Origin of the sequence: Pseudomonas sp. PvP001, assembly GCF_040546375.1 — a bacterium.
Lineage (GTDB): Bacteria > Pseudomonadota > Gammaproteobacteria > Pseudomonadales > Pseudomonadaceae > Aquipseudomonas > Aquipseudomonas coleopterorum.
Map to the genome: position 1 here is coordinate 228,985 of NZ_JBEPNQ010000001.1, position 56,614 is coordinate 285,598.

Sequence of the window (56,614 nt, forward strand, 5' to 3'; positions counted from 1 at the left end):
GCCATTCAGGAGTTCATCGTCGTCAAGGACGGCGCCGGACGATGGCTGTTCTGCAACAAGACGGCCCTTGCCGCCTACGAAATGAGCAGCTTCGACTACGTCGGTATCACCGATGCCGAACTGCTCACCTTGCAGCCGAAGTTTGCCGAGGGTTTCGCGCGCAACGTCGAGACGGACGAGTTGGCGTGGCGCAACCGCCGCGCAACGATCGTCGAAAAATCCTTCATGGGTCAGGATAACCGCATCAATACCTGGGAGGTCATCAAGACGCCCTCCTTCAATGCCGACGGTACGCGCTACCGGCTGCTGATCGTCAGCCGCAACATCACCGAACGCAAGCTTGCCGAGAAGGCCCTGCAAGCCAGCGAAGAACGCTTCAAGAACCTCGCCCACCTGGATGCCTTGACCGGTATATCCAACCGCAGGGGGATTCTCGACCTGATCGCCCATGCGTTGGCTCAACCCACGACGCCTGCCAGCGCCCCACTGCCTTCGGCACTCATCTACATGGACCTGGATCGCTTCAAGCTGATCAACGACCAGCGGGGTCACGAACTCGGCGACGAGTTGCTGATCGCTTTCGCCCGACGCACCCGCCTCTGCCTGCGCGAAGGCGATCTGTTCGGGCGCATCGGTGGCGACGAGTTCGTCGCGTTTCTACCGCACACCGATCAGGCACAGGCGCTTCAGGTTGCCAGCCGCCTGTGCGAATCCCTGAGCCACCGGTGGAATGTGAAGGGCCAGGAAATCCACACCACCTCATCGATAGGCATCGCGTTCTTCCCCGAAGCGGGCGAGGACGTGCACACGCTGCTGCGCCATGCGGATGAGGCGCTGTACCAGGCCAAGCGCGCGGGCAGATCGCAGATCAAGGTGTATTCGGCGCAGTGATCGACCCACTTGGGCGCCAGGTTCAACTGGACACTCGCTCCGCCCTGTCCAGAAGCCACGTCAGCAACAACCCGGGGATCAGGAACCCCAGTGAGACCAGGGCTCCGTGGAGGATGTGCGTCAGCGGTTCCTGCAAGGTAGCCACGAATTTCATCGGCGAAGCCACTGGGGAAAGCTGCAGGAACAGGACGACCAGCACCGCACAGGGCCAGACCAGGCTGACTCCGCGGCGCGCGCTGATCCGCCAGGCATAGACAGCCAGCACCGCCGAGAAAACGCCTTCGAGGACCCAGGCGAGCGTTCCCAGTTTGCCCCACAGCCCATACCCGTAGTGCTCGATCGAGTGTGGGTAAAGTGCCAGGTCGCTATTGTGCATCGGCCAGTCGGCGATGAAGTGTGAGAAGGCCGCCAAGGCCGCCACCGCCGCGACTGCACGGTGCTTGATGAACAGCAGCCCCCAGATCATGGACCAGAACAGCGCAGCGAGCAGGGAGTGGTCCCAATCGATAAAGGTCAGATCGAAAAACAGGTAGGGCCCACTGGCCAGGTTGGGGGTTACGGTATTGAAACCCAGCAGAATGAAGATCCCGTCCAACAGATCCAGGAAGCCAACGCCCATCATGATGGGCAACGCGGGAACCTTGGGGTAACGGGCCTTGATTGCCAGGCCAATTGCGAAGTGACCAACGTACATGCTGTGTTCCTGCTTCCAGTAGGCCTGTCGTCTACAGGCTAGAGGCTTTTGATACTATCCAAGGCTCTAAAACAAGATTGTCGGGTATTGGCAATGTCGGGACCATTTACCGCAGTGCCCTCCTCGCCCTGGTCGCTACCAACCGAAGTCGATGCTCGTCTGCTCCAAGGCGCGCGCGTGAAAAGGCTGGTGAAGTCCGAGGCAGTGTTTCCCCAGGGTTCGGAACCCCTCGGCATGTTCCGGGTGATCAGGGGTACGTTGCGAGTCAACAGCCAGAGCGCCAGCGGACGTCCGCTTTTTCTTACTTCACTGGGTGTGGGTGATTGGTTCGGGGAAGTCCCGCTTCTGGATGATTTGCCGAGAACCTATGATGTTCGCGCCAGCTCTTCAATGGAGGTGGCCGTGCTTCCTGCAAGCGCGTTCTGGCAGATCATCGAGGAGGCGACCGGATGTGCTGTTGGCTATCACACGTCTGGTCTGCAGCAGATACCGAATGGCGCTGGATTGGGCCGCAAGTGCAATCCTCACGCCCCTGCCCGTCAGGCTGGCCACGCGTCTCGCGGCCATGATTCATCGCTCGGGTAGCCAACAGGCGCCAATCCTCAAGGTCAGTCAGGAAAGTCTCGCCCAGCAGCTGGGCGTTTCTCGCCAGAGCGTCAATCGGCAGTTGAAACTCTGGGAAAGCGAAGGGCTGTTGACACTCCAGTACCGTGCGATCGTCATTGTCGACCTGCAAAAGCTCGAAAACGCCACCCGAGAACACTTGGCTGCCCTCTCGAAAATGGGGGGACGATCGCGGACAGCCGTAGTGTCATGATGTTATCAATGGTCCTCTGCCACCGCGCGCCGCGAGCGCACGCAGTGGCAACGACCTACCGCGAAATCATCCCGGCCGCCTGCTCGGTCGCCTCGGTCGTCCGCGTAGCCAGCTTGCGCACTTCGTCCGCGACCACGGCGAACCCGCGCCCGGCTTCGCCCGCGCGCGCTGCTTCGATGGCTGCGTTCAGCGCCAGCAGGTTGGTCTGATTGGCGATGCTCTGGATGGTGGACACGATCTGCGACAGCTGCGCGATGTTGTCCTCCAGGGTGCGCTGGTGCTCCACCTCCGCTTCGCGCAACGCCTGTTGCTCGTGCAGCAGATTGACGTCCACCAGCGCGCCGACCACGCGCAGGGGTGCGCCCTGCGCATCCCGACGGGTCTGGCCGCGAGCGCGGAACCAGCGATACTCGCCGGTTTTCATTTTCAGCCGGTACTCGATGTCGAACGGCGTCTTGCCCGAGCGATCATTCAGGTGGCTGCCGAAAGCAGCCAGGCTGCGTTCCTTGTCATCGGGGTGCAGTCTGGATGCCCAGCTGTCGAGTACATCGGGGAACTCTTCGACGGTTTCGAAGCCCAGCAGCCTGCGAAATTGCGTCGACCACCAGAAGGGATTCTTCGGGTTGACCGGATCCCCAGCGATCACCTCCATGTCCCAGAGGCCATCGGACAGCATCTCCCGAGCCAGTTCGAACCGCGTGATGATGACTTCGTGCTCGTGGTCCCGTTGCAGCTCATCGTGAATGTCGCGCAACGAGCCGGCGACCCGCACAGGCCGGCCCTGGGCATCGCGCAGGGTCTCGCCCTGGGCGTAGAACCAGCGGTAGCTGCCGTCTTTCATCGCCAGGCGATTCTTGACCTTGTATGGCGTGTGGCCTGATTTGTCGTTGAGGTGACGTGCGAAGGCATCCAGCGTCGCTTGCTTGTCCTGCGGATGCAGGCGATCTGCCCAACTGGCCAGCACGTTCGGGAAATCACGCTCGTCGTTGAAACCCAGCAGCTTGCGCAGTTGCTGCGACCACCAGAAGCGATTGTTGGGATTGACCGGGTCGCCGGCCACGACCTCCATGTCCCACAAGCCTTCGCTGGAGGCGCGGTTGACCAGGTCGAATCTGACCTCGTGGGCACGGGCCGCCTGTTCGGTTTCGCGCAACAGTTCGCGGGCGGTTTCGAGTTCCGCTTCGAGGGCGGCAATCCGTGTGTCGGCGTGGCTGCGGGATTGATTGACGGCCTCCAGCGCGCGATTGACCGCCGGGGCGGCGGCACACCCTCGCAGCTGAGGTTCGGTACCCTGAGTGAGGGCGGACAGCAATTGTTGCAAGGCGCGCCGATCGCGGCGCAAAGGAAACAGGACAGGCATGAACAGAGCTCTATACAGGTGGCGGGCCTGATCCATGGCACCTCGCCATCTGTATCGTCACAGAACTGGAAAACTGTATAGGTTTTTTGGATTCTTTGCCGTGAGTGCAGACAGCAGTAAAAGCAGTCGCCCTTTGGCATGAGCATGCAAGCGGCAGTCAATGCTGTGGATTGGCAAAAAAGTATCAGCACGGTGCAAGAACCGGGCTACCAGCGCCCCGGCCTTTCAGAGTATGTTGCCGAAACTTTGCGGATGCCCGCGGCGATGTTGCCCGGCTCCACGTTCGATCCATTCGAGCGATGCCCTACATAACAAGAGGAAGCTGGATGAACAGGCAACTGCCCGCAGTCGTGGTGTTTGGTGAAGCACTCACCGACCTGGTCCAACACGCACCCGGGCGCTGGCAGGGCTATCCGGGTGGCGCGCCGTGGAACGTGGCGCGGGCCATGAGTCGCCTTGGGGTCTCGACGGCGTTCGCCGGTTCGATCAGTACCGATTCGCTGGGGGATGAGCTGTTCAGGCAGTCCGAAGCCGCAGGCCTGGATATGCGTTTCCTGCAGCGTATCGACGTCGATCCGTTGGTGGCGATCGTGCCCTCCAGCCACCCTCCGCGTTATTTTTTTGCCGGCGAAGCCGATCTGCATTTCGACGTTCAGCTTCTGCCGGCGGGCTGGCTGGAAGCTGCGCAGCTCTGCCATTTCAGCTGCATCAGCCTGGCGCGCCAGCCACTGGGTGACAGACTGGTGGAAGTGGCTCGGCAGGTGAAGCGACACGGCAAGCTGATCAGTTATGACCCCAACTGGCGCAACCTGATGGATAGCCGTTACCGCGAGGTGACCTTTCCGGCCATGGTGGAGCTGGCGGACATCATCAAGCTGTCGGATGAAGACTTGCGTCAGATCTATCCCGGTTTGAGCGAAGAACAGGCCCTGCAGCAGCTGCGCGAGATGAACGCGAACGCTCAGGTACTATTCACCCGTGGCGCCGAGGGCATGGTGTTGTTCACCCTGGGCAGGAAGGTCGAGCAGGCAGCCATCGCCGTCGAGGTGGCCGACACCGTGGGTGCCGGCGACGCGAGCATGGCAGGCTGGCTGGCTTCGGGCCTGTTGGGCATCGGAGCGGCGCAGGCGCGCCTGGCCTTCTCTGCGGCATGTGCTTCGGTGTCGTGCGCCAATGCGGGCGCTTATGCACCCAATCGTGAAGAGGTCGAACAGCTCTTGGCGCGTTCAGGTGAACCGCGCTGAGCCCTTCGCGGCCACGGACCGCTCCTACGGTAATATGCAACCCTCCCGTAGGAGCGGTCCGTGGCCGCGAAGCCGCCGACGCCGTCTATTCAGCAGCCCAGCGCGTCGGCCGCTTCAGTCAATGAGCTGACGACGATGTCCCACGCCTGGGTCGGAGCGAGATCCTTGGTCTGCTGGGCTCCGTACTCGGTGGGCCGGCAGACGAATACCGTGCGCATGCCGTTTTCCCGGGCCGCGGCGAGGTCGTCATTGTGCGCGGCGACCATCGCGGTTTCCTCGGGCAAACGCCCCACGGCGGCGATGGTCCGTTGATAGGTCACTGCCTGAGGCTTGTAGGAGCGGCTCAGTTCTGCGCCGCCAATCACGTCCCACGGCAGACCGGCATATCGGGCCAGGTTGAGCATGCCGGCAATGTGCCCGTTGGACAGCGCGCCGATGGCAAACCTGCGCTTGAGTCGAGTGAGCCCGGCCACGGAGTCGGGCCATGGGTCGAGGCGTTCCCATGCCTTGGTCAGCTCGTCGCGCTGCCGGCCCGGGATAGCGGCCAGATCCGCGCCATGTCGCGTCAGCACCGTGTCCAGGTTCTCGCGGTTGAGCACATCCAATGTTACGTATTGCCGCCGCCCCGACCTCACCTCCTCCATCGAGGGCTGATACAGCCCGCGCCAATCGCTGGCGAACTGCAACGGATCGACTGAAATGGCATGACGCGCCAGAAAGGGTTCCACCTCCCGTGCCACGCTGGTACGCCAGTCGACGACGGTACCGAATACGTCGAAACCCAGGAAAGCGACCTGATCGAACACAGGGTTCATGTTTTGCCCTCGACGATGGCGCAGGGGATATCCCCGCACTCGCTGTACAGGGATAGACCGGCGTGCCCCTCGGCCGTTTGATCGGAATTCACCGCAGGCACGATGAACGCCAACCACTGAGCTCAACCAATGGGCAGTTCGCCGGTCACGATTGCTGTGGCCAGAAAGATCCCGAACATCGGCAGCGACCACTTGAAGAACTCCTTCTGGTATTCACCGAAGGTCATCTCGGTGCGGTTCATCAGCAGGAACAGCCAGGCCACGGTGGGGCTGGCGTAGCGCAGCGCCTGGCCCATGAACGAAGCGACGCCGATTTCGGTGGGGGTGATGCCGAAGCTGTACGCGATCGGCGCGACCACCGGCAGGATGCCGAAATAATAGGCGTCCACCGGCAGTGCGTAGCAGGCCAGCGCGCCGAGGAAAGCGAAGATCAGCGCCGTGTGGCTGCCCATCGATTCGGGGATCAGGCTGGCCATGTGCTCGGCCACCGCGCCGGCCATGCCGCTGCCGTTGAAGATGCCGAGGAAACAGCCCGCGGCCAGAATGATCGATGCCACCGCCACCGCATCGCCGCCGTTGGCGGTGATGCGCTCGCGCTGCTCCACCGCGGTGTAGTTGACGGTCAGTGCCAGCGCCGTGCCCAGCATGAACACCACCGCGCCACTGGCCCAGCCGGCGATGAGGATCACCAGCATGGCCACCGTCAGTGCCAGGTTGAACAGAAACAGCTTGGGCCGCTTCAGTTCCTTGTCGTGGTCTTCGATGACCGTGACCATCTCGGCGATCTGCTCGGCGGTGACAATGACCTTTTCACCGGCAACGAAGCCCAGACGCTTGCGCTCCTTGATGCCCATCAGGTACGCCATGCCGAACACGTAGATGAACGACACCCCCAGAATCGGCAGGATCGCTACGAACAGCGTGTTGACCTCCAGGTTGAGCACCGCCGCCGCCCGTGCCAGCGGACCGCCCCAGGGCAGGCAGTTGCCCAGCCCGCACGGCAGGATGATCAGCATGGCCAGGTTGGACAGCTTCATGCCCATCTGCTTGTACAGCGGCAGGAACGCGGTGGTGATGATCAGGATGGTGGTGGTGCCGTCACCGTCCAGGGTCACCACCGAGGAGGTGAATGCCGTCACCAGGATGATCTTCAGCGGGTCGCCGTTGGCCTTGCGGATCAGGTAGGTGCACAGCGGGTCGAACAGCCCCACGTTCATCATCAGGCTGAAATACAGCACGGCGAACAGAATCATCACCGTCGGGTTCACGGTGCCCAGAGAGACCTTGCCGTCTGCGCCCTGGGAATAGAACAGGCCCTCCCTGATCCACTTGATGATCATCTCCAGCGGCACACCGCTGAGCAGGCACACCAGCACCCCGACCGCCAGTGACACCACGATCAAGCCAGTGAAGGGCGAAAGTTTCTGCCTGATCACCAGCAGCAGGAACGACGTGATCAACGTATAGCCCAGAATGGTCAGCATCCGAACGTCTCCACCTATTATTTTTATCGTGAGAAGCAGCGTCTGTTGCGCAGGCCCGGCCTTGGACGCCGAGCCTGTCGGGCCTCAGCGGCCCTGCAGCAATTGAGTGACCCAGTCCGGCGCCAGCTCGGGCAGCGGCTCGCCGCCGTCGCGGCAGCGCACGTAGTGGTCAATCACTTCGCGGCGCTGCTCTTCGTAAACACTCTTTTTTTCCGATGCTTCGAGCACCTCCAACAGGCGTGCCCGCGGCACCACGGTGACGCCGTCGTAGTCGCCGAACACCAGATCGCCCGCTGCCACCTCGACACCGGCGCAGGTCACGGTGGTGTTGATCTTGCCGGGCCCCTGCTTGCCCGGACTGCGCTGCATGAAGCCTTTGGCGTAGACGGGGATGTCCAGTTCGGCGAGCGGCACCTTGTCGCGCACGCAGCCATCGATGACCAGCCCGGTGAGCCCGACGGCCTGCGCAGCGCCCGCCATCAGGTCGCCGATGTAGGCCCGCCCAGGGTAGCCCTTGCCGGCGACCACCAGCACATAGCCCGGTTGTCCCTGATACACGGCCACGTGAATCGGAAAGTTGTCGCCGTCTTCGGTGTCGACGGTGTACGCGGTGCCGAGCATGATCTTGCGCTCGTCGAGCGGCATCAGGTCGGCGTCCATGGCGCCGTTGCGGGCGATGCCCAGCTTGGCCATGCCATCGCACAACTGGGCGGGACTGAGCTTGCGGAATCGGTCGAGCAGGTCTTGGGGGATCAGTTCAGGCAGGGGCAGATAGTGTTCGGTATTCATGGGGTTGTCCTCAGCGATGGTTGACCAGGTGGCGAATGGCGGCGCGGTAGTCCAGTTCGCTGCCGTTCTCGCCCAGTTGCGTGTGCCAGTCGGTGGCGGCGAGCTTTTCCAGCTGGCGATGGCTGGCCCGGGACATGGTGGCGTCGACCCCGGCGTCTTCGAGGGTGGCGACGACGTCGTCCATCTCGGCGCTGCGGCGCTTGGCGTGGATCAGGGTGCGGGCGGTAAAGGTGTTGGCCAGTTGCTCGACGGTCTTGCCATCGAGGGATTCGCCCAGCGACTCGACCAGGGTGTCGAGCACGCCGAACTTCTCCCCCGCCTGAAAGGCTTCGATCAGCAGTTGCGGCAGGCCTTTCATCACCACGCTTTTGAGCATCTTGATCGCCGACGCGGCGCCCGCCTCGGCGTCGAGCACGGTCAGGCGCATGCCGTGGGGCGTGAACGCTTCGGCAAAAACCGATGCGCCCTTACCTGCCAGCAACATGGGCACGCGATGATTGTTGCCGGGTACCGTACCCATGACCGCAGCGTCGCAGAACGCCACGCCTTCGGCCTTGGGCAATGCATCGATGGCTTGCTTGACGGTGGGTGCGGCCGAGTTCATGTCAACGTAGGTTTGCCCGGCAACGAGCAGCGGCAGGATGCGCTCGGCCACTGCCAGGGCGCTGCTGGCGCTGGTCAGACAGAGGATGAAGCGGGCGCCTTGACAGGCGTTTTCCAGAGAGTCGAAGAGCGTGACTCGTGTGTGCTCGGCGCGCTGGCGGATCGCCGCGCCGCGCTGGGGATCGTCTGCGTGGGCATCGTAGGCGCCGAGTTGCAGATCGGCTTGGGTGTGCAGACCGGTGGCCAGGTGGTAAGCGGCCTCGCCAAACCCGATGAAGACCAGTTTCATCCGTGTGTTCCTTCTTTGTATTGTTATTGAAGGAGTGGGAGCAAGGCATGTGCCAAAGTTGGCCGACCGAGTGTTTATTCAACAGGATCAGGGAGTTAAGGTCGGTGGGAATACAGGACTGAAGTCCGCTCGCGTGCAGGGTAATTTCACTTGATTGCAAAAGCTTTCATCAGCCCCTAACGTGCAATGCGTGCCATCGATCCATGACAACTCCAACAAGAAGGACGCCTCCCATGCAGGGCAAACTGGCTGTCATCTCCCCCTCCACCACCCTTACCGCCGTGATGAACCAGGTATTGGAACGACGCGGCCTGACCGTGGCCGTGGTGGAGGCCGCGCAGCACCAGGCGGTACTGATGGCGCAGCAGGCGCTCGACGCGGGCGCCAGTGTGCTGATCAGCCGCGGCAAGACCGCCAGCGTGCTGCGCGAGCGCTTCCAGGTGCCGATCGTGGAGGTGCGTCATACCTTTTTCGATTGCATCAATGCCTATCACCAGGCGCTGAAGGTGTCGGAGCGAATCGCCTTCCTCGCCACTTCGGACGGTTACGCCGCCATCCTGGAAAAGGCCCGGCCCTTCATGCCAGCGGTGACCATCTGCTCGATCGACCCGTTCGGCAGCGCCCAGAGCACCGACCTGCAACTCGACCGTCTGCAGGCCGAAGGCATCGAAGTGGCCATCGGTGGTCTGTCGCTGGAGCCGGCCGTGAGGGCACGCGGCCTGCGCTACGTGATGTCCGAGGCCGATGCCGACGCCGCCGTCGATGCCATCGATGAAGCCCTGCACCTGCTGCGCATCGAGCAGGAGCGTCTGCACAAGCGGCTGGAACTGCAGGGCCGCTACGAAATGATCCGCTCCATCCTCGATTGCGTGTCCGAAGGCATTTTCAGCATCGACAGCGACGGGGTCATTACCAACATGAACAATGTCGCCACCCAGTACCTGGGAGCCGTAGGCTGTGGCGACAAGGTGGCCGGTCTGCTGCCCCAGGATTACTTCGCCCGAGTGCTGGACAAGGGCGAGGCGGTGCGTGGCGCCCTGATCAACCTGGGGCGCCTGTCACTGACCCTGAGCATCGCGCCGATCACCTTGGGCCAACAGGTGATCGGCGCCGTCGCAACCCTGCAGAAGCAGACCGAAATCAAAGCCATCGAGCAGAAAATGCGTCGGCAACTGGCGCGCCAGCACGTGGCCGAGAACACCTTCGCTTCGATCATCGGCAGCAGTCCGGCGCTGGCCAAGGCCAAGCGGCTGGCGCAGACCTTCGCTGCGGTGGACAGCACGGTGATGATCGAAGGCGAAACCGGGACTGGCAAAGAGTTGTTCGCCCAGAGCATCCACAACGCCTCGAAACGCCGCCACGGACCGTTCGTGGCGATCAACTGCGCAGCCTTCGCGCCTGGCGTGCTGGAGAGCGAGCTGTTCGGCTACGTGAAAGGCGCTTTCACCGGCGCCCTGGCCGAGGGCAAGGCCGGTGTGTTCGAGCTGGCCCACACCGGCACGATCTTTCTCGACGAGATCAGCGAAACATCGGCGGAGATCCAGCTCAAACTGCTGCGCACCCTGCAGGAGCGCAAGGTCGTGCGAATCGGCGACGACAAGATCACACCGGTGGACATTCGCATCATCACCGCCAGCAACAAACGCCTGCCGCAGTTGGTCGCCCAGGGGTTGTTCCGCGAGGACTTCTTCTACCGCATCTGCGTGCTCAAATTGCAACTGCCTGCCCTGCGCGAGCGCCGTCAGGACATTCCGGAGCTGGTCACGCACCTGCTGGCCAGCTCAGGCATCCCCGCTGCGCCCCCTGGCCCGCAGCTGCTGGCGCGGCTGAGCGCCCACGAATGGCCGGGCAATATTCGTCAGCTGGGCAATATCGTCGAACGTCTGGCGGTCATGAGCCAGGGCCGCGACATGAGCGGCGCCTGGCTGGAGGAAGCACTGGAAGACTTGCCCCCGCCCGCCCCGGCCACCCCTGGACTTGCCCGCAGCGAGCAGCAGGTGCTGCTCGACACATTGCAGAGCGTGCGAGGCAATCGCGAACAGGCGGCGCGGCTGTTGCAGATCAGCACAACGACCCTGTGGCGGCGCATGAAGAAGTATCAGGCGGCCGACCCGGAGGCCTTCGCTGCGACCCGTCTTTACGGGCCGCAGGAATCATCGGTGAAGGGCTAGCCTGGGGCTTCAGGAATAGACCTGGACGCGCTGGCGGACCGGCTGAGCTTGGCGTACAGGCTGCTGCTGACGCGTCAGTTGCGCCTGGACCACGGCCACCGCATCCAGCACGCGGTGCGTCCAGCGTTCGTCATCGGGACGAACCACGACCACGCGAAAGCCGTGCTCGTGGCCCTCGCTTTCCACGCCTTCGGAGTCGTCGACGTGCAGGTCGATATCGAAGGCCGGCGGAAACTTGGAAGGCGACAGGCTCATGCCATGGCTGGCCAAGGCCCGACTGTGGACCTCGCTGTTGACCACGCCATCCACCCGAATACCGTGCAGCAGCAGCCAGCGCTTGATGTAGGCCGGCGTGCGGCCCGACGAGGTGTACACCCAGATGCTGCAACCCTGACGGCGCAGTTCACGGGTCAAGGAGCGGGTGCCGATACGCAGTGGCTCACCCAGCCAGCGGTGGACAAAGCCCGGCAGCCAGCTGCGCTCGGCCTCGCTGTGATGGGGCAGGCATGCCAGGGTGTCGTCGATGTCGAATGAAATACGCACGCGCGGACGGTTGAACGGATTCATCGGAATAAGACCTGTGATCGCTTGCCACATCGGTTTGAGCCACGTTTGTCGAGTGTCGGATTCATCGTCCCCTGCCCTCATGCAGCGCCAGCTGCTTGTGAGTGAGGAAGAACTTTTTCGGGTCCGGCGCCTGTTCTTCGAGAAAGGCGGCGTACTTCTTCTTGATCTTGGGCAATTCGTAAAGCGCCTTGACGCCATGCTTGGCGGAATTGCGGATCACCGACGAGGGGTTGAAATAGCCCGGCGCATTATCCACCGAGAGCACGAAAGGTGGTAGCCCTGCGCGGATCAGCAGGTAGCTGACGATCAGCGAGCCGGTACGGTTGTTGCCTTCGATGAACAGCTGCGGCTTGCTCAGAATGCGCACGTATACACCTGCCGCACGCTTCCAGACCGACTCGCTGCGGTAGGTGCAGTACCAGTTGTAGAGGTCCTTGATGCCGCCTTCGGTGTTGTTGAAGAAATGCTCTTCCGTGGCGACCAGGTGCTGGGCGAACTCGACGCGGCGCGCCGGATCACGCCCGCAGAGCACGGTGGCGTTGATCTCCAGCATGAGGTTGACCTGTTGCAGATCGAACAGGTCCACCCCCTGCGCCACGTAGTCGTCGACCAGGGCGTAGCCGGCCAGGACGTTCTCCACCACCTCGTCGGTCAACGGATCACGCTGCTCGGTGAAGTGCTTGCTGAGCTCGGCGAAGCGGCCCTGCACTTCACGCAGGGCTCGTTCGATCGCGGCCAAATCAAGACGACGGGTTACCGACATGAATGATCCTGAATCCTTGAGGAGTGAGGCAAAACGAGGGGCTTCCTGCCATCGGTCAGCTGAACTTGCCGCTGATGTAATCACCGGTCATCTGTTCGCGCGGGTTCTCGAAGATCTGCGCGGTCGGGCCCATTTCCACCAGGTATCCGGTGCGCGTGCCCTGGGAGATGTCCACCGAGAAAAACGCGGTCGTGTCGGCGACGCGGATGGCCTGCTGCATGTTGTGGGTGACCAGGGCGATGGTGTAGTCCTTCTTGAGCTCCACCATCAGTTCCTCGACCCGGCGCGTGGCGATCGGATCGAGTGCCGAACACGGCTCGTCGAGCAGCAGCACTTCGGGCTCGGTGGCAATGGCGCGGGCGATGCACAGACGCTGTTGCTGGCCACCGGACAGCGACAGCCCGCTGACTTTGAGCTTGTCCTTGACCTCGTCCCACAGCGCGGCACCCTGCAACGCGTGCTTGACCCGATCGCCCAGGTCGCCCTTGTAGCGGTTCAGCCGCAGGCCGAAGGCGACGTTGTCGAAGATGCTCATGGAAAACGGGTTGGGCTGCTGGAACACCATGCCGATGTAACGGCGCACCACCACCGGGTCTACGCCCTTGCCGTATACGTCCTGACCCAGGAAGTGCACGTGGCCTTCGAAGCGAAAGCCTTTCACCAGGTCGTTCATGCGGTTCAAACTGCGCAGCACGGTGCTCTTGCCACAGCCCGAGGGGCCGATGAAGCCGGTGATCTTGTTCTTCTCGATGGGCACGTGGCTGTCACGCACGGCCATGAAGTTGCCGTAGAAAATCTTGTCGAGCTTGCAGTCCATGACCACAGGTGCCTGGGTCGCGAACGGGACGGCTTTTTGCACGGATAGTACACTCACAATATAGGTGCTCCCATTCTCAGAACTTGGGCTTGCCGAAAACACGACTGACAATGTTCACAAACAGCACGATCATCACCAACACGAGGGAGGCCGCCCAGGCGAGCTCCAGCTGGTTGTCGAAGGGCATGCCGGAAAAGTTGTAGATCAGTACGGCCAGCGACGCGGTGGGGTTCATGACCGCCAGGCTGCCGTCGTGGTAGATCCAGTAGTTGCTGAACAGCGCGGTGAACAACAGCGGCGCGGTTTCCCCGGCGGCACGTGCCACGGCGAGCATGACCCCGGTGAGGATCGCCGGCATGCCGGTGGGCAGGATGATCTTCCAGATCACCTGGGAGCGTGTGCAGCCCATGCCATAGGCGGCGTCCTTCATCACCTTGGGCACCATCTTCATCGACTCTTCGGCGGTCAGCACCACGATCGGCAGCATCAGCACCGCCAGGGCCACACCGCCCGCAGGGGCCGAATAGGTACCGGTGGTCATCACCACCAGCGCATAGGCGAATACCCCGGCCAGGATCGACGGCAGCCCGGTGAGCATCTTCGCCGCAAAGCGCGCGGCGTTGGCCAGCTTGCTGTCGGGACCCAGTTCGGCCAGGAACACCGCCGCCATGATACCGACCGGCACGGCGATCGCCGCAGCGATGCCGACCATCACGAAGGTACCGGCCATGGCGTTGCCGAAGCCGCCGCCGGTTTCGAAACCGGTGGGTGGCAGTTCGGTGAACACCTCGAGGCTCAAACGCGCCCCACCGCGGGTAATCAGCATGTACAGCACCGACAGCAGCGGCACACTGGCAATCAGCGCGCCCGCCCAGACCAGGGTCGTCAGCACCAGGCTGCGCAGGGCGCGGCCTTCGAACTTGCGTTGCAGACTGGGCAAGGCGGCGGTGGGCGTGCTCAGGCTGTTCATCATTTAGTCCCCCGTTGTGCGTAGACCATGAGCATGGAGCCGATGACGTTGACGATCAGGGTGATCAGCATCAGCACCAGGGCCGCGTACATCAGCACTTCGATCTCGCCCGGTCCGGCTTCCGGGAAGTTCAGCGCCAGCAGGGCCGCCAGCGTGTTGGCCGGTGCGAACAGCGACAGCGAGATGTTGTTGGCGTTACCCACCAGCATCGCCAGGGCCATGGTTTCACCCAGGGCCCGGCCCAGGCCCAGCACCAGCGAGCCGAAGATGCCGGTCGCGGCAGACGGCACCATGACCTTGAGGATCGCTTCCCAGTGGGTGGTGCCCATGCCATAGGCCGCTTGCTTGGTTTTCATCGGCACGGCGGTCAGGGCGTCCTGAGACACGGCAGCGATGGTCGGTAGAATCATGATGGCCAGCACCAGCGCGGCGGGCAGCAGGCCCGGTCCGCTCAGCGATGTGCCGAAAAAGGGGATCCAGCTCAGTTCGGTGTGCAGCCAGGTGGTCAGCGGACGAATGGCCGGGATCACCACGTAGATGCCCCACAGGCCGTAGACCACGCTGGGGATGGCCGCGAGCAGTTCGACGATGGTGCGAAACACGGAAGCCAGCTTGGCCGGAAGGAAATCCTGGGTCAGGAAGATCGCCATGCTGATGCCGAAGAAACCAGCGATGACCAGTGCGATGAAGGCGCTGTAGAGCGTGCCCCAGATGGCTGGCAGAATGCCATACTTGCCCTGGTTGACGTCCCACACGCTGCCGAACAGCACGTCGAAGCCATGTTTTTCCATGCCGGGCAGTGCCTTGCGCCCTACTTCGAAAATCAGGGCAAATACCACGGCCAGAATCAGTACCACACCGACGCGCGCAAGCGCACGAAACGTGCGGTCGACCAGAAAGTCCTTCGTCGAAGGCGGCTGGCAGGCTGAGTCCGGGTTATCCGGTACAACGAAAGGGCTGTTCATCGATAAGTTCCGGGGTGTGGAAGAAGACCTCGCCGGCCAGGGCCGTCAAGCCATTGCCGAGCGAGGTCCCGCGTCTGTCACTGAATGTTGGCGCTGGCCTTGCGAACCTGCTCGACAACCGACGGCGGCAGCGGGATGTAGCCCATCGAGTCGGCGATCTTCTGGCCTTCGGTCAGGCTGTACTCGATCATGTCGCGCATGGCCTTGGCCTTGGCCGGGTTGCCGTTGTCCTTGCGGAAGATCATCCAGGTGTAGGTGGTGATCGGGTAGGACTTCTCGCCCTCGGGGTCCGGCAGCCAGGCCACGAGGTTTTCCGGCATCTTCACCGCGGCCAGGGCCTCGGCGCCGCTCTCGGCGTTCGGAACCACGTACTTGCCGGCCTTGTTCTGCAGCACGGCGAAGTCGACCTTGGCCAGTTTGGCGAAGCCGTATTCGATGTAGCCGATCGCGCCCGGGGTCTGGCGCACGGTGGCGGTCACGCCATCGTTCTTGGGCGACTTGATGAACTTGTCGCTGGCAGGCCAGTTGACGGTGTTGCCCTCGCCCAGGTCAGCCTTGAACGCCGGGTTGATGGTCGCCAGGTGCTTGGTGAACACCGCGGTGGTGCCGCTGGAGTCGGCACGCACGACCACGGTGATCGGCATGTCGGTGAGTTTCAGGTCCGGGTTGGCGGCCACGATCTGCGGATCGTTCCACTTGGTGATCTTGCCCAGAAAGATGTTGGAGTAGACGTCGCGCGGCAGTTTCAGACCCTTGGGGCTTCCCGGCAGGTTATAGGCCAGAACGATCTCGCCTGCAGTCATCGGCAGCAGCTGGGCGCCTTCGGCGACCTTGGCGATGTCTTCATCTTTCATGGCCGAGTCGCTGGCGGCGAAATCGACGGTCTTGTTCAAAAAGTCCTGTACGCCCGCACCGCTCCCCTTGGACTGGTAGTCGACGGTCACGCCATCGGATTTCTTGCTGAAGTCCTTGAACCAGGTGAGGTAGATCGGGGCCGGAAAGCTGGCGCCAGAGCCGGTCAGGCGGATGCCGTCAGCGGCGAAAACCATGGAGCTGGCGCTGAGCGAAACGGCAACGGCGAGCGCGGCAGACTTCATCAAACTTTTCATCTAAGAAACTCACTGAGATAAAGGGCAACGGAACTGTGCACAGCTTTTGTGACGGTTTGATGAATCCGACGACCGGTGCAGTCGAATTCGCGCAAAACGGGGGCCTCAATCTCATTCACATGTTGTAACCTCCCCCGGCCCGTGCGTGCCCATCCTCGGTGGTCAGGCAAGGGCAATCGGTGTTTTCACGTTTCCGAGCTCCGCGCGTGCGGACCTCCGCTCAAAGAGAATCGAAAGATGCGGCAATCCATGATCAATCGTTGGTGTATGGGCTTGCTGGCCTTGTGCCTATGGGCCAGTGTGCCCGCCCTTGCCGAACCTGCGCCTGCCCCTGCGGCCAGCACCGACAGCGCGCCGGTCGAAGTCCTGGCCACGCCGGCGCAGCTCAGCGACCAGCTCGACCAGATCCGGCAGAAGGTGTCCACCGCCGCCAATGACGACCTGCTCGCCAGTCTGCGCCAGGCCGCCCTGCAGGTGCAGCGTCAGGCCGAAGCCCTGCTCGCCCGCCAGAGCGTGGACATGGGCCATCTGGACGACCAGCTCAACGTGCTCGGCGCCGCCCAGCCCGACGAGCCGCAGACCCTGACCGCGCAGCGTCGGACCCTGGTCAACCAGAAAAAAGCGCTGACCACCGACCAGACCGACACCACCGCCCTGAGCACCTCGGCCAGCGACCTGGCTGCGCAGATCCTCAACCTGCGCCGCAACCTGCTCGACACCCAGATCAGCACGCGCTCGGCCAGTCCATTGAGTTCGGCCTTCTGGTCCAGCCTGATTCGGCCCACCGAAGAGGACGTGCGAAAGCTCGGCGGCTTGTGGCAAGACGTCAGGCAAGTCTTCGACACCGCCATGGCGCCCGGCTCGCGCGGGACCTTCGTGATGATCGTGCTGTCCGCCCTGCTGGTGTGGGTGGTGGCCCGACGCCTGATCGAACGGTTGCTCGTGCGGGCCATGATCCGCTGGTTTCCCGAGGGTCGGTTGCGCCGCAGCACCCTGGCCCTGGCCACGGGATTGACCACAGTGCTGACCATCAGCGCCGCGACCTCGCTGCTGCAGTGGGGCATCGTCAGCCACTCCCAGCCCAGCGCCAATGTGCTCAACCTGATCGATCAGGTGCAGACGCTGATCCTGTTCTGCGCGTTCCTGGTGGGCATGGGCCGTGCCCTGCTGATGCTGCCCAATCCGTCGTGGCGTCTGCCCAACATTCCCGACCCGGTGGCCACCGCCATCGGTGGTCTTCCGGCCGTGCTGGCACTGTCCCTGATGGTGACCGGCACATTCGAGCGCATCAACAGCGTGATCGCCAGCAGCCTCGCGCTGTCGGTCGCGGTGAACGGCCTGACCGCGCTGCTGGTCGCGCTGATCTTCGTCTACGGCCTGGTGCGCGTGCGCCGGACCCGTCGCCGCTTGGCGCTGGAGCGCACCGCAGGCTTCGTCGGTCTGATCCCGTTCATTCTCGCGGTCTGGGTCGGCATCATCCTGCTGGGGTTGCTCAGCGGCTATCTGACCCTGGCCTACGTGCTGACCGTGAAGCTGTTGTGGATCGGCCTGGTGACCTCCACGGCGTACCTGCTGACCGTGTTCTTCGTCGACATCTGCGAAACCCTGCTGTCGCCCAAGCAGGCGGGCGGTCAGGCCCTGGGCGCCATGCTCGGGCTGTCGCCACGCCATCAGGCCCAGGCCAGCACCCTGCTCGCCGGTATCGGCCGGACCTTGCTGCTGTGTATCGCACTGATCCTGGCCTTCATGCCGTCCGGCTCGAACCCCAGCGAACTGCTGGCCAGCTTCGCCCGCCTGGACGTGGGCAGCAAATCCCTTGGCGATCTGAATATCGTTCCCGGCGACATCCTCCTGGCCGCGGTGCTGCTGGTCGGTGGATTGCTGAGCATCCGCATCCTGAAGAACTGGCTGGGTGATCGCCTGCTGCCGGAAACCAACATGGACGCTGGCATGCGCGCCTCGCTGGTGACGCTGGTGGGCTACATCGGCTTCGTATTGCTGGGGATCGGCGTGCTGTCGACGCTGCGCATCAGCCTGACCAACCTGACCTGGGTGGTCAGTGCGCTGTCGGTGGGTATCGGCTTCGGCCTGCAGGCGATCGTGCAGAACTTCATCTCCGGCCTGATCCTGCTGACCGAGCGGCCCGTCAAGGTCGGCGACTGGGTCAGCCTGGCCGGTGTGGAAGGCGACATTCGCCGCATCAATGTCCGCGCCACGGAGATCCAGATGGGCGACCGTTCCACGGTGATCGTGCCCAACTCGCAGTTCATCACCCAGAACGTGCGCAACGTGACCATGGGCAACGCCTTGGGTGTGGTGGGCATCACCCTCACCCTGCCGCTGGACACCGATGTCCTGAAGATCCGCGAACTGCTGATGACCGCCTACACCGAGCATGAAGCGGTACTCGCCGACCCGGCACCTTCGGTGACCTTCAAGGACCTCACCAGCGCTGGCCTGCTGATCAGCGTCAGCGGTTTCGTCAACAGCCCGCGCTCAGTCGGCGGCACGCGCAGCGACCTGCTGTTCACCATTCTGGATCGTCTGCGCACCATGGGCGTGGCGCTGTCGGCGCCGCAGAGCATGTTGCTGATCAACGACAAGGTCGACGCAGCGCCTGTGGAGGAGCCAAAGCCCGTGGCTTGAGGCCCGGCGCCGTTGGTCTGTCCCCGCCCAAGGCGAGGAAACCGTACCCGCGGCGCGAAGGTCGGTTCTGTAGCGGTCGTGTGCGCAAGCGACCGCTTGGTTCCGTCGCCTTCAAGGAGAAGCTGCATGACTTCCGTCCCGCCCGACCGTCCCACCGGACTCAACCCCCCCGAACTCAACCGTCGCTCACTGTGCAAGCTGCTTGCTGCAGCGGCGGGCACCGCGGCCCTCGCGCCTCAGGCCATGGCCGAGGGGTTCACGCCCCCTACAGTGGTGGACGTGGGCAAGGTCGAGAACGGCAGCGTGACCTTCCCGCCTTGGCGCGGTGCCGCCGACACGCCCTCCTCGCAACCGGATAGCCCATTGCCACCTGAGCAGCGCGTCGGCTTCGCCATCGTCGGCCTGGGTCGACTGTCCCTCGAGGAAATTCTTCCCGCCTTCGGTGAATCGCTGTACGCCAAGCCGGTGGCGCTGGTGTCCGGTACCCCGGACAAGCTCAAGGCGGTCGCGACCCAGTACGGCATCAAGCCCGAGGCCTGCTACAGCTACGAGGATTTCGAGCGAATCGCCGACAATCCGGACATCAAGGTGGTGTACATCGTCTTGCCCAATGCCATGCACCGCCAGTTCTGCGAGCGAGCAGCGGCCGCAGGCAAGCATGTGCTGACCGAAAAGCCGATGTCGGTGTCTTCCAGGGACGGTCAGGCGATGGTCGAAGCCTGCCGTCAGGCCAAGGTCAAGCTGATGGTCGCCTACCGAATTCAGTACGAACCCTACAACCTGCGCGCGCGCAAGCTGGTGCAGGACAAGCAGCACGGTCGCCTGGTCGCCTACACCGCGACCAACACCCAGACGGTGGCCGCGGACGGCGAGCGACAGTGGCGGCACAAGATGGACATGGCCGGCGGCGGTTCGCTGCCGGACATCGGTCTGTATTGCCTGAACACCGCCCGCTTCATCACCGGCGAAGAGCCGGTCGAAGTGTTCGCGCAACTGTACTCACCGGCCGGCGACCCACGTTACGCGCAGGTCGAGGAAACCGTTCAATTCACCCTGCGCTTTCCCTCCGGTACCTTCGCCAACTGTCTCACCAGCTACGGTGCGCGCGACGACAAGTACCAGCGCCTGAATCTGGAAAGCGCCTGCGTCGACATGCCCAATGCATTTCTCTATCAGGGCCAGCAGTTGTCCATCATCGAGCGCGACGGTGACGTGACCCGCAACGGTCGCCTGACCCTGCAACCCAAGAACCAGTTCGCCCAGGAGCTGGACCATATGGCCCACTGCGTGCTGCACGACCAGCAACCCTGGACGCCGGGGGAGGAAGGCGTGCAGGACCACAAGCTGATGGAAGCGATCTACGAAAGCGCACGCACCGGCCAGCCGGTGAAGCTGGAACCGGTGCAGGGCCTGGATCACTTCCGTGGGACGCCGCCCAAGCAGAGCTGAAGGATCGGCCTAGGGCGTGCAGGCGCACGCCCTTGTGCCAGTCCAGTCAAGTGGTCAGCTGCGTTCGGGTGAGAACAGCGCGTTGATGTCGGCGGTGATCTGGTTGTTGGCTCCCAGGTAGTCGATCAGCTCGGCAGCGCGACTGCCACGCAGGCCAGCCGTGGTGATTTCGCCGTCATACACATAGGTATACACACCGGACACCGCAAAGGCCTTGAGCTGGGCGATATGCCGTGCCTGTGCTGCCTGCGACTGCTGGAATTCATCGCTCTGGAAAAACTTCCGACGCGCCAGCGGACTGACGAATGCGATCTCCAGCACGGCCAGTTGCTCACGTACCGGTGTCGCGGTGTGGGCGACATCCGGCGCCGGCGGATGCATGCCATCGTTGTTGAACGGCGCGCACAGGTGCAGACGCACCTTGAGCACCGCGTCGCTGGCCGCCAGCAATGGGCCCAGCTCGTCGCGCAGGTACTGGTGCAGGCTATCCAGTGTGCCACGCGGGCTCAGGTGCAGATGAATGCGATCAGCCTGGTCCAGGCCATTCATCACTTCATCGCCGGTGCGGTTGACCAGATTGATCGAACCTTCGGGCAGATCATAGGCCAGGGTTTCCTCGAACATGTTCTGCTCGTCGCTGAACAACAGCGAGCTGGCGTCCTGAAACTGCTTTTGATCCGCTGCAGACAGAAAACCGATCTCCACGCCGCCGTCGAGTTCGTAGTCGCTGATTTCCTGGATGCCTTCGGCCAGGGGCCACAAGTGGGCATCCTGCTCGCGGGAAAGATGGTGCTGAATGTACAAACCCAGCCCTGGAAGGCGCGCGCACAGGGGGCCGTGCACATCGCGCCAGTAATGAGCGAAGACGTCGTGCGGTACCCGTGGTCGACGTTTGACAGTGGTATAGCTGTTGATTTCGATCATGCATCACCCGTGGAATTGGAAACAGTGTCTGTTCAGAGACCGTGGCTGGGCACGGGTTCAACTTGACTGCTCACGCTCCCGCAGGGGGAAGTGCTGCTAGGGGCTGGAAACTCGGTTGACGCTGGTAATGCCACCGTTCCAGATCATTTCGTAATGGGCGCCTCTGGATGATCGAGGCGACATGCCGGGGGGTCATCAATGCCCAGCAGTGGTTGCCCGGCGAGCGGACCGAATGGTACTGGAGGCCCGCTGCGCCCAGTTGCCGAAGCTGCGCACCCAGGACATTGGCAGCGCTATAGTCGTCGGGCGCATAGATAGCGTCGTGAAGCGACAACTCGGTGGCATCCCGACAGCCGCTGTCAATGAATGCGCAGACTAGGCTGCGGAATACGAACCGCTCGTAGTTCAAGCCCGCAACCTTCGCCCAATAGCGGTTCTGGTGATGGTGCACCTCGGCAATCGCTGTCTCGACCGTGTCGGCCAGGTACAGCACGCCGTAGCTGCCGTCACTGAAGCGCGAGCCGTCTGGGTTGACGTGGGTGAAGGGCGCGGTGGCATAGGAGCAGCCAACGATACCGAACGGGATCTGCTCCAACGGGATCAACTGTAGGATGCCGACCTCATTCTGCAGCCTGGGGTTGGTCAGCGCCTGAAGCCGGTAGAGCACTTCGAATTCTTCGGCATCGGCAACATCGTCGAACAGCGCAATGGGCGGAAACCTCGAGTTGATCAGACGATGGGCCTGCACGGCGGTGCCAGGCGAGGTGGGCAAGCGCGCCGCCGTCACCATTGCGCGCCCCGCAACGCATCGACGCGGCGGAAGGTTTCGTAGAGTGAGATGAAATCACCTTGGGCCATGATGTCGAGCGGTTTGCGGCCATTGAAGAAAGCATTGGCGTTTTCCATGCTCGGAAAGCCGTAGACGTTTTCCGGATTGTCGAAAATCGTGCGCAAGGCGGCATGGATGTTGAGCACGAAGCTGATGCGGTGCATCTGATCCATGTCCAGATTCACGGACCATTGGGCATCGCCCTGTCGGCCACGGGTGTACGTGCTGCGCGAGATACGCAGGATCTTGCAGGCCTGCTCGCCCGACGCCTGCCATCTGTCCAGGATGCGCAAGGCCGCGTGCAGACCTGCTACACACCGGTTACGGGTAAACCCGACATTTTGCGGGGAGGCAGTCATGGTCAAATTCCCTATGGGTCTTCAGACGCAAACTTAGCATCTAAAGGTCTATAGAATCAAATCATGGACACATCATCTAGCCTTTGGGCAATCGCTCGTGGTCGTTCAGCGCCTGGTACACCTCCTCGACCCATGGCTGCCAGTCTATGGACGGCAGCGCGATTGACCCGAGGCGTTGTTGCAGACGCTGCAACGCATCGGCCAGATCCATGGCGCCGGTCATGCGTGCAGCGCCTTGCATGCGATGCGCCAGAGCAAACGCCGGAGGCAACTGCTGGTTCTCCAGGGCTTGGATCAGCTCGCGCAAGTCGTCCCGACACGTAACAACCAGTAGTTGATCGAGGGCCTGCTGGGTTGTCGCATCGAGTGTCCATGCAGGTGGAGCGGCCCATTGCGGGTCCAGAGTGAGAAACTGACTGCACACCCGCGCCAGTGCTGCCAGTTGCAGGGGTTTGAGCAACACATCGTTCATGCCGTTGGCGTAGCAGCGTTCGACGTGCTCGGGGTCGCTGGCGCCGGAGATGGCGACGATGGGCAGGTGCGCGCTGGTTCCAGGCAGTTGCCGGATGCGCCGGGCCAGGGTGTAGCCATCGATGTCCGGCAGTTGGCAGTCCAGCAATATCAGGCCCAGGTCGTCCTGCTCGGTGATGGCGGCCAGGGCCTGTGCGCCAGTCACGGCCACGGTGCTCGGGTAGCCCAGCGTCTCCAGTTGCTGGGCGATGACGTGTTGGTTGAGTACGTGGTCTTCCACCACTAGCACCGTCTGGCGCAACGCCAGCGGCGCGTCTTGCACAACCGGCGCCACTGTTGTCGACACGACCGATGCAGGCGCTTCCAGCACCACGGGCAGGCGGCAGGTGATCTCGGTACCCCGGCCCACGATGCTGTGCAGGGCAATGCTGCCACCCATCAGTTGCACCAGCTCTCTGCAGATGGCCAGGCCCAGCCCGCTGCCACCGTAGCGCTCGGCCGTGCTGTCGTGGGCCTGGGTGAACGCATCGAAAACCTCGTTCTGGCGTTCCGGTGCGATACCGACCCCGCTGTCGCTGACCTCGATGGTGAGCTGTGCCGCCGAGCCGTTGTCGATCATCCTGCAGTCCAGGGCCAGACCGACCCTACCCTGGTGAGTGAACTTGACCGCGTTGGACAGCAGATTGGACAGGATCTGGCGCAGCCGCAGCCGGTCGATCCTGACCGACGCGTGATCCAGCCCGCGCGCGCGGTAGTCCAGGGTCAGGCCTTTGCGGTGGGCTTGCAGGCGATACAGTTCGGCGACGCTGCGGCCCAATGCAACGAGATCGGTGGGCTGCGGGTCCAGTCGCACGGCGCCCGCATCCAGGCGGGTGATCTCCAGCACATCGTCGAGCAGCTCGAGCAGGTTCACCGCCGAATCGTTGGCCAGGCCGACCCACTGCTGCTCGCGGGCACCCAGCCGACTGCGCGACAGCAATTCGATGGCCGACAGCACCGCGTTCATCGGCGTGCGGATCTCGTGGCTGATCATGGCCAGAAAGCGCGCCATGCGTCGTTCGCTGCGCTGCGCGCGCCGTTGTGCCGAGCGGGCACGGCGAGCCAGGGTGGAGAGCAGCAGCAACAGCAGGACACCGGCGACGAATTCGGGCCAGTAATACTGGGCCAAGGTCTGCCAGGTCGGTGCGCCGAAATCAGTCTGCACCAACCAGCGGTCGTAGATGTCATCGGTGGCCTTGGAGGTCAGGCTCTGCAACGCCTTGTCGACGATGCTCAGCAACAACGGCTCGCTGGGCGACACGCCCATGGCCAGCACCACCGGCATGTCGGTCACCACGCCGGCCAGGTGCAGGCGGCCGGCATACTTGCGGCGCAGCACCGGTTGCAGAACGGCGTCCAGGCCGATCGCCACGTCAGCACGCTGATCGGCCACGGCGGCCAAGGCCTGCTCGGCGTCGCCGATCAACAGCAGGCGGACGTCGGGATGGTGCTGGCGAAGGTGATTTTCATAGCCGCCCCCGCCCTTCACCGCCACCGTCTGCCCGGCCAGCCGGCTGGCAGTGAACAGCATCGGCGTGCTGGCGCGGGTGATGGCCACCGTTGCGCCAAAGAAATACGGTTGGCTCAACAGGATCTGACTGCGTGGCTGCGCACCCAGGAGCCGCTCGGACACCGCCGAGGCCAGCATCAGTCGACCAGAAGCCAAGGCCTGCTGCGTCGCCTGCCAGTCGGAAGTGGGTACGCGAACCAGGCGCAGGCCGGTGCTGCGCTGAATGTGATCGATGTAGTCGCGGGTCAGGCCGCGGTGCTGGCCGTTTTCTACATACTCGATGGGCCAATAGGGATCGACCGCGTACTCCACCACCGGGTTGTCGCGGATCCAGGCACGCTCGGGCTCGGTCAGCGACAACGCTCGGACATCGAGCGCTGCACTGCAGCCCAGCGCGATCAGGGGAATGACCCAAGCCTTCATGATGCAATTGCCCGTAGGGTGCGTACGGGCAGACTAGCAGCGCCGAAGCGTGACAGGTTTTTAACGTTTCGGCAGGTTCTGCAAGGATTTTTTCAGCGGTCTGCATGCCGCTCGAAGCGTCGGCAGCGAAGGCTACTGGCGCTGTACCACGGCCATCTCCGAGGCCGGCGCCAGGCGCGCGGCAATATCGACGGACAGTGCCTGGGCCGCACTCCAGCGCAGGTGGATGGCATCGACGAAGGCCGTCTCGCTGATCCGGTGATCGGTGTCGGCGTTCCAGAACTGCGCGCCGCTGTGCGCCAGGGTCTGGCGCAATCGGCTGTCGAACTCGGCCAGCAAGCGGCCCCGGCTTTCGTGTTCGGCTTTCCACTGCGGATGCAGCGGCGTCGCCACCACGGTCAACGGGCGCCCTTCACGCTTCAGGCGCTGGGCCAGGCTGTCCAGCGCCGCGAAGCAGGTCGGGTCAAGCGGTTCGGGCTGGCCGTAGAGCAACTCACGGGAATTCTGTGTGTCGAGCGGGCCGTCGCCGTAGCGGTTGAACACCAGTGGATCGAACTCGACCTGCCCGGCACGCTGGGCCTTGACCGTACGCGCGTTGCGCAGCAACGAGCCGGGGCTGAAGTAACGCATGTAGGGCAGCCACGCCGAGCCTTGTCCATACACATAGGCATCGGCGTCGCGGCGATCGAAAACAGCGGTCGCGACGGTGCTGCATCCGGCGAAATCCAGCGGATCGACGATCATCAGTACCTGCTCGACCGTGGTTTCGCGGTCCAGCAGCCAGTTGGCGACGTACACCGACTGGTTGGCGTGCAGCCCGCAGAACGCGCCGTTGAGTGGCCGCACGCCCGGCGCTCGTTCAGCCACGGTCTGCCCGTCGAAGTGGCGCCAAGCCACCGAGGAGCCGATCACCAGCACGTTGGGCGTCGGCACCGGGTGCTCACGCATGAACCCCAGTTTCTCGTCGGCGCACAGGCTGTTGGAGAATGCCGGCGGCGGCAGGTTGCCGGTGACGCGCAGGCCCAGGATCAGGCTGGCGAACAGCGCCAGACTGCCGAACAGCCCGACACCCATCCAGATCAAATAGGCAGGACCCATGGCCGCCCGATCGGCGGGCGCCGCTTGTGGCTGTGCGGTGGGTTGCATGGGTCAACTCCCGGAACGTTTGCTTTCGATCAACTGGACGAATTGTCCGACGTTGCGCAATGACTCCAGCTCCGCGGTGCGGAACTTGATGCCGAAGCGTTGCTCGGCGGCGACGATCAGCATCACGTGCATCTGGCTGTCCCAACCCTCGACCTGGTCGGCCGTGGTGTCGTCGTTCAGCTCCAGGCTTTCATCGTCGAACAGGTCACGGAACAGCTCGGTCAGTTCCTGCAATACGGTCGTGGTTTCAGTCATGGCGGATCTCGATGTGGTGGTTGAAATGAGGAGGAGTCGCAAGCAAGTAACGCCAGAACGTGGCGGTCGAGGCAGGATCGGGGTTCGGCTGGTGAACGAAACCCAGTTGGGGGTAATGCTCGGCGACCAATGGCGTTGCGCTCACTCGGGCGATACTCGCCGATCAAGGCGCGATAGCCCGCGTTCGTGGCGTATTGGGAGAGCGCTTGCAGGGCCGCCTGTTCAGCCTGGCGCCCCAGCACGCGACAGCTCATCAGCCACGTGTCGATGAACAATTCGTCGCTGGCCCAGGCCGCATCGGCACGTGCCAGCACGACGCTGATCAGGCCGTTGTCACCGAACTTGTCGGTCAGGCGCAGGCTCAAGGCCAGTGCGCCTGGGCTGTCTGCCAACTGCTGCACTTCTGCCTCGCTGTAGCGTCGGGTCGTCAGGTTGAACTGATTGGTCTTGTTGATCAGTTGCGTGGCCCGCGCCCGCTCGGCAGCGCCTATGGGCCGCACCTGCATGACCATCTGCAGGCCCTTGAGGTAGCCGACCATGTCGGTGGCCTCGGCCATGGCGGCCTGACGCTCGCTGTTGGCCCGGTAGGTCTGCACCCGGGCACTGTCGTCGGCGGTGAAGGCGATGGCCTCGAAGTAACCCGCCGCCGCGACCCGCGCCGGGTAGTCGGCGACGTCATCGGGCAGCTCCGGAACGGCGACCTGGGGCAACTCGCGGCGCACGATGTCACATTCGGCCGGGTTGTCGTCGACGAAGACCAGGCTGTCCAGGCCAATGTTCAACTGCTCGGCAATGCGCCGCAGGTTGCTCGCCTTGTCTTCCCAATTGGCTACGAACACCGCGATATCGCTGCGCTTGAGGGCCATTTCCGGATGACCGAAGGCGGCTTCGGCGACCTGCTGGTCGTTCTTGCTGCACACCGCCAGGATCACGCCGCGACGTGCCAGTTGCACCGCGTAGTGCTGGAAGGCCAGAAAGGCTTCGCCGGTGGCGCTACCCTGCCCCAGGTACAGACCGTCCACGCCATCGTCGCCGACCACGCCGCCCCACAGGGTGTTGTCCAGGTCCAGCACCAGGCACTTGCGCGACCGACCAACCACGGCGGCGGCAATGCGCGCCAACTGGTCGCCATACAGCGGTGCCCAGACCGGACTGACCAGCTGCTTGGCCTGATGCCAGCGCACCGGGTTGGCCAGGCCGTCACCGTACTGGCCGCAGGCAGCGCTCCAGGCCAGGTCCATGAGCAACACGCGGTCCTCGGCTGCGGCGCGGCGAATCTCGCTGTTGAGGCGCTCGAGCAAGGCCCGCGGCGAGCCCGGCACCTGCGCGTCGAAGTGTCCGAACAGCGCCGGGCCGGCAGGCACCCAGGTCTGCTGGATGACCTGGGCGGCGTAGCGATCGCGGGCCTTGCGCCAGAGCCCGCGCAACTCGGCGACGCGCGCCTGCACGGCGCTTTCGGCCTCTTGCGCACTGGCATGCAGAGGGCAAGCGGGAGGCGAGTCCAGGGCATCCAGGGCCAGCAGGATGATTTGCGGAGCGAAAGCCTTCAACGCCGGATCGTCGCCGAGCAACGCCTGGCGATACTGACCATAAGGCGCCAGGTACAGCGACACACCGACCTGACGTTGCAGCGCGGCGACGCGGATCCCCGGCAGCAAGTGGTCAACGGTGTGCGAGGCCAGCACGGCGACGCGCAACGGGGTGAAACCGGGCACTGCCGACTGCCCGTCACGAGCGAGCAGATCGATGCCCTCCCTGGCCAGGCGATCCAGGCGCAGGGTCAGGGTGAAATCGCGACGATAGCCGGCCAGCCGGGCGGCTTCGCGCAGGCGTGCCACAGGATCGCTCAATGATTTTGCAGAAGCGATCGCCGCGCCCAGGTCGGGGTGTTGTGCAAGCCAGGCTAACTGTTCCATCGTCGGCACCTTGATCTGTCAGAACTGAAAGTAGAGAAACTCGCTGGGGGCCACCGAAAACGCGGTGGCCAGCGCGAAAAAGGCCAGCACGCCGATCCCGGCACCGATCGCGGCGCTGGGCTGCCAGGCGCTGGCCGGCACTCGGCGCTGCAGCCAGTGCAGATCCGGCTTGGCATTGAGCGCCGTGCGGAAATGCCCCATCCACTGCTGGAGGTTGGGCAGCGACCAGACGAATGCCAGCAGGGCCGCGATCATGATCAAGCTGCGCAGATGCTGGGCTGCCAACTGGGCGGGCAGCTCGCTCATGCCCAGCATGCCGCCCAGCACCGCCAAGGCGCCGGTCAGGCTGGGCGCGCGGAAGAACACCATCGCCACCACCACACAGACGAACGTCAACAGCACCGCCGGTACCCGATGGACCCAGCGATCGCTGTCCACCGCCCAGCCCCGGCGCGCTTTCCAGGCGCGCCAGCCATGAGCCACCACCAGGTAGAAGCCGTGCACCAGGCCGAAGGCCACGAACTGCCAGCCCGCACCGTGCCACACCCCGGAAATGAACATGGTCAGCACGGTCGGATAGGCCACCACCCCGCAGAACGTCCCCAGGCTCATCTTGCCGCGCTTGGGCATGGGCAGACCGGCAGCCATGCGCCGACGAGTGATGCGCAGCACGATGGGGTTGTAGATGTAGCTGGTGAGAAAGCGGGTCAGCGTCATGTGCCAGCGCGACCAGTAGTCGATGACATTGCGCGCCTTGAACGGGCTATTGAAGTTGGCCGGCAGGCTGATGCCGAACAGCAGCCCCAGCCCGATGGCCATGTCGGTATAGCCGGAGAAATCGAAGTAGATCTGCAGGGTGTAGCTCAACGCGCCGATCCAGGCGTCGTGCAGGGCCGGCACGGTACCGTCGGCGGCCATGGCGAAGACCGGGGCAGCCTTCTCGCCCATGGGGTCGGCCATGATCACTTTCTTGAACAGGCCCACGAAGAAGATACTGGCGCCGATGGACAGATTGACCAGGCGCGGCCGGAAGTTGTCGCCGTCGCGGAATTGCTCGAGCATTTCCCTGTGGTGGGTGATGGGCCCAGCGATGAGGTGCGGGAAAAAGGTAATGAACAGGCAGTAGTTGACGAAGTCGTGCTCGACCACCTCGCCGTCATGGGTGTCCACCAGGTAGGCAATCTGCTGAAAGGTGAAAAACGAGATCGCCAGCGGCAGGGTGATGTTCTGCAAGGTCCAGCCCAGGCCGAACGCTTCGTTGAGGCTGCCGAACAGAAAACCGGTGTATTTGAAGTACAGCAACAGCGACAGGTTGGCGGCCACCCCCAGGATCAGCAATGCCTTGGAACGGGTGCGCAACAGTTGACCGGCCAGCACGTAGTTGAACCCGATACTACCCAGCAACAGAGGCACGTTGGCGGGGTTCCACCAGCCGTAGAAGACCAGCGAGGCGAGGGTCAGCCATACCGCCGCCAGGCGCCTGCGCCCGGTTCCCGCCAGCACGAAAAACCCCAGCAAGACCACGGGCAGAAAACCGGCAATGAATACCATCGAATTGAACAACATCGGTATGACCCCGCGGCCTGGCGCGACGAATGAAAATCTTTTGAAACCCGGCGCTCCTACTTACGCACACGGCCAGACGCCCCACACAGATGCGGTAGCAACGGCGACATGACGGAGTACGGCTCTGGATGCGATAAAAGATCGGGGCACGAAGAAAGTTCACTGCCACCGACGAACGGAAAGAAGCATCTCCCAAACTTACGCAGCGTGCAAGTCTTGCGCGCCGTGCATGATTATTAACTCAGACGGCCTACACAAAGCTTATTAAATACAGTCAATTAGTTTTTTGACGCGGCGGATTTGGCGCACGGATTATTGACATATGACCACGACAAAACATTGACTTTCTTATAAATCAATGACTTAGGAAAATCCGCGGTCAAATGTAAAATTTTTGTCAAAAATCGTGAAAAGGCGCATTGACTTACAAGGCGACGCCACCTTAAATTCACTTCAACGCCCGTAAAACCTCGCTCCAGAGACTTTTCGAAGGCAAGAAGAGCGTCTAGCCGTTCTGGCGAAAGCGCCGTTTAGGCACATGAATGAGTTGACCCACTGCTTAGGCAAGGACCGGCGGTAGCTTTAACTTCCGATGACAAGAAGTTAAGTCCGGTATCGCGTGGGATGCGGTGTATCGAGAACAGTGTCAAAAGTGTCGTTGAATGCAAGTACGGAACATGCAGTGTTATTGCCTCGCTTGGAATTCGTTTCAATGCGCTCCGCTGCAGCACGCGGAAAACAGCGTTACCCATAGGCGGTGCAAACCCCCTCCTCTTTTCAAGCGAAGGCTTCCACATGGTCGATACACATCAACGACAATCGACGATCCTCATCGATGGCTACTCGTACCTCGAAGTGTTCTCCGGTGAGCAACCCTGCCCGAGAGAGGGCACGACCATCGTGACCGTGACCTATGGCGATCGCCTGGGCTACCTCGAACAGTTGGTCGCCGACGCTCTGAGCTTCACCGAGATCGACGAAGTGCTGATCGTCAGCAATGCCGCGACCGCCCCCGTGGACGAGCTGGCCGAGCGCTGGCCGGGCCGCGTGCGAGTGATCCAGCTGGCCGAAAACAGCGGCTCGGCCAATGGCTACGCGGTGGGTATAGAAGCTGCACTGGCCAACGGCGCCGAGTACATCTGGATGATGGACGACGACAACACCCCGACGCCCGCTGCCGTGGAGTTGCTGCACGCCGAGCTCAAGCGCCTGGAAGGCGTACACGGCAGCGCCCAGGTCGCGGTGCTGGGCTTTCGTCCCGGCCAGCAGGAAGACATCGCCCAGGGCGTGCCGCTGCGTTTCGCCACCCAGCGGCCGTCGAGCTACTTCGGTTTCCACGTCGCGCAGATCCCCTACAAGCTGTGGCGTCGTCGCCCCTGGGGCAAGCGCGGCAGCAAACCGGCCGCCATGCTCAGCCTGCCTTTCGCGCCCTACGGCGGCATGCTCGGCCATCGCAGCCTGTACGAAAGCATCGGCGTGCCGCGTCGCGAGCTGGTCCTGTATGTGGACGACACCGAGTACACCCGGCGCATCACCGCCAACGGCGGGCACCTGTATCTGCTCACCGACGCGGTCATCGATGAGCTGGAGGACTCCTGGAACAACAAGGCCAACACTCGCAACATCTATGAATCGTTCCTGCTCGGCAACTCGGATTTCCGCGCCTACTACTCGGCGCGCAACCAGGCCTGGTTCGACAAACACGTGTGGCTGGCATCGCCATGGATGTACCGCCTGAACCGCAAGATCTTCAATTCGCTACTGACTTATTTCGCTCATCGTCGCAACGCCGAGGATCGCCTGGCGCTGCTGCAGCGAGCCATTCATGACGGCGAGAACTCGAAGCTGGGCATGAGTTCTACGTTTCCACTGAGATGATGATGGCTGTACCTGATTTCGCTGTGCCCTGATGGACCTGCACACCCCAGGCGCCGTCCCCGACCAGGGATCGCGGACGGCCTGTTGTGCCTAGCTGTTTCCTGCTGTTCAACTATTCGAGAGTACGCCCCATGGACAAAACGACTGTTACCAGAATTGGTGTGAGCGGAACCGGCATGATTGCACGCGCCCTGGTCCTGCTTCTGGCCAAGCATTACAAGGACGTACAGGTGACGCGGGTCCTGACCCGTCGCCCGGTACGGGAGTTGGCGAATTTTCCGTTGGACGGCGTCCTCACCAATTCGCTCGATGATCTGATCGACCACAGCGACCTGGTGATCGAATGCAGCGGCGACGTGTGCCACGGCACGGTGGTGATCGAGCGCGCGTTCAGTGCCGGCCTGCGGGTCATCACGGTGAACGCCGAACTGCAGGTCACGACGGGTTCCTACCTTGCCGGCCAGGGTTTCATCACCGAAGCTGAAGGCGATCAGCCCGGTTCGTTGGCTGCGCTGCGTGAAGAGGCCATCATGATGGGCTTCGAACCGCTGGTGTACGGCAACATGAAGGGTTACCTGAACCACAACCCGACCCACGCCGACATGGCCTACTGGTCTTCGCGCCAGGGCATCAGCATCGAGCAGACCACCTCGTTCACCGACGGCACCAAGGTGCAGATCGAACAGGCGCTGGTCGCCAACGGTTTCGGCGCGACCATCACCCGCCAGGGCATGGAAGGCCTGCCATCGACCAACCTCGATGAAAGCGCCGCCGTGCTCGGCGCCCTGGCCGACGGCCTGGGTCAGTCGATCGTCGACTACGTCATCCCCAGCGGCTACGCCGCCGGCGGTGTGTTCCTGGTCGGTCGTCACGACCGTGTCCAGAGCCAGGCCCTGCAGTACCTGAAACTGGGCGCCGGTCCCTACTACGCACTGCTGCGCCCTTTCCACCTGTGCTCGCTGGAAGTGGGCAAGACCCTGCGTCGGGTACTCAACGGCGGCGGCATCCTGCTGAACAACTCGACCAACCCCACCGTGGGCGTCGCCGCCATCGCCAAGCATGCCATGCCGGCAGGTGAGCTGATCAGCCGTGGCATCGGCGGTTTCCAGCTGCGCGGCGAGAGCGTGATCATCGACCGTCACGAAGATCATGTTCCGATCGGCCTGATGAGCCATGCCATCATGAAACGCGCAGTGGAGCCGGGTCAGATGATCACCTTCGACGACGTCGAGCTCAAGCCCAGCCGTGCGCTGGACATCGTTATGCAGCAACGCAAGGGGCCGCGCATTCTGGTCGACGACCTGTCTCTGGTGACCGGTCGTTCCGCCGCGCAGCCGCTGTTCGCTGGCGCGGAAGCCGTTCTGGGCTGACGCCCTGCCCGCTTCATCACAAAAACCCGCTTCGGCGGGTTTTTGCGTTTCCGGGCTGCGCAACGCACTTGCCCGGATCGCGCATGAACTCTCTTGAATGTCTGAGCGCGACGCATGATTCATGCAAGACGTGCGCTGCCAGGCCTCGTTTTGGACATGATTTCGCCATCGCCGCGCCGTAGCATAAGTTCCGAGCGGCCTGCCAAGGCCGACTAGACTCAACCCTAGCGCTGCACCCACAACAACAAGATCAAGGGTAGTGACGACGTGAACGACTATCTTCCCCTCAGGCTGCATGTGCCTGAACCCAGCGGCCGTCCCGGCTGCAAGACGGATTTCTCCTACCTGCAACTCAGTGCTGCGGGCGCGGTACGCAAGCCTGCCGTCGACGTCGACCCCCAGGCCACCGCCGACCTGGCAGCCAGCCTGGTGCGGGTGCTCGACGAACAGGGTCACGCACAGGGCCCATGGGCCGAGGACATTCCCGCGCAGGTGCTGCACGACGGCCTGCGCGCCATGCTGACCACGCGCATTTACGACACGCGGATGGTCACCGCCCAGCGCCAGAAGAAAATGTCCTTCTATATACAGAGCCTGGGCGAGGAAGCTATCGGCAGCGCCCATGCGCTGGCACTGCGCAACGACGACATGTGTTTTCCCACCTACCGCCAGCAAAGCATCCTGATGGCGCGCAAGCTGCCGCTGGTCGACATGATCTGTCAGCTGTTCTCCAACGAGAAAGACCCGCTCAAGGGCCGCCAGCTGCCGGTCATGTACTCCTACAAGGACGAAGGCTTCTTCAGCATCTCCGGCAACCTGGCGACCCAGTTCGTGCAGGCCGTGGGCTGGGCCATGGCCTCGGCCATCCAGGGCGACACGCGCATCGCCTCGGCGTGGATCGGGGACGGCTCCACCGCCGAGGCCGACTTCCATACCGCACTGACCTTCGCCCACGTGTACCGCGCGCCGGTAATTCTCAACGTGGTCAACAATCAATGGGCGATCTCTTCCTTCCAGGGGATCGCCGGTGGTGAAGCGACCACCTTCGCCGGCCGCGGCGTGGGCTGCGGGATTGCCTCGTTGCGGGTCGACGGCAACGATTTCCTCGCCGTGTTCGCCGCCTCGCGCTGGGCCGCCGAGCGCGCCCGCCGCAACCATGGCCCGACCCTGATCGAATGGGTCACCTACCGTGCCGGCCCGCACTCGACGTCCGACGACCCTTCCAAATACCGTCCTGCCGACGATGGCCAGCATTTCCCGCTGGGCGATCCGATCGCACGGCTCAAGCAGCACCTGATCGTCAGCGGTGTGTGGAGCGAGGAGCAGCACGCCGCGCTGCAGGGCGAGATCGAAGCCCAGGTGGGCGCCGCGCTGAAGGCGGCCGAGCAGTTCGGCACCCTGGTCAGCGGTCGGGTCGCCAGCGCCGCGACGATTTTCGAAGACGTCTACAAGGACATGCCCGAGCACCTGCGTCGGCAACGTCAGCAGATGGGAGTCTGACACCATGAACATGCCTACAGAAACACGCATCGAGCAGCACAACAGTACGGCCATCATGAGCATGGTGCAGGCCATCCGATCGGCCATGGACGTCATGCTCGAACGAGATCCCAAGGTGGTCGCGTTCGGTCAGGACATCGGCTATTTCGGTGGGGTCTTCCGCTGCACCGAAGGGCTGCAGGCCAAATACGGCCGCTCACGGGTGTTCGACACACCGATTTCGGAAAGCGGCATCGTCGGCATCGCCGTCGGCATGGGCGCCTACGGTCTGCGCCCGGTGGCGGAGATCCAGTTCGCCGACTACGTCTACCCGGCCTACGACCAACTGGCGTCGGAGGCTGCACGCCTGCGCTTTCGCTCGGCCGGACAGTTCAGCGCGCCGATGACCGTGCGCATGCCCTGCGGCGGCGGTATCTACGGCGGACAGACCCACAGCCAGAGCCCGGAGGCGATCTTCACTCAGGTCTGCGGCCTGCGCACGGTGATGCCGTCCAACCCCTACGACGCCAAGGGCCTGTTGATCGCGGCCATCGAGAACGACGACCCGGTGATCTTCCTGGAGCCCAAGCGCCTGTACAACGGCCCCTTCGACGGTCATCACGACCGGCCGGTGACGCCGTGGTCCAAGCACGCCGCCAGTGCCGTGCCCGAGGGCTACTACACCGTGCCGCTGGACAGCGCTGCCATCGTCCGGCCGGGCAGCGATGTCACGGTGCTGACCTACGGCACCACCGTCTACGTGGCGGCCACTGCCGCCGAAGAAACCGGCATCGACGCCGAGGTGATCGACCTGCGCAGCCTGTGGCCGCTGGACCTGGACACCATCGTCGCCTCGGTGAAGAAAACCGGACGCTGCGTGGTGGTCCACGAAGCGACCCGCACCTGCGGCTTCGGTGCCGAACTGGTGGCCCTGGTGCAGGAACACTGCTTCCATCACCTGGAGGCGCCCATCGAGCGCGTCACCGGTTGGGATACACCCTATCCGCATGCCCAGGAATGGGCCTATTTCCCTGGCCCGACGCGTGTCGGCGCTGCCTTGCAACGTGTGATGGAGGTCTGAATGGGCACGCATGTGATTCGTATGCCGGACATCGGCGAAGGCATCGCGCAGGTCGAGCTGGTGGAGTGGTTCGTCAAGGTCGGCGATGCCGTCAGTGAAGACCAGGTCTTGGCCGACGTCATGACTGACAAGGCGACGGTGGAAATTCCCAGCTCGGTAGCAGGCACCGTGGTCGCGCTGGGTGGCGTGCCGGGCGAGGTGATGGCGGTCGGGGCGGAACTGATCCGCATCGAGGTGCAAGGCAGCGGCAATCATCACCAGGCCGATACGCCCGTGGCCGCGGCCGATCCCGAAGAAGCCGTCACAATGGCAGACGCCCCTGCGACACCGTCAACCGCAGCGCCGGCCCGAGCCGAAGTGAAGGCCACCGCCGCGCCAGGCAAACCCATCTGCGAGGCCAGTGCCCGACCGCTCGCCTCGCCCGCCGTGCGTCAGCGGGCACGCGACGAAGGCATCGACCTCGCCCTGCTGCGCGGCACCGGTCCGGCCGGGCGCATTCGTCACGCCGACCTGGACGCCTTCCTCAGTGGCAGCCGCACGCCACAGGCCGCAGCGACCGGCGCGCCTCGCACCGATGAAGAGCGTATCGCCGTCATCGGCCTGCGCCGCAAGATCGCCCAGCGTATGCAGGAAGCCACGCGGCAGGTGGCGCACTTCAGTTATGTCGAAGAGATCGACGTCACCGCCCTGCTGTCTTTGCGCGCTGACCTCAATGCACAGTTCGGCGACACCCGCGGCAAGCTTACGCTGCTGCCCCTGTTGATCCGCGCCCTGGTGGTGGCGTTGCGCGATTTTCCTCAGATCAACGCGCACTACGACGATCAGCAGCAGGTCGTCACCCGTTACGGCGCGGTGCACATGGGCATCGCCACCCAGAGCGACAATGGCTTGATGGTGCCGGTGTTGCGGCACGCCGAGGCGGCCGACCTGTGGTTCACCGCAGGCGAGATCAACCGCCTGGCGCACGCCGCGCGCAGCGGCAAGGCGGCGCGCAACGAGCTGTCCGGCTCGACCATCACCCTGACCAGCCTGGGCGCGCTGGGCGGCATCGCCTCGACACCGGTGATCAACCGCCCCGAGGTGGCCATCGTCGGGGTCAACCGGGTGGTCGAGCGACCCATGGTGGTCAATGGCCAGATCGCGATCCGGCAGATGATGAACCTCTCCAGCTCCTTCGATCACCGCGTGGTCGACGGCATGGATGCGGCGCGGTTCATCCAGGCGGTGAAGCGTTTGCTGGAGCAGCCGGCGATGCTCTTCGTCTGATCCGTTGACATGAACTATGCCCGGTAGCGGCGGGTCGACATCCCATTGACTCACCGCTACCAGGAGCTACCCCATGCCACATGCGCCATTGATCACCCTCAACGACGGTATCCAGATCCCACAACTGGGTCTGGGCGTCTGGCAGCTCGACGACGACCAGGCCTATGCCTCCAGTGTCGCCGCCCTGAAAGCGGGCTACCGCCACATCGACACCGCCATGATCTACGGCAACGAAGCCGGCGTGGGCCGCGCCGTGGCCGAAAGCGAACTGGCGCGCAACGAGATCTTCATCACCACCAAGCTGTGGAACACCGACCAGGGCTACGACAGTACCCTGCGCGCATTCGACGCGAGCATGGCCAAACTGGGCCTGGAGCAGCTCGACCTCTACCTGATCCACTGGGCGCTGCCCAAGAAGAACGCCTATCGCGAAACCTGGAAGGCCTTCGTGCGTCTGCAGGAAGAAGGCCGGGTGCGCTCCATCGGCGTGTCCAACTTCCATCCCGACCACCTGCAGCACATCATCGACGACACCGGCGTCACACCGTCGGTGAACCAGATCGAGCTGCACCCGGATTTCTCTCAGGTCGACCTGGTCAAGTTCTGCAAGGGCCTGAACATCGTCACCGAATCGTGGAGTCCTCTGGGCCAAGGCGGCGCCCTGCTCTCGCAGCCGGTGCTTTCGCAGATCGCCGAGAAGCATGGCAAGACCCCGGCTCAGGTTATCCTGCGCTGGCACACGCAGAGCCAGTACATCGTGATCCCACGTTCGAGCAACCCGGAGCGCATCGCGCAGAACCTGGACGTGTTCGATTTCACTTTGGACGATCAGGACCTGCAAGCCATCGCCCATATCCCGCAAACCGGTCGTCTGGGCCCCAACCCCGACACTTTCGACATGGGCGCATGACAGACACACTTCGCAACAGCTGTTAAACTGATCGCCTTCCAAAAAATCGATAGACACACCCCACGGCTTCCTGCCGCGGGGTGTTTTTGTGCTGAAAGGTATTGCATGTCCTTAACCGATATACGTCGCAACGTTCTTGCAGGTCTCACCTCCTCTTTCGCGCTGGTGCCCGAATGCATCGCCTTTGCACTGGTGGCCCAGGTCAATCCGTTGATGGGCCTTTATGGCGCATTCATCATCTGTACCCTCACCGCCTTGCTCGGCGGGCGACCCGCGATGATTTCCGGTGCTGCCGGGTCGATGGCCGTGGTCATCGTCGCGCTGGTGGTGCAGCACGGCGTGCAATACCTGCTGGCCACAGTGGTGCTCAGCGGCCTGATCATGGCGCTCTTCGGCCTGCTGCGGCTCGGCAAGCTGGTGCGCATGGTGCCGCACCCGGTCATGCTGGGGTTCGTCAACGGCCTGGCGATCGTTATCGCCCTGTCGCAGCTCGAACACTTCAAGACCCACGAGGGTCAATGGCTGCCGATGAATGAATTGAGCGTGATGGCCGGCCTGGTGCTGCTGACCATGGCCGTGGTGTACCTGCTGCCGCGCCTGACCAAAGCGGTGCCTGGCGCCCTGGTGGCGATCATCGGCGTGAGCCTGCTGGTGCAGTGGCTGCACCTGCCTACGCGGACCCTGGCCGACATGGCGACCATCGCCGGCGGCCTGCCCAGCTTCACGTGGCCGAGCGTGCCGCTGGACCTGGCAACGCTGAAGATCATCGCACCCTATGCCGCCCTGATGGCCATGGTCGGGCTGCTGGAAACCCTGCTGACCTTCAACCTCACCGACGAGATCACCGAGACCCGGGGTCAGCCCAATCGCGAGTGCGTGGCCCTGGGCGTGGCCAACATCACCTCCGGCCTGTTCGGCGGCATGGGCGGCTGCGCGATGATCGGGCAGACCGTGATCAACCTCAGCTCCGGCGGGCGCGGGCGCCTGTCCGGCGTGGTCAGTGGCGTGATGATTCTGCTGTTCATCCTGTTCCTGTCGCCGCTGATCGAGCGCATCCCGCTGGCCGCACTGGCCGGAGTGATGTTCGTGGTTGCCCAGCAGACCTTCGCCTGGGGTTCGGTGAGGGTGCTGGGCAAAGTGCCCGCCAACGATGCCGTGGTCATCGTGGCGGTGACCATCATCACCGTTTTCACTGACCTGGCCACCGCAGTGTTGTGCGGCATCCTCATCGCCGCGCTGGCCTTCGCCTGGCAGCATTCGCGCGACATGCGCAGCGACGTCCATGACAACGGCGACGCCCGCGTCTACACCCCCCATGGCACCCTCTTCTTCGCCTCGACCACGCATTTCCAGGCGCTGTTCGATCCGCAGAACGACCCGGACCAGGTGTATATCGACTGTCGTCACCTGCACATGGTCGATCATTCGGCCATCGCCGCCATGGAAAACCTGGCAGCGCGCTACGGCAAGTTCGGCAAGCAGCTGCAACTTCGCCAGCTGTCTGCGCGCAACCAGCGCCTGCTGGAACGGGCTCACGCGGCCGTCACTATCGCCTGAGCCCACGGCTCCTGCGCTGCGGGACCTGCTTCGAGCCCGGCGTTTGCGAACAGTACCTCTGTGCGGCTTTCCTACAAGGCCGCACCCTTGAGGCTTGAGAGTCGCCGGGAGAGGATGGTTGCAAGGCCGCCGGTCGCGGCTCGAGACCTGAGGAGCAGTGCCATGTGCTTGAACAATAAGGAGCGTTCCATTGCCATGGGTCATCGGCCCAAGGGATCGACGCGCGTACGGTCGGATCATGGATCATGAAACGCTGGCCGCTGGGGCTGCGGCATTATCGGATCTTGCTCTGGACGCTTCCGCTTTGTGGATGTCCTTGGATCACTTGGTGGGTGCGGTACTCGGCGCATGCCTGGTGGTCAGCCAGCAGCGAGCCAATAACGGCAAGCGAAAGTTGTGCAATCTGCTGATGGCAATCGGTGTCGGCCTGCTTTTTGCGCCAATGGCAGAGACCCACATACCCCAGCTCACTTGCGGCATCGCCGCTTTTGGTTGCGCATTGCTGGTGATTCCCCTGAGCCTGAAGTTGAGAACCTGGGTCCGGCGACTGGACATCGAACAGATCCTGCGTCGCTTCAGAGGCCCTTGAATCAGCTGCAATTACGCAGGCTGGCAACTTCTCGTTGAAGTTGACGCAACAACTTTCGATCCAGAGCCACCCTGTGAACGTGCTCTTGGTCCTGAGCATCGAGTCCCTGCAGTGTGGCCAGAATGGCGACGAGCGCATCATCGGCCATCAGGGCTTGCGGTTCCGGGACCATGGCACCGCGGCCCAACAGCAACCAGTCCAGGGAAATGCCATCGGTGCGCGCAAGATCCATGCACAAGGCATAGGGAATACTGGCGCGTGCGCGCCAACTCCCCAGTGTTTGCGGGCTGATGCCCAATGCCTTGGCCAGTGCTGCATCGCTGGGGGCTGCCATTAAGTGCTTGAGCCGGTCCAGCACTTGGGTTGCTTCAGAGGTACACACGTTGATAAGTTCCGCTTGACCCACTCAATTTGAGTATATTAATTTATTCGAATTGCATATAAATATTAACCCTAGTTCTCAAATCAAGGATATTCAAGATGCAGTCCTACAGCTTACATCCATCATAACGAAATTTCCTACGTGACGCGGTGACTTGGACTTAAAGCCTTTTATCCGCTCATTGTGCAATGGCAAGACGCAGGCAGCATCAGCAATTCATTCAGGGAAGACTTACTTAAATTTTGTAGTTGACTCGCACGTCTCGGCTTCAAGAGCACGCGCGGATCATAAGGTTTGAAAAATGAGCACTTACAAGATGGTATGCCCACACTGCAAGAACAGGATGCGCATCCGCACCAGCGAAGGTACGCATGTGTTCCTGCGCGTGGCTTACCTGCAATGCACGAACGAAATCTGTGGTTGGTCGGTGCGGGCGGAATTCGAGATGACCCATGAGTTGTCGCCCAGCGGCGTGGCGAATCCGGATATTCACCTGCCCAGCGCGCCCATCGCGCTGCGCCGTGCGGCGAGCAAGCCCAGTGAAACGGCGGGCGCTGCCTGACCTGCAAACCGGCTCGCGTCGAGCAGCGCGATCAGGCGCTCGACGCATGCCGGCGGGGATCGCGGCAGGTCACATTGCATGCCTGCCGCAGGGTTCGCCGAGGTCAACCCACAGGCGTCAGTACCTTGCGCTCGTCGTGGAAATAGCCCTGAATGTTGCTCCACACCAGATCACCCATGGCCTGGCGCGTCTCGTGGGTACCGCTGGCCAGGTGTGGCAGCAGTACGACGTTGGGCAAGTCGATCAGCACCTGCGGCACGTTGGGCTCGTCCTCGTAGACATCCAGACCGGCACCGGCGATACGTTTTTCCTGCAGCGCCTGGATCAAGGCCGGCTGATCGACAACGCTGCCTCGGGCGATGTTGACCAGAAAGCCCTTGCTGCCCAACAGGCCGATACGTTTGGCATCGATCAGCCCCTCCGTCGACTTGCCCCCGGGCACCGCCAGAACCAATACGTCGCAATCGCCGATCATCGCGTCCAGATCGGCGTAGTAGTGGTAACTGACGCCGGCCTTGGGCTTGCGGTTGTGGTAAAGCACTTCCATGTCGAAGGCGGCTGCGCGTTTGGCGATTGACTCGCCGATGTTGCCCAGGCCGACGATGCCGATCTTCTTGCCACCGATCTTGCTGGCCAGCGGAAACTTGCCCTGGGTCCATTGGCCTGCCCGCACGAAACGATCCGCCTCGCTGTAGCGACGCATGACATCCAGGGTCAACGCCATGGCAGTATCGGCCACGCAGTCGTCCAGCACGGCCGGCGTGTTGGTCACGACGATGCCGCGGTCGCGTGCGGCATCCACGGCGATCGAATCGTAGCCCACGCCGAAGCTGAAGATGGCTTCGAGGTTGGGCAGCTTGCCGATCACTTCGCTGCTGGCGCCCAAGGCACCCGAAGTGACGATGGCTCTGATTCGGTCGCCGTGCTGGGCAAGCCAGGCGTTCTGATCCGGCAGTTCCCAGAAACGGGTCGCATCGAAGTGGGTTTCCACCGCCTCCTGCAGGCTGGGCAGCAGTGCCCCGATGATCAAGACGGGAACGTCGCGGGTCGATGGCTGTGTCATGAAATCCTCCTGTTTGCATCGTTGGTATTGTTATCGTACCGCCACGCGGCGCAACGACGCCACGCAGCAATGATGACCGAAGTCATCGTACAACCTGCCCTGATGTAATGACAACCGCAGCCACCGCGCAGGGGTGCGGCGCAGTCAACGGTTGTGTGCTGAGCGTAACCCACTAGACTGCACCTACACGCCTATAAAGAAGCCGCTGATGGCAGATGACGCGCAGTATCGAATTGCCTTGAAGTCCGACAGTTCGGCCCAGCGCATGGCTATCCTGTTCGTGGCGCTGGTGGTGGTCTCGCTCATCGTCCTTGACGTCTGGCAGACCCTGACTGCGCGAGCACAGGCCTTGCGGGTCAGCGAGATCACCACCTCGAACCTGGCTCGCTCACTGGCGCAGCATGCCGAAGACACCATCAAGCAATCGGACACCGTACTGCTGGGGCTCATCGAGCGGATTCAGGTCGACGGCACCGCTCCGCCTCAGGTGCAGCGGCTGCGCAACCTGATGCAGGGGTGGACGCGCTCGCTGGCGCAGTTGCAGGGGCTGTTCATCTACGACAGCGAGGGGCGATGGATCGCCAGTTCCAACGCCGTCGATCCGCCGGGGCTGAACAATGCCGATCGCGACTACTTCCGTTACCACCAGGCCAGTCCCGACCCCGGCGTGCATGTGGGCCCGGTGATTCGCAGCCGTTCCACCAACGCCCTGGTGATTCCCGTGTCCCGGCGCTTGACCGGCGCCGATGGCAGGTTCGCCGGTGTGGTGCTGGCGACGTTGAAAGTGGACTATTTCAATCAGTTCTACGCCGGCTTCGACCTGGACGCTCATGGGGTCATCGCCCTGCTGCTCAGGGACGGCACCCTGCTGCTGCGCCGACCGTTCGACGAAAACGTCATCGGCAGCAGCCTGGCCAAGGGCAAGATCTTCAGCGAGATGTTGCCTCAGGCCGATCACGGCACATTGCTGCAGCGTTCGCTGGTGGACGATGTGGAGCGCATGTACAGCTACCATGCCTTGCGCAATTATCCGCTGGTGCTGGAAACCGCTGAATCCAAGGCTGCGCTGTTGGCCAGCTGGTACGAGAACCTGCTGCGCTCGGCTGTATTCGTGCTGGTGGTTGGCGTGGCCCTGGCGCTCTGCGCGATGACCTTGATCCGGCAGATCCGCCATGGTCTGCGTACCGAGGCGGAACTACGCAATGCCCACGCCGCGCTGCAGAAGCTGGCGATGCAGGACGGTTTGACCGGCCTGGCCAACCGCCGGCAACTGGATGCGGCACTGCCTGACGAGATTGGCCGGGCTCGACGCAACGCTCGCCCGCTGGGGGTGATCATGCTCGACATCGATCACTTCAAGCGCTTCAACGACCTGTACGGCCATCCCGCAGGTGACGAATGCATCAAGGCGGTAGGCCAGGCGGTGCTGGGCTGCGTGGGCCGGTCAGGCGACCTGGTGGTGCGCTATGGCGGCGAGGAGATTCTGGTGCTGCTGCCCGAAAGCGATGAAACCGGGGCCTGGCAGGTTGCCGAGAAGGTGCTGCTGGCGGTGCGCGCACTGGCCATTGCCCATGCTGGCAGCGATCTGGGCATCGTGACCATCAGCGCGGGCGTGCACGTGTGGCGCAACAACGACCCGGACGCGCGTGCCCAGAACCTGGTCGAAGCCGCGGACCAGGCGCTGTACCGGGCCAAGACCTCGGGCCGTAATCGTGTCTATCCGCTGCAGCCGTTGGTGGTGCAACGCTGATCGAAATCAGAGCATCTGCTGGTTGGCGGCCATCGACTCGATGACCATGCTCTTCTGGTCTTCGGACAGCGCGTCCCAGATGTGTACCTTGGCGTAGAAGCCGAGGCTGCCGAGGATATAGAAGCTCAACACGGCGATGGTCAGCAGCGTCAGCCAGGACCAGCGTCCGCCTTCGTCGACTTCTTCGAAGGTGGAGTAGCCGTTGTCGATGCGTTGATCACGCATGGACGCAAGGCTGGTGGTGACGCGTTTGTAGCAATAGGACAGCAACAGCAGCAACAGGCGGAGCATGGAAAAAAGGCCTCGGTGGGTGGCGGATGGCGATGAGTGCGCATCAGAAACGCAAAAAGCCCGTCTTTGACGGGCTTTTTTTATAGGTAATGTGCCGTGGACCCAATAGATCCCAACACTTTGGACGAATTTTAGGCAGCTTGACGGGCGCTGTAAACCGCACCGACGCGAAGAGGTATGACAACTTCGACAGCAAACGCGCGCAATCCTGCGAGCCAGAGCGCTGCGCGGCAGGGCTGCGGCACGCTGTCACACCGCTGACGCGGCTTGCGACCGCCGACCATCGACCGTGTCCCCCTGTAGCAGCGGCGCAAGCCGCGTCCGGCCTCACCGCGTCCATACAGACACACCGCACACACTGCCGACGCGGCTCGCGCCGCTGCTACAACGACCGCGTACCCCTGTAGCAGCGGCGCGAGCCGCGTCCGGGCTCACCGCGCTCATCCAGGCACACCGCATACACCGCCGACGCGGCTTGCGCCGCTGCTACACCGACCGCGTACCTCTGTTCCGGGCTCACCGCGTTCATCCAGGCACACCGCATACGCCGCCGACGCGGCTTGCGCCGCTGCTACACCGACCGCGCACCGCTGTTCCGGGCTCACCGCGTTCATCCAGGCACACCGCATACGCCGCCGACGCGGCTTGCGCCGCTGCTACACCGACCGCGTACCCCTGTAGCAGCGGCGCGAGCCGCGTCCGGGGGCTGCGTGTATTTGCGGATTCTCCGCGCGGCGCTTGTCGCTAGGCTTTTTGCAGAGGCAGCCTTTATCATGGCCACAGTTCCACATCAGAGCCGCCCATGAAGTTTGCCATCGCTGTCTACTCGCCCGCCCATTCGCCGGCCTCGCGGCGGGCGCTGCTGTTCGCCCAGGCGGTCTTGGCCCAAGGCCATCAACTGCTGCGGGTGTTTTTCTATCAGGACGGCGTGCACGCGGCGTCCGGCAATGTCGTGACCCCGCAAGACGAATTCGACACGGCCGCGCAATGGCGCGCCTTCATCGTCGAGCACCAGGTCGATGCGGTGGTCTGCATCGCCGCCGCCCTGCGCCGCGGCGTCCTGAATGAAGAAGAGGCCCGCCGCTACCAACGCCCGGCCGCCAACCTGACCGAACCTTGGCAACTGTCAGGGCTGGGGCAGTTGCACGAAGCCGCCCAGCAAGCAGACCGGCTCGTCAGCTTCGGAGGTCATTGAGATGGCCAAATCCATGTTGATCATCAGCCGCCAGGCGCCATGGGCTGGCCCTGCCGCTCGCGAGGCCCTGGACATCGCCCTGGCCGGAGGCGCCTACGACCTGCCGGTTTCGATGCTGTTTCTCGACGACGGTGTCTATCAACTGACGGACGCCCAGGCACCCGGCGCCGTGCAACAGAAGAACCTGGCCGCCAACCTGCAGGCGTTGCCGTTGTTCGGAGTCGACGAGCTGTTCGTCTGTGCCGCCAGCCTGGCCCGCCGCGGCCTGTCCGATGCAGCGCTGGCCATCGCCGCGCAGACGCAAACGGATGAACAACTGCGCGAGCTGCTGCCGCGCTTCGACCTGGTGGTGACCCTGTAATGAGTACCCTTCACGTACTGTCGCATTCGCCGTTCAGCGACCAGCGCCTGCCCAGCTGCCTGCGCCTGCTGGGCCACGACGACGCCATCCTGCTCACTGGCGATGCGGTCTACGCCCTCACACCAGGCAGCGAGCCCTGGGCATCGCTATCCGGCGTCGGGGTCGCGGTGTTCGCCCTGGCCGAAGACGCGCGAGCACGGGCGCTGCCAGGCAACCCCGCCGTGGAATTGCTCGACTACCCCGGATTCGTCGAACTGACCCTGGCCTATGACAAGGTCATTAGCTGGCTATGAATACGCTTACCGTCGTCAATCGGAACATTGCGCTGGATCAGGATGGCTACCTGCAGTCGCTCGACGACTGGAACCCGGACGTTGCGTCCGCCCTCGCCAGCGCCGAAGGCCTGGAGCTGACCCCCGATCATTGGCAGATCATCGACCTGCTGCGCAGTTTCTACGCGCAGTACCAGCTTTCGCCCGCTACACGACCACTGATCAAGTACGTCGCGCAGCAACTGGGCGCTGAAAAAGGCAACAGCCTGCACCTCAATCGCCTGTTCAACGGCACTCCTGCCAAACTCGCTGCGAAGCTGGCGGGCCTGCCCAAACCGACCAATTGCATATGACCGACTACCCTGCACTGACCCTGGAAACCCCCGAAGAGCATCCGTTCGCCCAGTTCGTGCGGGCGCTCGGCAAAGGCAAGCGCGGCGCGCGCAATCTCACCGGTGAAGAGGCCCGCGAAGCCATGGGCATGCTGCTCGACGGTCGGGTGGAGGACGCGCAGCTGGGCGCCTTCCTGATGCTGCTGCGGCACAAGGAAGAAAGCGCCGAGGAACTGGCCGGATTCACCCTTGCCCTGCGCGAGCGCTTGCAGGCGCCCGCCCTGGCCGTCGATCTGGACTGGCCAACCTACGCCGGCAAGAAGCGCCATCTGCCTTGGTACCTGCTCGCCGCCAAGTGCCTGGGTGGCAGCGGGCGGCGCATTTTCATGCACGGCGGCGGCGCCCACACGGCCGGGCGACTGTACAGCGAGCAGTTGCTCGGCACCTTGAACATTCCCTTGTGCCGGGGCTGGGACGCGGTAGGCCAGGCGCTGGACCAACAGGGTCTGGCGTTCGCGCCACTGGTGGACTGGGCCGCGCCCCTGCAGCGCATGATCGACCTGCGCAACAGCTTGGGCCTGCGTTCGCCCATTCATTCGCTGGCGCGGATTCTCAATCCGTTGAGTGCGCGGTGTGGCCTGCAGAGCATCTTCCACCCCGGCTACCAAGCGGTGCACCGCGATGCCAGCGGTTTGCTCGGTGACACCGCGATCGTGGTCAAGGGCGACGGTGGCGAGATCGAGATCAACCCGGACAGCGCCAGCCACCTCTATGGCACCCGCGACCACCTGCCCTGGGACGAGGAATGGCCCGCCCTCGCCGCCCAGCGCCACGTCAAGCCGCCCAGCCTGGAAAGCCATCATCTGGTCGAGTTCTGGCAGGGCGAGCGTCAGGACAGTTACGGCGAACTGGCGCTGATCTCCACCATGGCCCTGGCCCTGCGCGGATTGGGCAGTTCCCGCGAAGAGGCCTTCGAAGAAGCCCGCGCCCTGTGGGCGGCGCGGGATCTTGCAGGGTGTGCGAAATCGTCGTAGCCAATCGGCGCGATGCCAGATCGACCGCGTGTGCCGCCGACGCGGCTTGCGCCGCTGCTACAGGGCACCGTGATACAGTTCGGGGACACGCATCGGGGAGACGAACATGGGGTTGCTGATCGAAGGGCGCTGGCATGACCAGTGGTACGAAAGCAGCAAGGACGGCGCCTTCGAGCGTGAAATCTCGCAGCGCCGCCATTGGGTCACGGCCGACGGCGCGCCGGGGCCTGATGGTGAAGGCGGCTTCAAGGCCGAAGCCGGCCGCTACCATCTGTACGTCTCGCTGGCGTGCCCGTGGGCCCACCGGACCTTGATCGTGCGCAAGCTCAAGGCCCTGGAAACGCTGATCGACGTATCGGTGGTGAGCTGGCACATGGGCGAGCATGGCTGGACCTTCGACAGCGACACCGGTTCCAGTGGTGATCACCTGGGGCCGCTGCAGCATCTGCATGAGCGCTACACCCGGGACGATCCGCAGTACACCGGCCGGGTGACGGTGCCGGTACTGTGGGACAAGCAACAGAATCGCATCGTCAGCAACGAGTCGGCCGAGATCATTCGCATGTTCAACAGTGCGTTCGATGCCCTCACCGGCAACCGCCTGGACCTCTATCCAGCGCCCCTGCGATCGACCATCGACCGCATCAACGAAGCGGTGTACCCCAACGTCAACAATGGGGTCTACCGTGCAGGCTTTGCCACCTCGCAGCAGGCCTATGCCAGCGCCTTCGATGACGTGTTCGCCGAGCTCGACGGTCTCGAAACGACCCTCGACACCCAACGCTACCTGACCGGCGAGTACCTGACCGAGGCCGATTGGCGGCTGTTCACCAGCCTGATCCGCTTCGACGCGGTGTACCACGGGCATTTCAAGTGCAACCTGCGGCGCATCGTCGACTACCCGAACCTGTCCAACTGGTTGCGCGAGCTGTACCAATGGCCCGGCATTGCCCAGACGGTCGACTTCGAACACATCAAGGGCCATTACTACACTAGCCATCCGACAATCAATCCGACGGGCATCGTGCCCAAGGGACCGCTGCAAGATTTCACTGCGGCTCATGATCGTCAGCGCCTGCAAGGCCGGGGCATCTGGCAGCGCGCCGAAGGTTGAAAGCGATGCAGTCCTCGTTGTTCGACGAGCCACAGCAACCCACTCGCCGCGAGGCCTTGGGCGAGCAGACCTTCGTCCTGCGCGGCTTTGCCCTGCCCTGGCTTGAGGAGATCCTCCCGGCCCTGCGCGAGGTACTCAGGGCGGCCCCCTTTCGGCGCATGGAAACGCCCGGCGGGCACACCATGTCGGTAGCCTTGAGCAATTGCGGTCAGTTCGGCTGGAGCACGGATGCAAGAGGCTATTGCTATGTCAGCGACGATCCCCTTACCGGCCGACCATGGCCAGCGCTGCCCGACGTGTTGCACACCCTGGCGCGGGAAGCAGCGGCGGCGGCCGGTTTCGATGATTTCAGCCCCGATGCCTGCCTGCTCAACCGCTATGTGCCCGGCGCCAAGATGTCGCTGCATCAGGACCGCGACGAACGCGACTACGGTGCGCCGATCGTTTCGGTTTCCTTAGGGCTTGCGGCGATGTTCCAGCTCGGCGGCCTGCAGCGCAGCGATCGCCCGTTGCGGGTGCCCCTGCTGCACGGCGACGTGATGGTCTGGGGTGGAGTCGATCGCCTGCGCTTCCATGGCGTGTTGCCGCTCAAGGAGGGGGTGCACCCGGTGATGGGTCCGCAGCGCATCAACTTCACCCTGCGCAAGGCGGGTTGAGCGCAAGCAACGGAGTGTTAGCCCCGGTAACAGGCGCTACCATGCCTGCCTCGACGATCGATGGAATCGCGCCATGCCCAGCCCTTCTGCCCCTCACAACCAATTGGTCGCCGCCGCCTGCCGCCATATCGAGGTCAGCGACGGCGTGCCCGAACTGGGCGAGCTTGCCGCGCAGGCTGGCTTGAGTCCCTGGCATTTTCATCGGGTGTTCAAGGCGGTGACCGGCCTCACGCCACGCAGCTATGCCACCGCCCGGCGAGCAGAGAAGGTCCGCGAACAGCTCCTTCAGGGCAAATCCGTCACCGAAACCCTGTACGCCAGCGGCTTCAATTCATCCGGGCGTTTCTACGAAGCGGCCAATGGCATGCTCGGCATGACCCCGGCGGCCTTTCGCGAGGGTGGCAGCAATGCTTCGATCCACTTCGCGCTTGCCCAATGCAGCCTCGGCGCGGTGCTGGTGGCCTGCAGCGAACGCGGGGTGTGCGCGATCCTGCTGGGAGACGAGCCGCAAGCCCTGCTCGACGATCTGCAGCGACGCTTTCCCAAAGCCACACTGGTCGGCGCCGACGCGGACTTCGAGGCGATCGTGGCCAAGGTGCTGGGCTTCATCGAGGCGCCGAGCACGGGGCTGGAGTTGCCCCTGGACATCCGCGGCACCGCGTTCCAGCAACGGGTATGGCAGGCGCTGGCCAGGATCGAGCCGGGGACCACGGCCAGTTACGCCGAAATCGCGGCGAGCATCGGCGCGCCCAATGCGGTGCGCGCCGTGGCCGGGGCCTGCGCCGCCAACGCCCTGGCCGTAGCGGTGCCTTGCCATCGCGTGGTACGTACCGATGGCGGACTTTCGGGTTACCGTTGGGGGGTCGAGCGCAAGCGCGAACTGCTCGCTCGCGAGCGGCAGCCGGACAACGTCTGAGGCTGACGACCCAGCATCGTGTTCAGGACCCTGCGGATCGGGCTGGCCTTGCGCTATATATTTTGCTATACGACGGTATCTTTTCCAGCAGAGTCATGCCCCCATGAAGTTCACCACCACCCTGCTCGCCCTCGGCACCGCTCTGGCGTTCAACGTCGCCCACGCCGACGAAGTTCAAGTCGCCGTCGCCGCCAATTTCACTGCGCCGATCCAGGCCATCGCCAAGGCTTTCGAAACCGACACCGGGCACAAGCTGGTGGCGGCCTATGGGTCGACCGGTCAGTTCTATACGCAGATCAAGAATGGCGCGCCGTTCGAAGTGTTCCTCGCCGCCGACGACACCACCCCGGCCAAGCTGGAAAGCGAACAGGAAACCGTGCCCGGTTCGCGTTTCACCTACGCCACCGGCACCCTGGCGCTGTGGTCGGCCAAGCCCGGCTACGTCGACGCCGACGGTGCCGTTCTCAAGAAAAACGAGTACCAGCACTTGTCGATTGCCAATCCCAAGGCAGCACCCTATGGTCTGGCGGCAACCCAAGTGCTGGCCAAGTTGGGCCTGACCGAAGCCACTCAAGCCAAGCTTGTCGAGGGGCAGAACATCACTCAGGCGTTCCAGTTCGTGTCCACCGGCAACGCCGAGCTGGGTTTCGTGGCGCTGTCGCAGATCTACAAGGATGGCAAGGTGTCCAGTGGATCGGCCTGGATCGTTCCGGCTCAGTTGCATGACCCCATCAAGCAGGACGCGGTGATCCTCAACAAAGGCCGCGACAGTGCAGCCGCCAAGGCGCTGATGCAGTACCTCAAAGGCCCGGCCGCCGCCGCGATCATCAAATCCTACGGCTACCAGATCTGATGCCTCTGGATGCCAGCGACCTGGGCGCCATCTGGCTGACGATCAAGCTGGCGGCATTGACCACGGTGATCCTGCTGCTGATCGGCACGCCGATCGCCTGGTGGCTGGCCCGGACCTCCTCGCGCTGGCGCGGTCCGGTCGGCGCGGTGGTCGCCCTGCCCCTGGTATTGCCGCCGACGGTCATCGGTTTCTATCTGCTGTTGGCGCTCGGCCCCCATGGCTTCATTGGTCAGGTCACGCAGGCGCTTGGTCTGGGCACGGTGGTATTCAGTTTCACCGGGCTGGTGATCGGTTCGGTGATCTACTCCATGCCGTTCGTGGTTCAGCCGTTGCAGAACGCATTCAGTGCCATCGGCGAGCGGCCGCTGGAGGTCGCGGCGACGCTGCGCGCCAGTCCCTGGGACTGTTTTTTCAGCGTCGTGCTGCCGCAGGCCAAGCCTGGTTTCGTTACCGCCAGCATCCTGGGCTTCGCCCACACAGTGGGTGAATTCGGCGTGGTGCTGATGATTGGCGGCAACATCCCGGACAAGACCCGCGTGGTCTCGGTGCAGATCTTCGATCATGTCGAAGCCATGGAATATGCCCAGGCCCACTGGCTGGCCGGCGCCATGCTGGTGTTTTCCTTCGTGGTGCTGCTGCTGTTGCACCGCAGTCGCCAGCCGCACTCGGCCTGGAGTCGATGAGATGATCCATGCCCGTATCGACATGACCTATGGCGCGTTCTCGCTGAACGTCGACCTGCAACTGCCGGGGCGCGGGGTCAGCGCGCTGTTCGGTGACTCCGGTTCCGGCAAGACCACCTGCCTGCGCTGCCTGGCCGGTTTGTCGCGGGCTGCGAACGCCTATATAGAAGTCAACGGTGAGGTCTGGCAGGACAGCGCGCGGGGGATTTTCGTGGCACCGCACAAGCGGGCGCTGGGGTATGTCTTTCAGGAAGCCAGTTTGTTCGAGCATCTTTCGGTGCGGCGCAATCTGGAATACGGGTGGCGCCGGATCCGTCCCGAGCATCGCAAGGTCGGGCTCGATCAGGCATGCAGCCTGCTGGGCATCGACCACCTGCTGGAACGTCAGCCGGCGCACCTGTCCGGTGGCGAACGGCAACGTGTGGGTATCGCTCGGGCGCTGTTGACCAGCCCCAGGTTGTTGCTGATGGACGAACCCTTGGCCGCGCTGGACAGCCGACGCAAGGGTGAAATCCTGCCCTACCTGGAACGGCTGCACGACGAGCTGGAGATTCCAGTGGTGTATGTCAGCCATGCACAGGACGAAGTCGCACGGCTGGCCGACCACCTGGTGGTGCTGGAACAGGGCCGGGTGCTGGCCAGCGGGCCACTGGGCTCGACCCTGGCGCGCCTCGACCTGCCCATGGCATTGGAAGCCGATGCCGGGGTGGTGGTCCAGGCCAGGGTGCAGAGCTACGATCCCACCTACCAGTTGTTGTCACTGCAATTGCCCGGCGCTATCGAACCCCTGCGTGTCGCTCATGAGCTCCGGACCGCTGGCGAAACGGTGCGGATCAAGATCCAGGCCCGCGACGTCAGCCTCAGCCTGAGCCAGGACGACGCCAGCAGCATTCTCAATCGCTTTGCCGTCACCGTCGAGCAGGTGTCGGCTGCGCACAATCCGGCGCACGTGCAACTCAGCCTGCGCGCGGGCGAGACCTTGATACTGGCGCGGATCACCCGCTTTTCCGCGGACCAGTTGGGTGTTGTGGCAGGTTTGCAGGCCTGGGCGCAGATAAAGGCCGTAGCGGTGTTGGCCTGAAGATCGCATCAAACCGCGTCATTGCCGCACGGGGTGGATCTGACACTCCGCAGCGCCCCCCGACGCGGCTCGCGCCGCTGCTACAGAGACCGCGCCCCCTGTAGCAGCGGCGCAAGCCGCGTCGGCGGTGGACGCGGTATGCCTGAAGGAACGCAATAAACCCGGACGCGGCTCGCGTCCCCTGTAGCAGCGGCGCAAGCCGCGTCGGCGGTGAACGCGATATGCCTGAAGGAACCCGATAAACCCAGACGCGGCTCGCGTCCCCTGTAGCAGCGGCGCAAGCCGCGTCGGCGGTGAACGCGGTATGCCTGAAGGAACACCACAAACCCGGACGCGGCTCGCGTCCCCTGTAGCAGCGGCGCAAGCCGCGTCGGCGGTGAACGCGGTATGCCTGAAGGAACACCACAAACCCGGACGCGGCTCGCGTCCCCCTGTAGCAGCGGCGCAAGCCGCGTCGGCGGTGAACGCGGTATGCCTGAAGGAACACCACAAACCCGGACGCGGCTCGCGATCCCCTGTAGCAGCGGCGCAAGCCGCGTCGGCGGTGGATGCGGTATGCCTGAAGGAATGCAATAAACCCGGACGCGGCTCGCGCCGCTGCTACAGAGACCGCGTCTTCCCTGTAGCAGCGGCGCAAGCCGCGTCGGCGGTGGATGCGGTATGCCTGAAAGAACCCGATAAACCCGGACGCGGCTCGCGCCGCTGCTACAGGGCCGGCGAGGCGCGTGATGCGTGCGGGCGGGGCTACTCACGGCGTATGGGTTGCAGCATCTTGGGTTGCTTGAGTCGCTGCTGCAGTTCGGCGGCAGTCAGCGGTGCGGCGAAGTAGTCGCCCTGGCCGCGCAGGCAGCCGAGGTCGTACAGCAACAGGTGGTGTACCGCGCTCTGCACCCCGGTCACGGTCAGTTCGATACCCAGGGTACGCGCGGCCACCGACATGTGCTGCACCACCGCCAGGTGTCGCGACTGGTGGGGCGCTTCGAGCAGAAAAGGCGACGCCAGGCGCAGTTGATTGATCGGCCACTGACACAAGCGCTGCAGCGACGCCCCGCCGAAGCCGAACCCCTGCATGCCCAGATCGCAGCCCATCAGCCGAACCCGCAGCAGGGTTTCCAGGTATTGCGCCTTGGGCCGCGCCAGGCCGACATGGCTGAGCTCCAGCGCCACACGGTGCTTGCCCGTAAGGTGTGCGCGCACGATACCAAGCAACTCGTTCATCAGCGGTGGATGGCCCAGCTGTTCGAGCCGCATGCCCAGGCTCAGGCCCACCTGCAGCCCGGCATCGGCGAGCTGTTGCTGGACCTCGACCGCCTGCTCGGCCATGTACAGCAACAACGCGTTGCCCAGCCCGGCCCGCTCCACCGCCGGACAGAACTGCGCCATGGCCAGCGGCCCGTGCCGCGGGTGCCGCCAGCTCAACTGTGCATCGACGCTGCGGATACGCCCATCGGCAACCGTGCAGCGCGGCAGGAAGCAGATGTCGAACTGACCATCGGCGATCCCCGCCTGCACCTCGGCACGCCCGATGCGCACCGTCGACGGTATCGCCATGACCGCCTCCCTGGGCCTGTTCAACGCCGCAAAGAAGCGCTGCAGCCGGGCGAAGTCCAACGGACTGCCAGCATCCACGAGGTACTCGGCGCCCAACATGGACACCCATTGGTACAGCCCGGTGCGCACCTCCGGGTCGAGTCCGCCGCCAATCAGCACCGCGCGCACACGCTTGCGGGTGACGGCCTCCTGAATGATCCTCAATGCCCCGACGCCCAACACATCGACATTGCACACCAGCACATCGATGGGCTGGTGTTCGCGCAGCAATTGCACCGCCTGCTCGCTAGTCTGCGCCTGATAGACGGATGAGCAGCCCAGCTGGCTGAGCATCTGCACGGCGATCGCCCGCTGAAACCCGTGGCTTTCGACAAGTAACACCGTTGGCTTGATGTCTGACACGCTCACTTCCTCTGTTTCTTCATGCCCCAGGTTCTTGATGCCTATGTTCAACTCCGTGCCAGAGGCGGGATGCAGGCAATTTCCCAATACACCCCGGAAAATTCCTACGCCTTGCCGGACCTTTCGTGCCGTATCAGGTATTCGTCGAGACTGACCATGGCGCTCGCCAGGTCGTCGACCCCACGGCGCATGCGCTCGCCGGAAGGACTCGCCGTGCAGGCCTGTTCCAGTGCTTCGCATGCCGCCAGCAGGCGTCTGGCGCGAACGATGCGGGCGCCGCCCTTGATCCGGTGCACCAGCTCCGCCACTTCGCCGATCGCATAAGGTTGCGTCAGCGACTGCAGGCGTTTGAGATCCTGCAGGTTGCTGTCGGCCAGATCGTCGAGCAGACGCTGCAGGGAGATCGCATCGCCGCCGGTCAGTTGATCGAGACTGCCCAGGTCGACTTCGTGCTCCTGGGTTTCGGCCTGACGACGGGCGCGGTGCGGATCCAGATGCAGTGCCAGGCTTTCCAGGCTCAATGGCTTGAACAGGCAGTCGTCCATGCCTTGCTGCAGGCAACGCAGGCGCTCGCGGATCTGCGCGTTCGCCGTGCACCCCAGGAACAGGCATGGCTCCAGGTGCTTGCGACGCTCGTGCTCGCGCACCGCCTTGACCAACTGATAGCCGTTGATACCCGGCATGTTGCAATCGCTGATCACCACATCGTAGGCACCGCGCAGCCAGGCGCGCAGCCCGGCGGCGCCATGTTCGGCCACGGTCACTCGATGGCCGAGAAACGTCAGTTGGCGCTCCAGCAGCACCCGGTTGGCCGGATAGTCGTCGACCACCAGCACCTGCAACGCCGGCAAGCGACTGCGCGATGTCTCGCGTGCGGTCTGCCGGGGCGCTGCCGCGCCGGGAACCGCGTTGAACTGCACCTGCACCCGGGTGCCACAGCCCAGCACGCTGTGCAGCTCCAGCCTGCCCTGCATCAGCGCAGCCAGGCTACGGCAGATGCTCAGGCCCAGACCGGCGCCGACGCGGCTGCCGCGGCCACCGGCAGCCTGTCGATAGGGGGCGCCCAGGCGCGCCAGATCGGTCTGCGCGATGCCCTGCCCGGTGTCTTCCACGCTCAACTCCACCCGTGCACCGCGGGCCTGCGGCCACACGCAGAGGACCACGGTGACCTGACCTTCGCGGGTGAACTTGATGGCATTGCTGAGCAGGTTGGCGATGATCTGCTTGAAACGCACCGGATCGACACTGAGCCAGGTGTCGGGCGCGCCCAGCATGTCGAGCTTGAGCCGCAGGTATTTCTCTCGCGCCTGGGCCTGGAACAGGCCGACGGTTTCATTCGCCAGTTGCCCCAACTGACAAGGCGCAGGCAGCAATTCCAGCCGACCGGCCTCGATGCGGGTGACGTCGAGGATATCGCCGATCAGCGCCAGCAGACCGTTGGCCGACTGCGAGGCGACCTCCAGGGCCGGTTTGTCGAGCATGCCCTGCTCGGCTTTCTTCAGGGCCAGTTCGAGCATGCCCAGCACCGCGTTCATCGGCGTGCGTATCTCATGGCTCATGGTCGCCAGGAAGGTCGTCTTGGCCTGGTTGGCCGCTTCGGCCTGGGCCTGGGCGTCGCGGTAGGCCTCGCACAGGCGCTGGCGTTCGGTGATGTCGACCCACCCGGCAATCAAGCCTTGAATACGACCGTCGACACCGCGGTAGGGCAGCATCCAATGATGAATGATCAGCACATCGCCTGATTGCAGGGTGAGCGTGCGGTCCTCCACCACCGGTTCGCCGCGGTCCATCACCTGCATGTACACGTCCTGGGCAACCTGTGCGTGCGCCTCTTCGAGCAGGCCATAGCCGGTCAGCGGCTTGTTCAGGATGTCCTCGCGCGTTACGCCCAGGGCCTGCAGGTAGCTGGTGTTGCAGTTGATCAGGCGCGCCTGGCGATCGCGGATGTAGATCGGATGGGGCGTGCCGTCGATCATCACCCGCATGAACTCCAGTTGCGTGGTCAGGGCACGCTCGGCATCCACGCGCTGGCGGATCAGGCGCTTGAGGTAGCTGACCCAGCCCAGTGCCAGCAACAACAGCAGCAAGGCTGCGGCAAACCCTTG

General features: G+C 63.5%; 50 protein-coding genes and 4 pseudogenes (2 of these 54 running past the window's edge). 28 read left to right on the forward strand and 26 right to left on the reverse strand.

Annotation, left to right across the window (positions count from 1 at the left end):
- Window positions 1-891, forward strand: partial view of a sensor domain-containing diguanylate cyclase gene (locus ABMD26_RS01035; RefSeq protein ID WP_286916397.1) — the 3' portion only. 45 nt of this gene lie to the left of the window's left edge; 891 of the gene's 936 nt are visible here — the last part of the coding sequence; the start codon falls outside the window, past its left edge; it ends in the stop codon at window positions 889-891.
- A 22-nt stretch (window positions 892-913) separates the two neighbouring features.
- Here the strand turns inward: ABMD26_RS01035 and ABMD26_RS01040 are convergent, their stop codons facing one another.
- Window positions 914-1,585: a hypothetical protein gene (locus tag ABMD26_RS01040; protein ID WP_354307004.1), complete on the reverse strand. Its 672-nt coding sequence runs from the start codon at window positions 1,583-1,585 to the stop codon at window positions 914-916.
- 93 nt (window positions 1,586-1,678) lie between these two features.
- On the opposite strand from ABMD26_RS01040, the gene ABMD26_RS01045 reads away from it, so the two are divergent.
- Together ABMD26_RS01045 and ABMD26_RS01050 are read left to right on the forward strand one after the other, a co-directional pair.
- Window positions 1,679-2,170: a cyclic nucleotide-binding domain-containing protein gene (locus ABMD26_RS01045; protein WP_354307006.1), complete on the forward strand. Its 492-nt coding sequence runs from the start codon at window positions 1,679-1,681 to the stop codon at window positions 2,168-2,170.
- The gene (locus ABMD26_RS01050) at window positions 2,079-2,402 is read left to right on the forward strand and encodes a Crp/Fnr family transcriptional regulator (RefSeq protein WP_354307008.1); all 324 of its coding nucleotides are present in this window, start codon (window positions 2,079-2,081) and stop codon (window positions 2,400-2,402) included. Before ABMD26_RS01045 ends, ABMD26_RS01050 begins: the two co-directional genes overlap by 92 nt.
- Window positions 2,403-2,463: 61 nt before the next feature.
- On the opposite strand, the pseudogene ABMD26_RS22065 reads toward ABMD26_RS01050, so the two are convergent.
- A pseudogene (locus tag ABMD26_RS22065) lies at window positions 2,464-2,688 on the reverse strand (methyl-accepting chemotaxis protein); the annotation flags it as partial.
- Window positions 2,689-2,751: 63 nt separating this feature from the next.
- Window positions 2,752-3,798, reverse strand: a pseudogene (locus ABMD26_RS01055) (PAS domain-containing protein); the annotation flags it as partial.
- A 290-nt stretch (window positions 3,799-4,088) separates the two neighbouring features.
- Between ABMD26_RS01055 and ABMD26_RS01060 the strand changes: the two are divergent.
- Window positions 4,089-5,006: a carbohydrate kinase family protein gene (locus ABMD26_RS01060; RefSeq protein WP_354307010.1), complete on the forward strand. Its 918-nt coding sequence runs from the start codon at window positions 4,089-4,091 to the stop codon at window positions 5,004-5,006.
- An 89-nt stretch (window positions 5,007-5,095) separates the two neighbouring features.
- On the opposite strand, the gene ABMD26_RS01065 is transcribed toward ABMD26_RS01060, so the two are convergent.
- The 4 genes from ABMD26_RS01065 to ABMD26_RS01080 all read right to left on the reverse strand — a co-directional run bounded on the left by ABMD26_RS01065 (window position 5,096) and on the right by ABMD26_RS01080 (window position 8,986).
- Window positions 5,096-5,821 carry a haloacid dehalogenase type II gene (locus ABMD26_RS01065; protein WP_354307012.1) on the reverse strand — a complete coding sequence of 242 codons (726 nt, stop codon included), beginning with the start codon at window positions 5,819-5,821 and terminating at the stop codon, window positions 5,096-5,098.
- Between the two features lie 122 nt (window positions 5,822-5,943).
- Window positions 5,944-7,305, reverse strand: coding sequence for a CitMHS family transporter (locus ABMD26_RS01070; RefSeq protein ID WP_354307014.1), 1,362 nt, complete (start codon window positions 7,303-7,305; stop codon window positions 5,944-5,946).
- 84 nt (window positions 7,306-7,389) lie between these two features.
- Window positions 7,390-8,094 (reverse strand): RraA family protein, encoded by a 705-nt coding sequence (locus ABMD26_RS01075; protein WP_354307016.1) that lies wholly within the window; start codon window positions 8,092-8,094, stop codon window positions 7,390-7,392.
- Window positions 8,095-8,104: 10 nt separating this feature from the next.
- Entirely contained in the window at window positions 8,105-8,986 is an 882-nt protein-coding gene (locus ABMD26_RS01080) for a DUF1932 domain-containing protein (RefSeq protein WP_354307018.1), read from the reverse strand.
- 233 nt (window positions 8,987-9,219) lie between these two features.
- Here ABMD26_RS01080 and ABMD26_RS01085 point away from each other — a divergent pair, with 233 nt between their 5' ends.
- Entirely contained in the window at window positions 9,220-11,157 is a 1,938-nt protein-coding gene (locus ABMD26_RS01085; RefSeq protein ID WP_354307020.1) for a sigma 54-interacting transcriptional regulator, read from the forward strand.
- 9 nt (window positions 11,158-11,166) lie between these two features.
- Here the strand turns inward: ABMD26_RS01085 and ABMD26_RS01090 are convergent, their stop codons facing one another.
- The 6 genes from ABMD26_RS01090 to pstS all read right to left on the reverse strand — a co-directional run bounded on the left by ABMD26_RS01090 (window position 11,167) and on the right by pstS (window position 16,348).
- The gene (locus ABMD26_RS01090) at window positions 11,167-11,724 is read right to left on the reverse strand and encodes an HAD family hydrolase (RefSeq protein ID WP_244633785.1); all 558 of its coding nucleotides are present in this window, start codon (window positions 11,722-11,724) and stop codon (window positions 11,167-11,169) included.
- Between the two features lie 61 nt (window positions 11,725-11,785).
- A complete protein-coding gene (locus tag ABMD26_RS01095; protein WP_354307022.1) occupies window positions 11,786-12,487 on the reverse strand; it encodes a hypothetical protein in 702 nt (233 codons plus the stop codon).
- Window positions 12,488-12,542: 55 nt separating this feature from the next.
- Window positions 12,543-13,304, reverse strand: coding sequence for a phosphate ABC transporter ATP-binding protein PstB (gene pstB / locus ABMD26_RS01100; RefSeq protein ID WP_010210300.1), 762 nt, complete (start codon window positions 13,302-13,304; stop codon window positions 12,543-12,545).
- A gap of 76 nt (window positions 13,305-13,380) precedes the next feature.
- A complete protein-coding gene (gene pstA, locus ABMD26_RS01105) occupies window positions 13,381-14,274 on the reverse strand; it encodes a phosphate ABC transporter permease PstA (protein WP_049859738.1) in 894 nt (297 codons plus the stop codon).
- Window positions 14,274-15,239 carry a phosphate ABC transporter permease subunit PstC gene (gene pstC, locus ABMD26_RS01110; RefSeq protein ID WP_049859739.1) on the reverse strand — a complete coding sequence of 322 codons (966 nt, stop codon included), beginning with the start codon at window positions 15,237-15,239 and terminating at the stop codon, window positions 14,274-14,276. The genes pstA and pstC overlap by 1 nt, the downstream gene beginning before the upstream one ends.
- Before the next feature lie 77 nt (window positions 15,240-15,316).
- Window positions 15,317-16,348, reverse strand: a complete 1,032-nt coding sequence (pstS, locus tag ABMD26_RS01115; RefSeq protein WP_049859740.1) for a phosphate ABC transporter substrate-binding protein PstS — start codon at window positions 16,346-16,348, stop codon at window positions 15,317-15,319.
- A gap of 237 nt (window positions 16,349-16,585) precedes the next feature.
- On the opposite strand from pstS, the gene ABMD26_RS01120 reads away from it, so the two are divergent.
- Together ABMD26_RS01120 and ABMD26_RS01125 are read left to right on the forward strand one after the other, a co-directional pair.
- Window positions 16,586-18,994 (forward strand): DUF3772 domain-containing protein, encoded by a 2,409-nt coding sequence (locus ABMD26_RS01120; protein ID WP_354307025.1) that lies wholly within the window; start codon window positions 16,586-16,588, stop codon window positions 18,992-18,994.
- A 126-nt stretch (window positions 18,995-19,120) separates the two neighbouring features.
- Window positions 19,121-20,443 (forward strand): Gfo/Idh/MocA family protein, encoded by a 1,323-nt coding sequence (locus ABMD26_RS01125; protein ID WP_354307027.1) that lies wholly within the window; start codon window positions 19,121-19,123, stop codon window positions 20,441-20,443.
- Between the two features lie 54 nt (window positions 20,444-20,497).
- On the opposite strand, the gene ABMD26_RS01130 is transcribed toward ABMD26_RS01125, so the two are convergent.
- The 8 genes and pseudogenes from ABMD26_RS01130 to ABMD26_RS01165 form a co-directional block, all read right to left on the reverse strand.
- Window positions 20,498-21,367, reverse strand: a complete 870-nt coding sequence (locus ABMD26_RS01130; RefSeq protein WP_354307029.1) for an EthD domain-containing protein — start codon at window positions 21,365-21,367, stop codon at window positions 20,498-20,500.
- A 96-nt stretch (window positions 21,368-21,463) separates the two neighbouring features.
- Window positions 21,464-22,157, reverse strand: a pseudogene (locus tag ABMD26_RS01135) (RES family NAD+ phosphorylase).
- Entirely contained in the window at window positions 22,151-22,555 is a 405-nt protein-coding gene (locus ABMD26_RS01140) for an antitoxin Xre-like helix-turn-helix domain-containing protein (RefSeq protein WP_354307031.1), read from the reverse strand. The pseudogene ABMD26_RS01135 and the gene ABMD26_RS01140 overlap by 7 nt, the downstream one beginning before the upstream one ends.
- A 76-nt stretch (window positions 22,556-22,631) precedes the next feature.
- On the reverse strand, window positions 22,632-24,998 hold the full coding sequence (locus tag ABMD26_RS01145) for an ATP-binding protein (protein WP_354307033.1): 2,367 nt from the start codon (window positions 24,996-24,998) through the stop codon (window positions 22,632-22,634).
- A gap of 132 nt (window positions 24,999-25,130) precedes the next feature.
- Entirely contained in the window at window positions 25,131-26,144 is a 1,014-nt protein-coding gene (locus tag ABMD26_RS01150) for a hypothetical protein (RefSeq protein ID WP_354307035.1), read from the reverse strand.
- Between the two features lie 3 nt (window positions 26,145-26,147).
- Entirely contained in the window at window positions 26,148-26,399 is a 252-nt protein-coding gene (locus tag ABMD26_RS01155) for an acyl carrier protein (RefSeq protein WP_090358073.1), read from the reverse strand.
- A pseudogene (locus ABMD26_RS01160) lies at window positions 26,392-28,315 on the reverse strand (HAD-IIIC family phosphatase). Before ABMD26_RS01160 ends, ABMD26_RS01155 begins: the two are co-directional and overlap by 8 nt.
- An 18-nt stretch (window positions 28,316-28,333) precedes the next feature.
- Complete coding sequence (locus ABMD26_RS01165; RefSeq protein ID WP_354307037.1) at window positions 28,334-29,881, reverse strand: MBOAT family O-acyltransferase; 1,548 nt, start codon at window positions 29,879-29,881, stop codon at window positions 28,334-28,336.
- A 795-nt stretch (window positions 29,882-30,676) separates the two neighbouring features.
- Between ABMD26_RS01165 and ABMD26_RS01170 the strand changes: the two genes are divergently transcribed.
- From ABMD26_RS01170 to ABMD26_RS01205, 8 genes are all read left to right on the forward strand, one after another.
- The gene (locus ABMD26_RS01170; RefSeq protein ID WP_122742127.1) at window positions 30,677-31,759 is read left to right on the forward strand and encodes a glycosyltransferase; all 1,083 of its coding nucleotides are present in this window, start codon (window positions 30,677-30,679) and stop codon (window positions 31,757-31,759) included.
- Window positions 31,760-31,935: 176 nt separating this feature from the next.
- Entirely contained in the window at window positions 31,936-33,129 is a 1,194-nt protein-coding gene (locus tag ABMD26_RS01175; protein WP_240050046.1) for an NAD(P)-dependent oxidoreductase, read from the forward strand.
- A 267-nt stretch (window positions 33,130-33,396) separates the two neighbouring features.
- Entirely contained in the window at window positions 33,397-34,629 is a 1,233-nt protein-coding gene (locus ABMD26_RS01180; RefSeq protein WP_354307040.1) for a 3-methyl-2-oxobutanoate dehydrogenase (2-methylpropanoyl-transferring) subunit alpha, read from the forward strand.
- 10 nt (window positions 34,630-34,639) lie between these two features.
- On the forward strand, window positions 34,640-35,689 hold the full coding sequence (locus ABMD26_RS01185) for an alpha-ketoacid dehydrogenase subunit beta (protein ID WP_152965717.1): 1,050 nt from the start codon (window positions 34,640-34,642) through the stop codon (window positions 35,687-35,689).
- Window positions 35,690-36,955 (forward strand): dihydrolipoamide acetyltransferase family protein, encoded by a 1,266-nt coding sequence (locus ABMD26_RS01190; RefSeq protein WP_354307042.1) that lies wholly within the window; start codon window positions 35,690-35,692, stop codon window positions 36,953-36,955.
- Window positions 36,956-37,028: 73 nt separating this feature from the next.
- Complete coding sequence (locus ABMD26_RS01195) at window positions 37,029-37,865, forward strand: aldo/keto reductase (protein WP_354307044.1); 837 nt, start codon at window positions 37,029-37,031, stop codon at window positions 37,863-37,865.
- A gap of 105 nt (window positions 37,866-37,970) precedes the next feature.
- Entirely contained in the window at window positions 37,971-39,422 is a 1,452-nt protein-coding gene (locus tag ABMD26_RS01200; protein ID WP_354307046.1) for a SulP family inorganic anion transporter, read from the forward strand.
- A gap of 238 nt (window positions 39,423-39,660) precedes the next feature.
- The gene (locus ABMD26_RS01205; protein ID WP_192068605.1) at window positions 39,661-40,011 is read left to right on the forward strand and encodes a hypothetical protein; all 351 of its coding nucleotides are present in this window, start codon (window positions 39,661-39,663) and stop codon (window positions 40,009-40,011) included.
- A gap of 1 nt (window position 40,012) precedes the next feature.
- On the opposite strand, the gene ABMD26_RS01210 is transcribed toward ABMD26_RS01205, so the two are convergent.
- On the reverse strand, window positions 40,013-40,393 hold the full coding sequence (locus ABMD26_RS01210) for a helix-turn-helix domain-containing protein (protein ID WP_354307049.1): 381 nt from the start codon (window positions 40,391-40,393) through the stop codon (window positions 40,013-40,015).
- Between the two features lie 301 nt (window positions 40,394-40,694).
- On the opposite strand from ABMD26_RS01210, the gene ABMD26_RS01215 reads away from it, so the two are divergent.
- A complete protein-coding gene (locus tag ABMD26_RS01215; RefSeq protein ID WP_049859757.1) occupies window positions 40,695-40,955 on the forward strand; it encodes an Ogr/Delta-like zinc finger protein in 261 nt (86 codons plus the stop codon).
- A gap of 103 nt (window positions 40,956-41,058) precedes the next feature.
- On the opposite strand, the gene ABMD26_RS01220 is transcribed toward ABMD26_RS01215, so the two are convergent.
- The gene (locus tag ABMD26_RS01220; RefSeq protein ID WP_354307051.1) at window positions 41,059-42,018 is read right to left on the reverse strand and encodes a 2-hydroxyacid dehydrogenase; all 960 of its coding nucleotides are present in this window, start codon (window positions 42,016-42,018) and stop codon (window positions 41,059-41,061) included.
- Between the two features lie 208 nt (window positions 42,019-42,226).
- Here ABMD26_RS01220 and ABMD26_RS01225 point away from each other — a divergent pair, with 208 nt between their 5' ends.
- Window positions 42,227-43,768, forward strand: a complete 1,542-nt coding sequence (locus ABMD26_RS01225) for a sensor domain-containing diguanylate cyclase (protein ID WP_354307053.1) — start codon at window positions 42,227-42,229, stop codon at window positions 43,766-43,768.
- 6 nt (window positions 43,769-43,774) lie between these two features.
- Here the strand turns inward: ABMD26_RS01225 and ABMD26_RS01230 are convergent, their stop codons facing one another.
- Complete coding sequence (locus ABMD26_RS01230; RefSeq protein ID WP_134722243.1) at window positions 43,775-44,059, reverse strand: hypothetical protein; 285 nt, start codon at window positions 44,057-44,059, stop codon at window positions 43,775-43,777.
- A gap of 802 nt (window positions 44,060-44,861) precedes the next feature.
- Here ABMD26_RS01230 and tusD point away from each other — a divergent pair.
- The 11 genes from tusD to modC all read left to right on the forward strand — a co-directional run bounded on the left by tusD (window position 44,862) and on the right by modC (window position 52,556).
- Window positions 44,862-45,254, forward strand: coding sequence for a sulfurtransferase complex subunit TusD (tusD, locus tag ABMD26_RS01235; protein ID WP_192068608.1), 393 nt, complete (start codon window positions 44,862-44,864; stop codon window positions 45,252-45,254).
- A 1-nt stretch (window position 45,255) separates the two neighbouring features.
- Complete coding sequence (tusC, locus tag ABMD26_RS01240) at window positions 45,256-45,615, forward strand: sulfurtransferase complex subunit TusC (protein ID WP_134722241.1); 360 nt, start codon at window positions 45,256-45,258, stop codon at window positions 45,613-45,615.
- Entirely contained in the window at window positions 45,615-45,908 is a 294-nt protein-coding gene (gene tusB / locus ABMD26_RS01245) for a sulfurtransferase complex subunit TusB (RefSeq protein ID WP_354307056.1), read from the forward strand. Before tusC ends, tusB begins: the two co-directional genes overlap by 1 nt.
- Window positions 45,905-46,240: a TusE/DsrC/DsvC family sulfur relay protein gene (locus ABMD26_RS01250; protein ID WP_354307058.1), complete on the forward strand. Its 336-nt coding sequence runs from the start codon at window positions 45,905-45,907 to the stop codon at window positions 46,238-46,240. Before tusB ends, ABMD26_RS01250 begins: the two co-directional genes overlap by 4 nt.
- Window positions 46,237-47,253 (forward strand): glycosyl transferase family protein, encoded by a 1,017-nt coding sequence (locus tag ABMD26_RS01255; protein WP_122742114.1) that lies wholly within the window; start codon window positions 46,237-46,239, stop codon window positions 47,251-47,253. Before ABMD26_RS01250 ends, ABMD26_RS01255 begins: the two co-directional genes overlap by 4 nt.
- Window positions 47,254-47,359: 106 nt before the next feature.
- Window positions 47,360-48,367 carry a glutathione S-transferase family protein gene (locus tag ABMD26_RS01260; RefSeq protein ID WP_354307060.1) on the forward strand — a complete coding sequence of 336 codons (1,008 nt, stop codon included), beginning with the start codon at window positions 47,360-47,362 and terminating at the stop codon, window positions 48,365-48,367.
- A 5-nt stretch (window positions 48,368-48,372) separates the two neighbouring features.
- Window positions 48,373-49,023, forward strand: coding sequence for a DNA oxidative demethylase AlkB (alkB, locus tag ABMD26_RS01265; RefSeq protein WP_354307062.1), 651 nt, complete (start codon window positions 48,373-48,375; stop codon window positions 49,021-49,023).
- A gap of 73 nt (window positions 49,024-49,096) precedes the next feature.
- Entirely contained in the window at window positions 49,097-49,939 is an 843-nt protein-coding gene (ada, locus tag ABMD26_RS01270) for a bifunctional DNA-binding transcriptional regulator/O6-methylguanine-DNA methyltransferase Ada (RefSeq protein ID WP_354307064.1), read from the forward strand.
- A 103-nt stretch (window positions 49,940-50,042) separates the two neighbouring features.
- Window positions 50,043-50,792, forward strand: a complete 750-nt coding sequence (gene modA / locus ABMD26_RS01275; protein WP_354307066.1) for a molybdate ABC transporter substrate-binding protein — start codon at window positions 50,043-50,045, stop codon at window positions 50,790-50,792.
- Entirely contained in the window at window positions 50,792-51,475 is a 684-nt protein-coding gene (modB, locus tag ABMD26_RS01280) for a molybdate ABC transporter permease subunit (RefSeq protein WP_354307068.1), read from the forward strand. The genes modA and modB overlap by 1 nt, the downstream gene beginning before the upstream one ends.
- A gap of 1 nt (window position 51,476) precedes the next feature.
- Window positions 51,477-52,556, forward strand: coding sequence for a molybdenum ABC transporter ATP-binding protein (gene modC / locus ABMD26_RS01285; protein WP_354307070.1), 1,080 nt, complete (start codon window positions 51,477-51,479; stop codon window positions 52,554-52,556).
- Window positions 52,557-53,300: 744 nt separating this feature from the next.
- Here the strand turns inward: modC and ABMD26_RS01290 are convergent.
- Both ABMD26_RS01290 and ABMD26_RS01295 read right to left on the reverse strand, forming a co-directional pair.
- Complete coding sequence (locus tag ABMD26_RS01290) at window positions 53,301-54,509, reverse strand: EAL domain-containing response regulator (RefSeq protein ID WP_167649297.1); 1,209 nt, start codon at window positions 54,507-54,509, stop codon at window positions 53,301-53,303.
- Window positions 54,510-54,613: 104 nt separating this feature from the next.
- On the reverse strand, window positions 54,614-56,614 hold the 3' portion of the coding sequence (locus ABMD26_RS01295) for a transporter substrate-binding domain-containing protein (protein ID WP_354307073.1). Its footprint extends 1,626 nt past the window's final position; the window shows 2,001 of its 3,627 coding nt (coding positions 1,627-3,627); its start codon lies beyond the right edge, outside the window; the stop codon is at window positions 54,614-54,616.

Bases quoted from the DNA above. Each gene is read 5' to 3' on its own strand.
- ABMD26_RS01040 (WP_354307004.1), bottom strand. From the start codon at position 1,585: ATGTACGTTGGTCACTTCGCAATTGGCCTGGCAATCAAGGCCCGTTAC.
- ABMD26_RS01045 (WP_354307006.1), top strand. From the start codon at position 1,679: ATGTCGGGACCATTTACCGCAGTGCCCTCCTCGCCCTGGTCGCTACCA.
- ABMD26_RS01050 (WP_354307008.1), top strand. From the start codon at position 2,079: ATGGCGCTGGATTGGGCCGCAAGTGCAATCCTCACGCCCCTGCCCGTC.
- ABMD26_RS01060 (WP_354307010.1), top strand. From the start codon at position 4,089: ATGAACAGGCAACTGCCCGCAGTCGTGGTGTTTGGTGAAGCACTCACC.
- ABMD26_RS01065 (WP_354307012.1), bottom strand. From the start codon at position 5,821: ATGAACCCTGTGTTCGATCAGGTCGCTTTCCTGGGTTTCGACGTATTC.
- ABMD26_RS01070 (WP_354307014.1), bottom strand. From the start codon at position 7,305: ATGCTGACCATTCTGGGCTATACGTTGATCACGTCGTTCCTGCTGCTG.
- ABMD26_RS01075 (WP_354307016.1), bottom strand. From the start codon at position 8,094: ATGAATACCGAACACTATCTGCCCCTGCCTGAACTGATCCCCCAAGAC.
- ABMD26_RS01080 (WP_354307018.1), bottom strand. From the start codon at position 8,986: ATGAAACTGGTCTTCATCGGGTTTGGCGAGGCCGCTTACCACCTGGCC.
- ABMD26_RS01085 (WP_354307020.1), top strand. From the start codon at position 9,220: ATGCAGGGCAAACTGGCTGTCATCTCCCCCTCCACCACCCTTACCGCC.
- ABMD26_RS01090 (WP_244633785.1), bottom strand. From the start codon at position 11,724: ATGAATCCGTTCAACCGTCCGCGCGTGCGTATTTCATTCGACATCGAC.
- ABMD26_RS01095 (WP_354307022.1), bottom strand. From the start codon at position 12,487: ATGTCGGTAACCCGTCGTCTTGATTTGGCCGCGATCGAACGAGCCCTG.
- pstB (WP_010210300.1), bottom strand. From the start codon at position 13,304: ATGGACTGCAAGCTCGACAAGATTTTCTACGGCAACTTCATGGCCGTG.
- pstA (WP_049859738.1), bottom strand. From the start codon at position 14,274: ATGAACAGCCTGAGCACGCCCACCGCCGCCTTGCCCAGTCTGCAACGC.
- pstC (WP_049859739.1), bottom strand. From the start codon at position 15,239: ATGAACAGCCCTTTCGTTGTACCGGATAACCCGGACTCAGCCTGCCAG.
- pstS (WP_049859740.1), bottom strand. From the start codon at position 16,348: ATGAAAAGTTTGATGAAGTCTGCCGCGCTCGCCGTTGCCGTTTCGCTC.
- ABMD26_RS01120 (WP_354307025.1), top strand. From the start codon at position 16,586: ATGCGGCAATCCATGATCAATCGTTGGTGTATGGGCTTGCTGGCCTTG.
- ABMD26_RS01125 (WP_354307027.1), top strand. From the start codon at position 19,121: ATGACTTCCGTCCCGCCCGACCGTCCCACCGGACTCAACCCCCCCGAA.
- ABMD26_RS01130 (WP_354307029.1), bottom strand. From the start codon at position 21,367: ATGATCGAAATCAACAGCTATACCACTGTCAAACGTCGACCACGGGTA.
- ABMD26_RS01140 (WP_354307031.1), bottom strand. From the start codon at position 22,555: ATGACTGCCTCCCCGCAAAATGTCGGGTTTACCCGTAACCGGTGTGTA.
- ABMD26_RS01145 (WP_354307033.1), bottom strand. From the start codon at position 24,998: ATGAAGGCTTGGGTCATTCCCCTGATCGCGCTGGGCTGCAGTGCAGCG.
- ABMD26_RS01150 (WP_354307035.1), bottom strand. From the start codon at position 26,144: ATGCAACCCACCGCACAGCCACAAGCGGCGCCCGCCGATCGGGCGGCC.
- ABMD26_RS01155 (WP_090358073.1), bottom strand. From the start codon at position 26,399: ATGACTGAAACCACGACCGTATTGCAGGAACTGACCGAGCTGTTCCGT.
- ABMD26_RS01165 (WP_354307037.1), bottom strand. From the start codon at position 29,881: ATGTTGTTCAATTCGATGGTATTCATTGCCGGTTTTCTGCCCGTGGTC.
- ABMD26_RS01170 (WP_122742127.1), top strand. From the start codon at position 30,677: ATGGTCGATACACATCAACGACAATCGACGATCCTCATCGATGGCTAC.
- ABMD26_RS01175 (WP_240050046.1), top strand. From the start codon at position 31,936: ATGATTGCACGCGCCCTGGTCCTGCTTCTGGCCAAGCATTACAAGGAC.
- ABMD26_RS01185 (WP_152965717.1), top strand. From the start codon at position 34,640: ATGCCTACAGAAACACGCATCGAGCAGCACAACAGTACGGCCATCATG.
- ABMD26_RS01190 (WP_354307042.1), top strand. From the start codon at position 35,690: ATGGGCACGCATGTGATTCGTATGCCGGACATCGGCGAAGGCATCGCG.
- ABMD26_RS01195 (WP_354307044.1), top strand. From the start codon at position 37,029: ATGCCACATGCGCCATTGATCACCCTCAACGACGGTATCCAGATCCCA.
- ABMD26_RS01200 (WP_354307046.1), top strand. From the start codon at position 37,971: ATGTCCTTAACCGATATACGTCGCAACGTTCTTGCAGGTCTCACCTCC.
- ABMD26_RS01205 (WP_192068605.1), top strand. From the start codon at position 39,661: ATGGATCATGAAACGCTGGCCGCTGGGGCTGCGGCATTATCGGATCTT.
- ABMD26_RS01215 (WP_049859757.1), top strand. From the start codon at position 40,695: ATGAGCACTTACAAGATGGTATGCCCACACTGCAAGAACAGGATGCGC.
- ABMD26_RS01220 (WP_354307051.1), bottom strand. From the start codon at position 42,018: ATGACACAGCCATCGACCCGCGACGTTCCCGTCTTGATCATCGGGGCA.
- ABMD26_RS01225 (WP_354307053.1), top strand. From the start codon at position 42,227: ATGGCAGATGACGCGCAGTATCGAATTGCCTTGAAGTCCGACAGTTCG.
- ABMD26_RS01230 (WP_134722243.1), bottom strand. From the start codon at position 44,059: ATGCTCCGCCTGTTGCTGCTGTTGCTGTCCTATTGCTACAAACGCGTC.
- tusD (WP_192068608.1), top strand. From the start codon at position 44,862: ATGAAGTTTGCCATCGCTGTCTACTCGCCCGCCCATTCGCCGGCCTCG.
- tusC (WP_134722241.1), top strand. From the start codon at position 45,256: ATGGCCAAATCCATGTTGATCATCAGCCGCCAGGCGCCATGGGCTGGC.
- tusB (WP_354307056.1), top strand. From the start codon at position 45,615: ATGAGTACCCTTCACGTACTGTCGCATTCGCCGTTCAGCGACCAGCGC.
- ABMD26_RS01250 (WP_354307058.1), top strand. From the start codon at position 45,905: ATGAATACGCTTACCGTCGTCAATCGGAACATTGCGCTGGATCAGGAT.
- ABMD26_RS01255 (WP_122742114.1), top strand. From the start codon at position 46,237: ATGACCGACTACCCTGCACTGACCCTGGAAACCCCCGAAGAGCATCCG.
- ABMD26_RS01260 (WP_354307060.1), top strand. From the start codon at position 47,360: ATGGGGTTGCTGATCGAAGGGCGCTGGCATGACCAGTGGTACGAAAGC.
- alkB (WP_354307062.1), top strand. From the start codon at position 48,373: ATGCAGTCCTCGTTGTTCGACGAGCCACAGCAACCCACTCGCCGCGAG.
- ada (WP_354307064.1), top strand. From the start codon at position 49,097: ATGCCCAGCCCTTCTGCCCCTCACAACCAATTGGTCGCCGCCGCCTGC.
- modA (WP_354307066.1), top strand. From the start codon at position 50,043: ATGAAGTTCACCACCACCCTGCTCGCCCTCGGCACCGCTCTGGCGTTC.
- modB (WP_354307068.1), top strand. From the start codon at position 50,792: ATGCCTCTGGATGCCAGCGACCTGGGCGCCATCTGGCTGACGATCAAG.
- modC (WP_354307070.1), top strand. From the start codon at position 51,477: ATGATCCATGCCCGTATCGACATGACCTATGGCGCGTTCTCGCTGAAC.